This window comes from Nocardia sp. bgisy134 (assembly GCF_965341865.1).
GTDB lineage: Bacteria > Actinomycetota > Actinomycetes > Mycobacteriales > Mycobacteriaceae > Nocardia.
Genome location: NZ_CBDQZP010000002.1, coordinates 57,008 through 113,470 on the forward strand (window position 1 = coordinate 57,008; position 56,463 = coordinate 113,470).

Consider the following 56,463-nt stretch of genomic DNA (forward strand, 5'->3'; position numbering starts at 1 on the left):
TGGTCGTTCCGCGCCATGATCGGTCTCGCCGCGGGCTCGATGCTGCTGGTGCTCGCCGGACTGTGGCTCACCAGGCGCGGCAGAGTGCCCGATCAGCGCTGGTACTCGTGGCTGAGCCTGCTGGCCATTCCGACGCCGTTCCTCGCCAACAGCGCGGGCTGGGTGTTCACCGAAATGGGCCGCCAGCCCTGGGTCGTGGTGCCGAACCCGACCGGTGACCCCGCCCTGCGAATGACGGTGCAGCAGGGCGTCTCCGACCACGCGGCGGGCACCGTGATCGCCTCGCTGGTGGTGTTCACCCTGCTCTACGGCGTGCTCGCGGTGGTGTGGTTCTACCTGATGCGGCGGTACGTGATCGCCGGGCCGGAGCAGCCGCCGGTGCGCAAGCCGTCGGGCCCCGGCGAAACGGGCGGTCCCGGTGAGCACGCCGAAGAACCTGCCGTCGAACAGCTTTCGTTCGCGTACTGAGGAGCCCGACGATGAGTCTGCAAGAGTTCTGGTTCGTTCTGATCGGCGTCCTGTTCACCGGCTACTTCGTGCTGGAGGGTTTCGACTTCGGCGTCGGCATGCTGATGCCGGTCCTCGGCAAGGGCAGCGACACCAGGCGGCGCGTGGTGCTCAACACCATCGGCCCGGTGTGGGACGGCAACGAGGTGTGGCTGATCACCGCGGCGGGCGCGATGTTCGCGGCGTTCCCCGAGTGGTACGCCAGCCTGTTCTCCGGGTTCTACTTCGTGCTGCTGCTGATCCTCGTCGCGCTGATCCTGCGCATCTGCGCCATCGAATACCGCGCCAAGATCGACGATCCCGCCTGGCGGGCCCGCTGCGACATCGGCATCGGCATCGGGTCCTGGGTGCCCGCGCTCGCGTGGGGCTGGGTGTTCGCCAACATCGTGCGCGGGGTGCCGCTGGACGCGGACAAGCAGATCACCGGCTCGGCGGCGGATCTGTTCAGCCCGTACGCCCTGCTCGGCGCGCTGACCACCGGCCTGCTGTTCCTGCTGCACGGCGCGATCTTCGTCGGCCTCAAGACCGGTGGCGAGGTGCGGGCCGACGCGGTGCGCCTCGCGCGGCTGCTGCTCGCCCCGACCGCGCTCGTCGTCGCCGGGTTCGGCGTCTGGACGCAGCTGGCCTACGGCGCCGGGTGGACCTGGATTCCGTTGGGGGTCGCGGTGCTCGGATTGGCTGCCGCGGCCGTCGCCGTGTTCGCCGAACGCGACGGGTGGGCGTTCACCGGAACGACCTTCGCCATCGGTGCCGCGACGGTGCTGCTGTTCGGCTCGCTGTTCCCGAATGTGCTGCCCTCCACCATCGGTGACGCGTTCCACCTCACCATCGACAACGCCTCCTCGACGCCGTACACGCTGAAGGTGATGAGCTGGGCGGCGGTGATCGTCACGCCGGTGGTGCTCGGCTACCAGGGGTGGACCTACTGGGTGTTCCGCAAACGCCTGACGGTGGAGCAGATTCCGGCGCACACCGGACTGCCGCTGGGGCCAGTGAAGGACTGATCGGCCATGGCACGTCCACCCGTCGACCCGCGCCTGTGGCGGTATGCCCGCTCGGCCCGCAGGTATCTGGTGCTGAGCGTCGGGTTGTCCGTGGTGATCACGGTGTCGATCGTGGTCACCGCGGTGACGCTGGCCAGGGTGCTGGCAGGCGTCGTCACCGACCCCGGTGCGCGCGGATTCGGTTCGTGGACGGTGGAAATCGCGGTGCTGGCCGGCTCGATCGGCGCGCGGGTGCTGGCCACCTGGGTGCAGGCCAGGGTGGCGCACCGAGCCGGGGCGGACGTGGTCGCCGAGCTCGAGACCGAAGTGCTGGCAGCGGGCGCCCGGCTGACTCCGCGCGAAGTGGAGAGCCGGAGAACCGAACTCGCGGTGGTGGTCGGCACGGGTCTGTCCGGGTTGCGCGGGTATCTGAGCGGTTACCTGCCCGCGCTGCTGCTCGCGGTGCTGGTGCCGCCGATCGTGTTGCTGGTCATCGCGATGCACGACCCGGTGTCCGGTGGGATCGCGCTGGTCACGTTGCCGCTGATTCCGATCTTCATGGTGCTGATCGGGTTGCTCACGCAGGGGCGCGCGGCGGCGACGCTGGAGGCGACGACGCGGTTGTCGGATCAGCTGCTCGATCTGTTCGCCGGGATGCCGACGCTGCGCGCGCTGGGGCGGGAGGCGGGTACGGACACCGCTGCCGCACGGTTCGATTCCGCAGCCGAACGTGGGGTGGCGGCGCAGGCCCGCACCATGGAACACCGTGTGCGCGAACTCGGCGACGCCCTGCGTTCGCGCACGATGCGCGCTTTGCGGATCGCGTTCCTGTCCTCGATGGTGCTGGAGTTGCTCGCGACGCTGAGCGTGGCGTTGATCGCGGTATCCATCGGCCTGCGCCTGGTCTACGGCGGGATGAGCCTCTACGCCGGACTGGTCGCGCTCATTCTCGCGCCCGAGGTGTACCTGCCGTTGCGGATGGTGGGCGAGCGTTTCCACGCGGCCCAGGACGGGATGGCGGCGGCCGACAAGGCGTTCGCGATTCTGGAGCCGGGTAAAGCAATTGCCGACCGTCCGGCGGCGGCGAGCGGCGCGCGTGACCGACGGGGGGAATCGGTCCCCGGGTCGGCGGTCGAACGTCCGGCGGACGATGCTGCCGAGGGTTGGGCGGCTACCGGCGGCGCTGCGAGCCCGGACCCGCGGAGTGCGGGCGGGGAATGCGAGCCGGAATCGCGCACCGGCGCGGCAGGCGATCGTAAGCCGCTCGGTCGCATCGAGATTCGTGAACTGAGCGTCGCGGCTCGGGACGGCTTGGCTCCGGAGGGGCTGTCCGCGGTGTTGCGTCCTGGCGCGGTGACCGTGTTGACCGGGCCCAATGGCAGCGGGAAGTCGACGGCGCTGCTCGCGCTGCTCGGGCTCGTGGCACCGGAGCGCGGGCGCGTGCTCGTCGACGGAACCGATGTGCGTGAGCTGGACGCCGAGTCGTGGTGGGCGCGGGTGGCTTGGCTGCCGCAGCGGCCGGTGCTGGTGCCGGGCACGTTGCGGGAGAACCTGGAACTGCTCGGCGCGCGGGCCGCCGCCGACGCGGATCGCGGGGCGGGCCTCGAAGCCGCCTGCGCAGCCACCGGATTCGACGCCGTCCTGGACGAGCTGCCGCAGCGCTGGGACACCGTCGTCGGCGCGGGCGGCACCGGTCTGTCGCTGGGGCAACGCCAGCGCCTCGCACTGACCAGGGTGCTCGCCGCCGACCGTCCGGTGCTTCTGCTGGACGAGCCGACCGCGCATCTCGACGCGGCGAGCGAGTCCGCGGTACTCGCCGCACTCCAGGCCAAGGCCCGCGCCGGAGCCACGGTCGTCGTCGTCGGTCACCGCCCTGCTGTCCTGGCCGCAGGCGATTACGTTGTGCCCGTGCGCGCCTCGACCCTCGATGTGGCGGTGAGCGGGTCATGAGGACCGCGCGCGCCTTGGTCGTCGTCATCGGTCATCGCCCCACGGTCCTGGCCGCCGCCGATTGCGCTGTGCCCCTGTGTGCCACGACATGCGACGAGGCGGTGAGCCGGTCATGAGTACGCAGAGCGTGCGTGACGATTTCCGCAAGATGTGGGATCTGCTGGCGCTGTCGCCCTGGCGGGTGGCGGTGGCGGTCGGCTGGGGCGTGCTGGCGCTGGGGAGCGGACTCGGGTTGGCGGCCTTGGCCGCGTGGCTGATCGCACGGGCGTGGCAGATGCCGCCGGTGCTCGACCTCAGCGTCGCGGTGGTTTCGGTGCGGGCGCTCGGCATCTCGCGTGGCCTGTGCCGGTACCTGGAAAGGCTTGCGACGCACGATGTCGCGCTGCGGTCGATGACGACCGCGCGCACGAGCGTCTACCGCACGCTGGCGGGCTCGGATGTGTGGTTGCGCCGGGCGCGGACCGCATCGGGGGACACGGGGCCGGAGAGCGCGGCACGGTTGCGGCGCGGCGATCTGCTCGTCCGCATCGGCAGCGATATCGATGATCTCGGCGCGGTGGTCGTGCGCGCGCTGGTGCCGATCGCCGTCGCGATCGTCCTGGCTTTCGCCGCGATCGGGTTGCTGGCCACGATTTCCGTTGCGGCCGCCGTGATTCTGGCCGCGGCGCTCTGGGTTTCCGGCATCCTCGCGCCCTGGCTCTCGGCGCGGGCCGCGCGCGAGGCGGAGACCGCGGTGCGCGCCGACCGTGCCGAATTCACCGCGCAGGCGCTCACCGTGCTGGACCACGCGGCCGAGCTGCGCGTCGCCGGGCGGCTGGACGCGGCGCTGACGGCCGCGAAGGAGGCGGGCAAGCGCGCGGTCGCCGCCGAGGACAAGGCCGCGTCCCACACCGCGTCGGCGGCCGCGGCGACCCCGCTCGCCATCGGCGCGAGCGTGCTGGGCGCCCTGCTCATCGGCATCGTGGCCTACGGACCGAACGGCGGTGCGCCCGGCGCCATGACGCCGATGGCGCTCACCATCCTGGTGCTGCTGCCGCTCTCCGCCTTCGAAGCGGTCGGTCCGCTGCCCGCCGCCGCGCAGGCCATCACCACCGCGCGAGCCGCACTGCGCAGGCTCTCCGCCGCCGAGGCCGCCGACCCGTACCGGGAAGCCGGTCTGCCGCGCGAGTTGCCCGAGCTGCCCGCGGGACGCCGCATCGCCGTCGTCGGGCCGAGCGGGGCAGGCAAGACCACGCTGCTCATGTCCTGGGCCGGTCTCTTCGACACCCCGCGGCCCGACACCACGTTCTTCGCCGAGGACGCCCACCTCTTCGGCACCAGCGTGCTGGAGAACCTGCGCGTGGCGCGCGGCGACATCACCGAAGCGGAAGCGGAGCAGGCGCTGCGCGCGGTCGGTCTGGGCGACTGGCTGGATTCGCTCGCCGGCGGGTTGCACACCGAACTGGTCGGCGGCGCGGCCGCGGTCTCCGGGGGACAGCGCCGCCGCATCCTGCTCGCCCGGGCACTGCTCGCGCCTGCCAAGGTGCTGTTGCTCGACGAACCGACCGAACACCTCGAGGCAGAGGCCGGCGCGGATCTCCTGCGCGCGTTGCTCGACCCCGTTGGCGGACCGGTCGATCCGGATCGGACGGTGGTGGTCGTCACCCATCAGCTGCCCGCCGGGCATCGGGCCGACGCGATCGTGCACGTCGACGCATCGGCCCAGGTCACGATCGAATATCCGGCCCGCAACGGCGCCGTTTCCGCCCCGCGCGAAATTCCGTTGCCGACCTGCTGATCCTTCGATAGTTTCGTCAGTACACAGGAAGGAGGTGGTTCGAAGAATGAGTAATTCCAGGACACGTGAGGTGGCTGTCCGCTAGCGCCGCCGCTGCAGGTGGTATCCGCCCGCGCGACCGCTGAGCGAATACCAGGCAGCCACCCGACCCCCGAGCCCCCGGTCCTGTCCGACCGGGACCCGTGCAGGTTACCGAACCCGCACCGGTACGGCTCGGGGGTCGTTCCTTTTCCAGGGGCGGACTTTCCGACCGGATCGCCCCGGACGAATCGCTAGGCTGCGACGATGGCCGTCGAACCGCTCCCGGACTGGGCGATTCCGCCCGCAGGTGGTTTCACCATCGAGAAGTTTCTGAGTCTGCGGGGGCTCCCGAAGCACACCGAGCTGATCGACGGAAGTCTCGTTTTCGCGAGCCCGCAGCGGAAGTGGCACCGGCAGGCAATCGACTTCCTTCAGCGAGAACTCGACCTCCAAGCACCGCCGCAGCTACGAGCCGACCGTGAGATGGCAGTCAAGCTCGGAAAGCGACAGATGCCGGAGCCGGACGTCATCGTGGTGACACTCGCGAGGCGATGGACCGTGCGGACCCGGACACCTACTACTTCGCAGACGATCTGGCCTTGGCCGTAGAAGTGGTCTCTCCGGACTCCGAAGAGCGTGACCGCGAAACGAAGCCGTTCAAGTACGCCAAGGCGGGGATTCCGCACTACTGGAGGGTCGAGCAAGGAGACGGCACCGTCGTGGTGTATGTCTACGAGCTCGATCCAGCCACGAGTCGCTATGTCCCCACAGGGATCTTCCATGACCGGCTGAAGGTCAGCGTGCCGTTCCCTATCGATATCGATTTGACCGCGATCGGAGAGCGGGGCTGAAAGATGCGCTCGCTGCGATGACGGACGAGTGACCGCGTCTCCGGTCGAAGGCGGCGACCGGAGACGCGAGAGGTCGGTCTACCCGATGTAGCGCTGGAGGCGGGCGGAGAGGCGGGGTTCGAGGGGGCCGTCGGCTACCACGCGTTCTTCGACGTAGGCGAGGTCGCCGGCTTCGATGATGCCGTAGAGGCGCTTGGCGCCGCCGACGACGATGCCGGACTGACTGCGGATGACCACGTCGGTGGCCAACTCCCAGGAGGACTGGGTGAGCGCGGTGCCGTAGAAGAGTTCGACGATGCCGGAGCTGTGCGTCAGCAGCAGTTCGATGACCTCGTCGTTGCCGTCGATGCCGACCCGCCAGAAGCCGGTCTCGCGCAGATCGGGCCCGCCGTAGCTGCCGTCTGTCTCGATGATCCAGGAACGGGCGTCCCAGGAGAGGTAGTCGCCGCCGTCGTGCGAGACGACGATCTGCTGGCCGAAGCGGTAGTCCCCGCGCTCGGGGTCGTTGCCCTCGCCTTCGCCGCGCCAGACGCCGACCATGGGCAGCAGCGCGAGCATGGACGCGCTGAGGTCCGGCCCGAGTCGCAGGTTCGCGGTGTCCTCGGGCAGCGGCAGATCCGGCAGTACCGGAATGTTGCGGGCGCCGGTCGATTTCGCGCGCTCGGCGGCCTCGGCCACGGCCTGGTCGCCGCTGCGCCGGGCGCCCGCGTCGTCACCACGCTTCGGCCCGTTGGCGGGAGCGCTGCCGTTCATCTGTTCACTCGCTCGCTCGGCCGAATCGGAACCTTCGCTCGCGAGGTCGCTCATGACTCGGTGAACAGCCGGTAGAAGACGTACAGACCGAACCAGCCGATCAGCACGGACACCAGGACCAGCAGAATTTCGAAGAAGAGGACCACGTCTCGGAGTCTAACGAGCGCCGCTCCGGGCAACGCAACGGCCCCGGAGCTTCCGCGGGGGAAGCGCCGGGGCCGTTGGGGTTCGAGCGCCTTACTTGGCGACCGCGACGTCCACTGCGTGGATGCCCGCGCCCTCGGGGCTGACCTCGGCCGAGCCGTTGCCCGCGGAGGACAGCGCACGGACGGTCCACGAGCCCGGAGCCGCGAAGAACCGGAAGTCACCGGTGCCGGAGGCGACGACCTCGGCGGTGAAGTCACCGTTGCCGTCGAGCAGCCGCACGAACGCGCCGCCGACCGGCTGACCGTCGGTGCTCAGGACGCGGCCGGTGATGACCGTCTCCTTCTCCACGTCGACGCCTGCGGGGATGGCCTGACCCTGGGTAGGTGCTGCACACATGTTGATTACGCTCCCAACTCGATCGGTGCACCGACGAGGGAGCCGTACTCGGTCCAGCTCCCGTCGTAGTTCTTGACGTTCTGGTGGCCGAGCAGCTCCTGCAGCACGAACCAGGTGTGCGAGGAACGCTCGCCGATGCGGCAGTAGGCGATGGTGTCCTTCTCGCCGTCCAGACCGGCTTCCTTGTAGATCTCGGTGAGCTCGGCGTCGGACTTGAAGGTGCCGTCCTCGTTGGCCGCCTTGCTCCACGGCACGTTGATCGCGCCGGGGATGTGGCCGGGACGCTGGCTCTGCTCCTGCGGCAGGTGCGCGGGAGCGAGGATCTTGCCGGAGAACTCGTCAGGCGAACGCACGTCGACCAGGTTCTTGGCGCCGATGGCCGCGATGACCTCGTCGCGGAACGCGCGGATCGTCAGGTCGGGCGCCGCCGCCTTGTACTGGGTGGCGGGACGGTTCACGGCCTCGATGGACAGCGGACGGCCGTCCAGCTCCCACTTCTTGCGGCCGCCGTCGAGCAGCTTGACGTTGTTGTGGCCGTACAGCTTGAAGTACCAGTACGCGTACGCGGCGAACCAGTTGTTGTTGCCGCCGTAGAGGACGACCTCGTCGTCGTTCGCGATGCCCCGCGCCGAGAGCAGATCGGAGAACTGCTCCTGGTTCACGAAGTCACGACGAACCTGATCCTGCAGGTCCTTCTTCCAATCGAGCCGGACGGCGCCCTCGATGTGGCCGCCATCGTAGGCGGAGGTGTCCTCATCGACCTCGACGAAGACGACGCCGGGGGCGTTGAGGTTCTCTTCGGCCCAGTCCACGGAGACCAGGACATCGGAGCGAGCCATTGTTTTCCTTTCAGAGATGACTTGCAGGGTCAGTTCGATGCCGGGGCCCCGGCGGGAGCGTTGGGCCCGGAGGCGGAAGCGCGCGTAACCACGGAGGGCTCGCGGACGCCGCCATGGACTCTGTTCCGGCGGAGGCGGGCGACCAGCGGGTAGATCTGGCAACCCAGGCAGATCCCGAACGCCGCGTTCAGGAACGCCGCGAACAGGGCAAAGCCGGCGAACACCACGCCGACGACTGTGGAGCCGAGCGCGAAGCCCAGCAGGCTGACGGCCGCGAACACGAAGCCGAGCAGCTGCGCGAATCGCAGCGGCGGCGTCGGTTCGGTCTCGCTGGTGGGGGCGAGGCGCGGCGCGAGGAAGGTGGCGAAGATGCGGCCGTACGGGTGCTTGCGCGGACCGGCGGCCGCGCCGATCGCGAAGACGACCGCCTGCAGCGCGATCAGGACCGCGGCGACGGTGGGCGAAACGGTCGCGACGAGCAGGACCAGGACGAGGACAGCGGTGGTGACCCAGGCCGCGAAGCGCGGACCGCGCACGTCGACGCGGTCGATTGCGGCGGGAATGACTGATTCTTCGGAAGTGTTCCGGGTTTCGGTGGACATTGTGCGTACTCCTGCGCTGAAAGCGTTGATTGGCTGGAAATTCGCCAGCTCGCCGGGGGATTGACCAATCACTCGCGCGGCGGGCAGCGGTCGGCGTCAGGAAGATCCGGGGACAGCCGACCGATCAGCGGCACAGGCAGCAACAACCACCGAGCCGACACAGATCCACTGTGCGGCGTCGGGTGAGCATCAGCTCGTGGTCGGATTGCACGAAAGGCAGTTTACCCAATTGGGCCGGAGAATTGGACCCGGGGTGCGTCACAGTCGCGGTCCAGCGGCTTTACGACTGGTTTTGCCCCGTCAAGGGGGCCAACGCGGTACGCAGATCGCCGGGCTTGGGCACACCCGAGATGCGGAAGCGCTCGCGGCCCTCGATGTCGAAGACGAACGTGGTCGGCAGCGAAAGCACGTTCAGTTCCTTGGCCAGCGCGGGTTCGGCATCGATGTCGACTTCGATGTCCTGCGGCGGGCGCGGCGTCTCCGCCAGGTCCGTCGCGACTCCGGCAACCACCCGGCGAACCGCGACGCACGGCCCGCACCAGTCGGCGGAGAAGTGCAGCACCGCGGGACCGGACCCGGTCACACCTACCGCGGCGAGCAGGTCGGCGCGCGCGGAGCCGGTCTCGGCGGCGGGCGCGGCGGCGCGCAGCTTGCCTTGGCGGCCGCGCAGCACCAGTCCGACGGCGAGTGCGGTGAGCAGAACGAGAGCGAGAAGTGTGAGTTCGGTCATGGTCTCTGCAGCTGGTCCAGGTCGATCGTCACGTTCTCTCCTTTGCCCTCGACCAAGATCTGCCCGCCCAGCGCGAACACCTTCGTCGGGCGCACGCCGAAGGGCAGGTCCTTCGTATCGATAGTGCGCGTGAAGCGCGCGAGCACCGCGGGCCGGTCGGCCTCGGACACGACGGCGGTGGTGGTCAGGTCGGTATCGCTGCTCCGGTAGAAGCCGGTGGCGACGATCTTGACCTGGTCGCCGTCCAGCGTCAGCTCGGCCTGCACCGCGACCTTGTCACCGCTCTGCGCGCCCGACTTGCCCGGCTGCGCGGTGCTGCCCGGCAGCGTGCCGGTGAGCACGAGCGCGCCCTCGGTGGTCATGCCGGTGCCGCCGGAGCCGCCCGTTCCGTCGGATTTGTCCGCCGGCCGCGAATGCACTTGCAGGTCGGGGATATTGAACAGACGGCCGAGCTCGACCGGCTCGATGCGCATCGCCGCCTGGACCTTCTCCACCGGCACCTTGCGCACAGTGCCGTCGGCCAGGTCGCTCAGGCTCACCCGGACGCCGGTGAGCGTCGCGTCCACCGAGATCTCGCCGGGGATGTCGGGACGGACCGCGGCCGCGCGGATCACCATGCTCTGATAACGCCCGTCGAGCGCCTGGGCGAGAAACGGGAAACCGTGGATGGTCACCTCGGGATCGGCGCTGAGATCGGCCCCCTCACGCAGGGTGCGCGAGACGCGGTACTCCGAGTAGGCGGCGGCACCGAAATCGATGACGACCGCCAAACCCGCGAGACACAGCAGTCCGATGATCAGCTTGCGCATGCCATGAACAGTAATGCGACGGCGCGTTCCGAGTCGCGACGGTCTCGTCGGCGGCACTTCGCTCACCCGGATGGCGAGGTCATCGGGGTTGACGCGCTAATCTTGCACTCGATTACCTGTGTATTAGCGATGCGGCTTCGGCGATGCTGCCGTAGCTTCGGCGCTACGAGATGGGAGGAGGGCTTGTGGAGCTGCTCCTGCTGACCTCCGACCCCAACCCCGAGTCGGTGTTGCCCTCGCTCGCGCTACTCGCGCACAACGTGCGGCCTGCTCCGACCGAGGTGGCGTCGTTGTTGGAGGCGGGCACCGCCGACGTCGCGCTGGTCGATGCCCGCACCGATCTGGCCGCCGCCCGCGGACTGTGCCGCCTGCTCGGCAGCACCGGTTCGTCGGTGCCGGTCGTCGCCGTGCTCACCGAGGGCGGGCTGGTCGCGGTCAACGCGGACTGGGGGCTGGACGACATCCTGCTGCCCGGCACCGGTCCCGCCGAACTGGACGCGCGGCTGCGGTTGCTCGTCGGTCGCAACGGCGGCGTCGCGAGCCCCGAGAACACCGGCAAGATCACCCTGGGCGAGCTCGTCATCGACGAGGGCACCTACACCGCCCGGCTGCGCGGCCGTCCGCTCGACCTCACCTACAAGGAGTTCGAGCTCCTCAAATACCTCGCCCAGCACGCGGGCCGGGTCTTCACCCGCGCCCAGTTGCTGCAGGAGGTGTGGGGCTACGACTTCTTCGGCGGCACGCGCACCGTCGACGTGCACGTCCGTCGTCTGCGCGCCAAGCTCGGCAGTGAGTACGAATCGCTCATCGGCACGGTGCGCAACGTCGGCTACAAGGCGGTCCGCCCGTCGCGCACCGCCACGAAGGGCGAGCCCGTCACGTTCCCCGACGACGACACCGAGGGCGACGACTCCACCCTGACGCCGCTCAACGGCTCGGTGCAGTAGCAAGCACGCGCGGGCCGCCGGAATGCCGGAGCGGCTGTCGGCGCTGACACACTGCGGACGAGAGCGGCGCCGAGCGGGTGCCGCGGGCGATGGCGTACGGAGCGACGCCGGGATGAAAAGGGGCAGGGCATGGTCGACGTGCGATGGGCCGACGAGTTGGATGCCGACACCGCGCGGTCAGTGCGCGAGTTGCTCGGGCGAGCGACCTCCGCCGACGGCGTGGCCCCCGTCTCCGAACAGGCCGTCCTCTCGCTGAACGAGAAGGGCTCGGCGAGGCACCTGCTCGCCGAGCGGGCGGGCGCGATCGTCGGGTACGCCAATCTCGTTCCGGCACACGGGGATCACCCCGCGATGACGGAAGCCGCCGTCGATCCCGGCGCCCGTGGCAGCGGTGTCGGAACCGAACTCGTGCGCGCCGCACTGGCGGAAGGCGGGGCGGGTGCGCGGGTATGGGCGCACGGCGACCGACCCGCGACCAAGGCGGTCGCGGCCCGGCTCGGCCTCGTGACCGCGCGCGAGCTGTGGCAGATGCGACGCCCGTTGGCTACACCCGAGCTACCGGAGCTGACGGTCCAGGACGGGCTCGTCCTGCGCACCTACTCCGGCCCCGCCGACGACGCGGAGCTGCTTCGCGTGAACAACGCCGCGTTCCATTGGCATCCGGAGCAGGGCGGCTGGACCGAACGCGATATCGAGGTACGCCGCGCCGAGCCGTGGTTCGACCCGAAAGGCCTGTTCATCGCCACCGCCTCCGACGACCCCGCCCGCATCCTCGGCTTCCACTGGACCAAGGTGCACCACGAGGAGCGGCCCGCGGTCGGCGAGGTCTACATCGTCGGCATCGATCCCGCCGCCCAGGGCCGCGGCCTCGGCCGCCTGCTCACCCTCGCGGGTCTGCACTACCTGCGCGACTGCGGGCTTCCGGAGGTACTGCTCTATACGGAAGCCGACAACACCGCCGCCGTCCACACCTACACCCGCCTCGGCTTCACCACCGCACACGTCGACGTCGCCTACGCCGCGCAGGAGACCGATCGGAACTGACTCGAACGAAGCGGTTCGCCGCCCGTGGGGGAAGCGAGGCCCAGCGTCGAGGATCTGACGCAATTCGGCCGAAACCCCAACGGCGCATGGCGCGAAAGTGACGACCCGGGGCCGCTCAGTAAAGCTGCGGCAAATGTCACACAAAACAGACCCAATCGCGCCGGGGTGTTCACCTTGCGTTCACTCAGCTTGGTCCAACTGTCAACCGGGCGACTTTACGTTACTTAAGGGCAGTGCAGCCGCTGCCTGGTGCGCAAGTTCCCCGCGAACGGCACCACAACACCCGCCCGGGCCGGTGAGGGACCGGGCGTGTCGGACGCGATTCCCGGAGGAATAGTGAATCTCAAGCGCAGCAGCGCCCTGGTTGGTGTGCTGGCCGTTGTCGCCATGCCCCTTGCCGCCTGTGGCAGCGACGACAACACCACCGGCGACCCGAGCAACGCCGCCAACACCAGCGTCGCCTGCGGCGGCAAGAAGTCGCTGAAGGCCAGTGGCGCTTCCTCCCAGAAGAACGCCATGGAGCGCTTCATCGCCGCCTACGAGGCGAACTGCGACGGCTACACCCTGAACTACACCTCCAGCGGCTCCGGTGCGGGCGTGAACGAGTTCCTCGGCAGCCAGACCGATTTCGGTGGCTCCGACTCGCCGCTGAGCTCGAAGAAGGAAGAGCCCGCCAAGGCTCAGGAGCGCTGCGGCGCGCCGGCGTGGAACCTGCCGACCGTCTTCGGCCCGATCGCGATCACCTACAACATCGACGGCGTCACCGACCTGGTGCTCGACGGCCCGACCGCCGCCAAGGTGTTCAACGGCACCGTCGCCACCTGGGACGCGCCCGAGATCAAGGCGCTCAACCCGAACGCCAAGCTCCCCTCGGAGAAGATCGCCGTGATCTTCCGCTCCGACGAGTCGGGCACCACCGACAACTTCCAGCTCTACCTGGACGCCGCCTCCGACGGCGCGTGGGGCAAGGGCGCGGGCAAGACCTTCAACGGCGGCGTCGGTGAAGGCGCCAAGGGCAACGAGGGCACCTCGGCCGCGATCAAGAGCACCAAGAACTCGATCACCTACAACGAGTGGTCCTTCGCGAAGTCGCAGAACCTCTCCGTCTCGCAGATCGTCACCTCGGCGGGCAAGGACCCGGTGAAGCTGTCGGTCGAGACCGCGGGCAAGGCCATCGACGGCGTGAAGATCAAGGGCGAGGGCAACGACCTCATCCTCGACACCAGCTCGTTCTACAAGCCGACCGCCACGGGCTCCTACCCGATCATGATGGCGACCTACGAGATCGTGTGCTCGAAGTACAGCGACGCCGAGACCGGCAAGGCCGTCAAGGCGTTCCTGACCTCCGCCGTGACCAACGGCCAGAAGGGCCTCGACGAGGGCGGGTACATCCCGATCCCCGAGCAGTTCAAGACCCGCCTGACCACCGCGATCAACGCCATCTCCTGATCGCATAACCATGACCGTGCACCCTGAGGTGACCGCACCGGGCTCGTCGGACTCGACGGGCCCGTCGGCGGCTGGAGATACTGCGCAAATGCCGAGTGATACGAACACCGAGCCGGCCCGGGTGAAGAGCCGTCCGCCCCACAGCCAGCGCGCCGAGGCGATCTTCCACTCGCTCGCGACGGCAGCGGGCGCGATCATCGTCGCGTCCATCGCGTTGATCGCGCTGTTCCTCTTGATTCGCGCAGTGCCTTCGCTCAGGGCCGACCAGGTGAACTTCTTCACCAGCACGGAGTTCAGCACCACCAACGCGGACAACCTGCGGTTCGGCATCCGTGACCTGCTCATGGTCACGGTGCTGAGCTCGATCTTCGCGCTGGCGATCGCGGTGCCGATCGGCGTCGGCATCGCGCTGTTCTTGACCCACTACGCGCCGAAGGCTTTGGCGCGCCCGTTCGCGATGCTGGTCGACCTGCTCGCCGCGGTGCCGTCCATCGTCTTCGGTCTGTGGGGTTTCCTGGTGCTCGCCCCGGAGCTGGAACCGGTGCAGCGCTTCCTGAACGAGAACCTCGGCTGGTTCTTCCTGTTCTCCGACGGCAACGTCTCGATCGCAGGCGGCGGCACGATCTTCACCGCGGGCGTGGTGCTCGCGGTGATGATCCTGCCGATCATCACCTCGGTCTCGCGTGAGGTCTTCAACCTCACCCCGGTCTCGCACATCGAGGCCGCCCAGGCGCTCGGCGCGACCAAGTGGGAGGTCGTGCGGATGACCGTGCTGCCCTACGGGCGCAGCGGTGTGATCGCGGGCTCGATGCTCGGCCTCGGCCGCGCGCTCGGCGAGACCATCGCGGTACTGGTCGTGCTGCGCACCTCGGCACAGGCGGGTGGCTGGTCGCTGTTCGACGGCGGCTACACCTTCGCCTCCAAGATCGCTTCGGCGGCATCGGAATTCAGTTCGCCGCTGCCGACCGGCGCCTACATCGCCGCGGGCTTCGTGCTGTTCGCGCTGACATTCGTGGTCAACGCGCTGGCCCGGCTCGCGGCAGGCGGAAAGGTGAACGGCTGATGGCAACGCTGACGAAGTTCGACCAGCCGGTCAAGGCCCCGACCTTCCGGCACGTGAGCCCCGCCAGGCGGGTGAAGAACCACCTCGCCACCGGCCTGGTCACCGCCTGCTTCGCCATCGCGCTCGTGCCGCTCGGCTGGGTGCTGTGGATGGTGATCAGCAAGGGCATCAGCGCGATCGCCTCCCTCGACTGGTGGCAGAAGTCGCAGAAGGGCATCCTGCCCGATCAGTTCGGTGGCGGCGTCTACCACGCGATCTACGGCACCGTCGTCCAGTCGGCGGTCGCGGCGATCATCGCTGTACCGCTCGGCATCATGGCCGCGGTCTACCTGGTGGAGTACGGCCGTGGCAGGCTCGCCAAGGTCACCACGTTCATGGTCGACATCCTGGCCGGCGTGCCCTCGATCGTCGCGGCGCTCTTCATCTTCGCGCTGTGGATCGCCACGTTCGGCGCCCCGCAGAGCGCCTTCGCGGTGTCGCTGGCGCTGGTGCTGCTGATGCTGCCCGTGGTGGTGCGCAGCACCGAGGAAATGCTGAAGCTGGTGCCCGACGAGTTGCGCGAGGCCTCCTACGCGCTCGGTATTCCCAAGTGGAAGACCATCGTGCGGATCGTCATCCCGACCGCCGCGCCCGGCATGATCAGCGGCACCCTGCTCGCGCTCGCCCGCGTGATGGGTGAGACCGCCCCGGTGCTGGTGCTCGTCGGCTACGCGAAGTCGATCAACACCAACCTCTTCGACGGCAACATGGCCTCGCTGCCGCTGCTGATCTACCAAGAGCTGGCCAACCCCGAGGCCGCGGGCCGCGAACGAGTCTGGGGTGCGGCGCTCACGCTGATCCTGCTCATCGCGCTGCTGTACGCGGCGGCGGCGGTCGTCAACAAGCTGCTCACGCGGAACCGATAGAAGCGAACGGATATTCGGATGGCCAAGCGTATCGACGTCAAAGACCTGAACATCTACTACGGCAAGTTCCACGCGGTTGCCGATGTCTCGCTCACCGTGTTGCCGCGCAGCGTGACCGCCTTCATCGGCCCGTCCGGCTGCGGTAAGTCCACCGTGCTGCGCTCGCTCAACCGCATGCACGAGGTGACCCCGAGCGCGCGCGTCGAGGGCGCGGTGCTGCTGGACGGCGAGGACATCTACGGCGCCACCGTCGACCCGGTCGGCGTGCGCCGCACCATCGGCATGGTGTTCCAGCGGCCGAACCCGTTCCCCACCATGTCGATTCGCGACAACGTGGTGGCCGGGCTGAAGCTGCAGGGCGTGCGCAACAAGAAGGAACTCGACGAGGTCGCCGAGCGCTCGCTGCGCGGCGCCAACCTGTGGAACGAGGTCAAGGACCGCCTCGACAAGCCGGGTGGCGGTCTGTCCGGCGGTCAGCAGCAGCGTCTGTGCATCGCCCGCGCCATCGCGGTCTCGCCCGATGTGCTGCTGATGGACGAGCCGTGTTCGGCGCTCGACCCGATCTCCACGCTCGCGATCGAGGACCTGATCACCGAGCTGAAGAAGGAATTCACGATCGTCATCGTGACGCACAACATGCAGCAGGCCGCGCGTGTGAGCGACCAGACCGGCTTCTTCAACCTGGAGGCCCAGGGCAAGCCGGGCAAGCTGATCGAGATCGACGACACCGAGAAGATCTTCTCCAACCCGGGCCAGAAGGCGACGGAGGACTACATCTCCGGTCGCTTCGGCTAGAAGGCGCAAACGAGAACGGCCCGCGCGAAACTCGCGCGGGCCGTTCTGTCTGTCCTGGTTGGCATGCCCGGCGCCGACCGCTGGCGGCAGGCGTCCTCGCGCGGGGTTCACACGCTTCGCAGACGCCGCAACGTCTGCGAAGCGTGGGAAGAGTGTGCGAGGAACTGATCGAGCTGTATGCAGCTCGGCCCCGGCGTGTTCCGCCGGGGCCCGAGAAGTGCTTGCGATCCGCGGGTGCCCTCTGCTGTTGCCCGGCAGCAGTGCGCGTCGGGCGGCGCGTTTCAGGCTTCGGTGTCGGGGTCTGCGGGGAGCACGCCGGTGACGAGGAAGATTACGCGGCGGCCGATCTCCACCGCGTGGTCGGCGAAACGCTCGTAGTAGCGGCCGAGCAGGGTGACGTCCACCGCCGCGGCGACGCCGTACTTCCAGTCCCGGTCCATCAGCAGGGTGAACAGGTGGCGATGCAGATCGTCCATCGCCTCGTCGTCCTGGTTGAGCTGGGCGGCGCGCTCGGGGTCGCGGGTCTCGAGGACCTCCTTCGCGCCCGCGCCCATGTTCACCGCGATGCGGCCCATCTCGGCGAAGTAGCCGTTCACCGATTCGGGCAGCGCGTGATTCGGATGGCGCCTGCGGGTGACCTTGGCGACGTGCAGGGCAAGCGCACCCATCCGGTTCACGTCCTGCACGATCTGGATGGCGCTGACCACCTGGCGTAGATCGCCCGCGACCGGCGCCTGGAGCGCGAGCAGCGCGAACGCCTTCTCCTCGGCGTCGGTGATCATTTCGGCGATCCGGTCGGACTCGGTGATCACCTGCTCCGCAAGCGAAAGATCGGCCTGCAGCAGCGACTGGGTGGCCCGGTCCATGGCCGTACCCGCGAGACCGGCCATCTCGCCCAGCAGGTGGGCGAGGTCGGCCATTTGCTCGTTGTAGATGACACGCATAAAACCAGACACTAGTTCCCGGCCCTGTCCAAGTCACCAACGGAGGGTGAATGACGGGTGCTACCGGGTCCTCGCAGCTGAGCCCGGACTCGCTCGCGGACGTCGTCGGCGGCGTTCACGTGCGCCAGGTCCGAAGGAAGCGTGACACGTGTCATAGCGTGCGCGTGCACGGGAGTCCGGCGATGAATCGAGCTCGATTACCAGCTGGGGTGCATATTCGATTCGAACCTGGCTCTCAGGGGTGCCGTCGGGTATCGGCGGTGCGCCTACTTGCAGACCTCTTCGCCCGCGTTGACGTGTTCCAGGTCCGAGGGCAGTTCGACCGGCTTCGAGTCCGTCGAGGTGCTCGTCACGACGTTGGTGATCGCGTCACCGACCGGCGTCGGCGCCTTCACGACGACGCCGTTCGCCGAGTCGACTCCGACGACCACCTCGACGATCCCGCCGAGATCGTCGGCGGCCTCGATCGTCGCGCCCGGGATCGAGGTGGCCACGGTGGCCGCCTCGGCTTCCAGGCCTGCGCCGTAGCGGACCTTGGTGGTCGGGGAGGTGCCGTTGGCGTAGTTGGCGGTGTTGTAGATCGTGAAGCCCTGGTTGCCGAGCTTGGTGGCGGCCGTGCGCGCCAGGCCGTCGTATCCTGAGCCATTCGAGACCAGCAGCGAAACAGTGGAGGGATCCACCGCCGTGTACTTCGTCGGGGTCGGTGCGGCCGGAGCGGGGGCGGGTGCGTCATCGTGGGCGGTCGGCTTCTCGCCGGGCAGCGGCTGGTCGTCGCGGATCGCCTTGAAGATCGCCTTGATGTCGGATTCGCGGGGGATCTCGTTGCCGTAAGTGGTGGTGCCCGCGGTCGGGACGGTGAGGAAGGTGACCGTGCCTGCGTCGAGATTCTGCAGCGAGCGGCCCAGCATCAGCAGATCCTCGGGCCTGGTCTTTTCGTCGACCAAAGTGTGATTGGTGAACTCTTTGATGAAACCGTTCAGTTTGCCCAGATCGAAGAGCATCTTGCTCGCCAGTGCGCCGCGCAGCAGTGAGGCCAGGAAGCGTTGCTGTCGGTTGATGCGGTCGTAGTCGCTGCGTTCCTCGCCGTAGACGTGCCTGGCCCGCACGTAGTTCAACGCGGTCTCACCGTTGATGCGCTGTTTGCCCGGCTGCTCCAGGATGGTGCCGAGTACGCCGTCGACGAGCGGTTTGGTCGCGCAGACCTCGACGCCATCGATCTGGTCGACCATTGTCTCGAAGCCGGCGAAGTCGATGGCGATGAAGTGATTGATCGAGGCGCCGGTCAGGCGCTGGATCGTGGAGACGAGGCACATCGGGCCGCCGAGGTTGTAGACGGCATTGAGCTTGTCGCCGATGGCGGACGGGAACTTCTCCTTGGTGTAGGACTTGTTGCCGTCCCATCCGTTGCACTGCGGTCTGGTCACGTCCAAGTCGCGGGGGAAGGACATGATGACGACCCGACTCCGGTCTTTGGGGAGGTGCACGAGCATGGTGGTGTCCGCGCGGGAGCCTTCGGCGTCGTCCAGGGTGCCCGCGCCGAGTTGCCCATTGGCGCCTGCGCGGGTGTCGGTACCGACGAGCAGGTAGTTCTCGTCGCCGAGCTGGGCATTGGAATCGATGACATCTTCTGAGTTCTCATCGAGGGCGGAGACCTGGGTGAAATTGTTGGTGGTCGACCGCATGTAGCTCCAGCCACCGCCCGTGAGTACCAGCACCAGCACCGCGACCAGCGCGGCGGACACCCGGCCCGCGGTCTTCAGCCGCCGCTCGCGCCGCTGCTTCGAGGCGGCCAGCCGGGACAGCGGCGGGCCGCCGACGGACTTGGACGGGGCCGCGATCTTGGACGTGGCGGACTTGGCTGCCGGTTTGGGTGTCGCGGCGGACTCGGTCGTCGGCCACTTCTCGGTCGCGGAGCCCTCCGGCTCATCGAGCGGGGGCAGTACGTCGGTGACCTCTTCGGCGGGCTCCGCAGGTTCGGCGGCCCGGCGCGGCGGGGCGGCAGGCGACGAGCCGGTGATGTCGTCCACGACGACGGACGGAGCCCGGCGGCCCTGCCGGCCGGGCGCGGCCTGCGCTGCGGCTCGACGCTTCGCCGCGGCTTCCTCGGGTCGAGCGCCCGGGGCGGGTTTCGCGGGGGTGGATTCCGGGGCCCGGCGCGGGGGCGCTTGTGCCGCATTGCGCAGGGGAGCGTTCGGCGCGCCGCGCTGGCCTTCGGGCGAACGGCGCTGGGCGCTGTCCGGAGGGCGGCGCTGAGTGGTCTCAGGGCCGCCGCGCTGGGTGGCTTCGGGTGCGCCGCGTTGGGCGCCCTCGGGCGCACTGCGCCGGGCGGTATCGGGCGCGCCGCGCTGGGCGGTATCGGGCGCATCGCGCCGAGCGCCCTGAGGCCCGCGTTGGACGTTTTCCGGCGCACCGCGCTGTGGACTCTGCGGGGCCCCGCGCTGGGGGCCTTCGGGCGCGCGGCGTTGCTGCGGAGCCGGTCCCTCGGGCGCGCGACGCGACGCGGCGGGGTCGGCGGGGTGTGCGGGTGCGGTGGAGCCCGGTGCGGTCTCCGCGCGGCGATCGGGGCGGCCACCGGCGTCGGCGCGGCGCCTGCGGCCGATGCGCTCGCTGTCGACCTTCTCGACCAGATCCTGGACAGTCAGCGGCGCGGAGCCCGCGTCGGTCGCGCCATCGGTGTGCCGAGAGCGGCGGGACGTCCGCGCGCCGTCTCGTTCGGGGTTGTCCGCCGTGGGATAGCGCTCCCACGGGGCGCGACCTCCGGGCCCTGGCGCACGCCCGTGCCGATCGTCACCCACCAACGAACCTCGCTTTTCGTCTTTGCTGCCGCCGGCGCCGAGCTCGAACCAGCATGACCGATTTCGCCAATGATAACGATTCCGCCACGGCGGGCCAGTCCGGAGCGAGATCGAATACGCCGCAAAGCCGTTTGCAATTCGCTGTTGTTCGGTAACCGGATGGTAGCGAAATCAGTGCCGAAACAGCCGATACCAGGGCAGTTCCGGCGTGTGTCGGTTTGCCCGTGGCAGCGGCGTCGGATCGCCGTCGGTCAGCCTCCGCTGTGCATCACGTCGGCCGCGGTCGGTACCGCGGGATCGTCCGGATCGTCGAGCCAGCCGTGTGGCAGCGCCACCTTGCCGGGCGAACCCTGCCGCCCGCGCGGTCCCTCGGCGTCCTTCGGAAACGGCGCGGCCGGATCGAGCTTGCCGATCAGGTCGCCCAGTTCGGTGAGACTGGACACGGTGGCGAAGGCGCGGCGCAGATCGGCGCCGACCGGGAAGCCCATCAGATACCAGGCCATGTGCTTGCGCAGATCGCGCATGGCCTTCTCCTCGCCCAGATGGTCGGACAGCAGCGCGCCGTGCCGGTGCAGCACCTCGCCGACCCGTCCCAGGTTCGGCGCCTCGGGCAGTTCCTGGCCGCGCAGCGCCGCTTGCAGCTCGCCGAACAGCCACGGCCTGCCGAGGCAGCCGCGACCGACGACCACGCCGTCGCATCCGGTCTCCGCCATCATGCGGACCGCGTCGTCGGCGGAGAAGATGTCGCCGTTGCCGAGCACCGGGATGGTGGTCACCGCCTCCTTCAGCCGGGCGATGGCCGACCAGTCCGCCTGGCCGGAGTAGCGCTGGGCGGCGGTGCGCGCGTGCAGCGCGACGGCCTGCGCGCCCTCGGCCTCGGCGATGCGGCCCGCGTCCAGGTAGGTCAAGTGCTCGTCGTCGATGCCGATGCGGAACTTGACCGTCACCGGGACGCCCGCGGGCTCGGCAGCGCCGACCATGGCGCGCACGATCCGGCTGAACAGCGCTCGCTTGTAGGGCAGGGCCGCGCCGCCGCCGAGGCGGGTCACCTTCGGCACCGGGCAGCCGAGGTTGAGATCGATGTGATCGGCCCAGCCTTCGCCGACGATGATGCGCACCGCCTCGCCCAGCGTGGCCGGGTCGACGCCGTAGAGCTGCATCGAACGCGGGTGTTCGTCCTCGTCGAAGGACATCATGTGCAGCGTCTTCTCGTTGCGCTCCACCACCGCGCGGGCGGTGATCATCTCGCACACGTAGATGGAGGTGGAGCTGCCGAACTCGCGGCACAGCTTGCGGAAGGCCAGGTTGGTGATGCCCGCCATCGGCGCGAGCACCACCGGCGGATCGACCGGATACGGCCCGATCCGCAGCGTGGTCGGCGCCTCGGTAGTCATCGTCACGCGTTCCAGTGTCTCATCAGGGCCCGCTCGACCCAGCGGCGCCGTGGCGTGACGTGCGCTGATTCACTTGCGGCGGTGGGCGCACCTTCCCGCATGCGGAAGGTGCTCGACGGCTTAGTCTGGGACAGTCAGCTGTATCCACACGACATCGGAGTACCCATTGCCAGCCGAGGACATCGAATCGGGCACGCCCGACGACGACAAGGCCACCGCCGCGGAACAGCGTGAGAACCCGTCGGACGTGCGCCTCGACAAGAAGGACGATCCAGCCCCCGCCCCGAAGTCCGGCGCCACTGTCTCGATTCCGGTGTCGTCGGTGCTGTGGGGCGCGGCTGTCGGCGTGCTCGGCGTGCTGACCGTGCTGTTCGCCGTCCTGTGGTGGTCGGCCAAGAGCGATCTCGACGAACGAGATCAGCGCGCCGCCGACGACCGCCGCGCCGAACAGGTCGCCACCGATTACGCGGTCGGCGCCGCGACCGTCAATTATCAGGACATCAATGCGTGGGTCGGCAAACTGAAGGCCAACACCACCCCGCAGCTGGCGAACAAATTCGACGCGACGGCGCCCAAGCTGGAGCAGATTCTGGTTCCGCTGAAGTGGACGTCGACCGCCTCGCCCATTTCCGCCAAGGTCGTTTCCGAGGACAACGGCGTCTACAAGGTGAATGTCTTCGTGAACGTCAGTTCCACGAATGCGCAGAGCCCCGAAGGCGCGCAAACCACGGTCACTTACAACGTCACGTTGGACGAGAACTCCGGCTGGAAGATCACCGATGTCGGCGGAACCGACGGCGCATTGCCGTTGAACTGAATAGGGTCTCGATAAAAGGACGCCGCCGCCGGAATGATTCCGGCGGCGGCGCTTGCTTTTCGGTCTGCGATCAGATCGCGGCGGAGCCCGCGAGTTCGCGCTTCTTGGCTTCGCGGGCGAGCATACGGTCGCGCTGCTCTTCGAACTTGTCGACGTCCTTGCTCAGCTTCTCCAGGAAGTTGCCGAGCCGCTCGCGCACTTCCTCGCCGCGCGCGGTGAAATCGTCGCGCTCGAAGATGCTCCACTTCTTCAGCACCGGCTGCACGACCTCTTCGAGGTGCTGGCGCAGGTCGTAGATGCCGTGCTTGGCCATCAGCACGCCGTTGCGGCGGAAGTTGGGCATGCCTGCGCCGGGCATCTGGAAGTTCTCCAGGATCAGCGTGATGGCCTCGATGGCCTGGTCGGGGGCCAGGTCCAAGGCCGCACCGCACATGTTGCGGTAGAAGATCATGTGCAGGTTCTCGTCGGCGGCGACGCGCTGCAGCATGCGGTCGGCGATCGGGTCGTCGCAGACCTTGCCGGTGTTGCGGTGCGACACACGCGTGGCGAGTTCCTGGAACGTCACGTAGGCCACCGAGTGCAGGAAGCCCGCGTCGGCCTCGGTGGGGGAGGCGAAGCCGTTGGTCATGTGGACCATGCGCGCCTCTTCGAGGGCGACCGGATCCACGCCGCGGGTGACCACCAGGTAGTCACGCATCACGATGCCGTGCCGGTTCTCCTCGGCGGTCCAGCGGCCCACCCAGGTACCCCACGCGCCGTCCTGTGAGAAGTTCTCGGCGATCTCGCGGTGGTAGGAGGGGAGGTTGTCCTCGGTGAGCAGGTTCGTGATCATGGCCGCCTTGGCGACCTCGTTCAACCGGGACTGCTCCGGGTCCCAGTCGACACCGCCGAGTGCCGCGAAGTTGCGGCCCTCATCCCACGGGACGTAGTCGTGCGGATGCCATTCCTTTGCCAGGGAGAGGTGCCGGTTGACGTTTTGTTCGGCAACCGGCTCCAACTCCGTGAGCAGCTCGAGTTGAGTCAGATCCCTTGCCATGTAATAGCCCTTCATTGAGTGCGTGCACGCTTGCAGGTCGTCCCCGGGTGGACCGTGCTGATGCGGCCATACCTTACGGCACCGTAGGTGTGATGCGAAACGCATACAGCTGACAATCGATGCCTGGTGATGCACTTCATACGTCAACGTCGACGCTCGGCGCACCATCCGAGTGTAAGCCGCGTCGAGCTTGGCGTCCGGTGACGGGAGGCACGTCCGCTCGCAGCGACTTGTCTATCGCCGCGGGACCGCAGGCGTTAGCTCGCGGTGGCCGCGATCTTGGTACGCCGCTCTGCGGTTGCCCGTCGAGCGGGCCTGCCGAGCCGATCGGCGATGTGTCGCCTACGTTCCCGACCAGCGGGTCGTCCATGTTTCCGACCGGTGCGTCACCTGTGTCTCGGGCCACCTGATTGCCCGTGTGCAGGCTGGTCGCCCGTGTCCATTGGCCAGCTGGTCGCCCGCGTCTCCGGCCAGCGGGTCGCGAACATTCTCGACAAGCGCCTCTCCGATCACGCGGCTGCCGCCGGAACGGATCGCCCGGGGTGCCGTCGATCGCGCTGCCGCCCGACCACCAACCTCGCGCTTCCGACACGAGCGCGCCTGTGCCGCCACGCATCTGCTCAGCCGAGGACGTCGACACGGCTGGGCGAGACGCCCAGACGAACGGGGCGAGAATGGGCAGCCGCTGCTTTGGATCGGGTCCGCAATCGTGCCAACCGATCGTGCCGACCGGGGTTCTCGCTCGCTCCGGATCTGCCATTTCGCCGCAGAACGCCGCACAGGCCCGAACGGACCGCGATCGCCTCGTCGCCGCCGAACCTCGCGATGATCCGGGGGCAATCCGGAACATTGGCGCGCAATTAGGCGAAGGAAGCCGTCCGCTCCGCACGTACCCCGGAAACGCCGCAGGCGCCCGGAACACGTCCGGGCGCCTGCGGCGATGTGCCCCCAGTAGGGCTCGAACCTACGACCTGCGGATTAAAAGTCCGTAGCTCTACCAACTGAGCTATAGGGGCGCGAAGGGCAAGTGTAGTGCGCGGTGTCCGTTTCCCCCAAGCCGGGCGGCGCGGTGTCGGGAGTGGCGGGGTTCGGCGGGTGGCGGGCGCGCGCGCGGCATGGTTCGACGCGCGCCCCCGGGTGCGGTAACAAGGGAAGCGCGCGATGCGATGGTGCCGGTAAACATTTGGCACCCAGCTTTGTTCATTCCTCCCGGAACTGGATATCATCCAATCATGTTGGCTTCCAGGGACTTTGGATTTGCAGAGGGTGGGAGACCGAAGCTCGGGGGAGCACGCGGGCGGCGTGGGCGATGGTCGCGTGGCGGGCGGGCCGCCGTCGAGCCTGCCGGTCGGCTCGGGTGAACGGCGCTGGCACGCTGGCGAATTCGGAAATCCGGCAAGCGCCCGATTCTGATTGCGAGATGTTTGCTGTAACAGATATCCGAACTCGGCGGCTACCTGACTCTTCGGTTTGCCGCGTGTCGGAACGCGATTCCGGGTACGGTGACGCCTTGGTGAATTCCGGAAGAATCGCCGCCACACCCGGCGAACTGGAATTCGGCTTATCGTTGTTGTGCTCGAACGTGTCGCGACCGGTACGGCCGATCGTGGCGAACAAGGAGTCGATGCCGCAGGAGGCTGATCCAAGACGATGTTTGCCCGGGTGCGCACCCCCTGCGGCGCACCCAGGCAGGCAAACTATACCAGCTGGTGTGTTTCAGGTTTTTCGCAAGTTTTCGTACCGAAAGTTTGAAACTGGGCGAAAACCCGGTTTGAAGTATTGATAAAACTCATAACTTCGCGCCAAGGGTTCGTTCCTATGGGGGGCACCGATTGGCGGCGAGTAGGCTTCGGAGGCGTTTCGAGCATGGCACGGCAGCAAGAGCGGGCCCGCCGGACACGTGCGGCGATTATCAGGTCCGCCGCCGTTGAGTTCGGGAAGAGCGGCTATGCCGCTGCATCGCTCAACCGCATATTGGAAGGTTCGCGCGCGACCAAGGGGGCGATGTACTTCCATTTCGATTCAAAGGAAGATCTGGCCCGCGCGGTACTGGAAACGGCGGTGGAGCGGTATCGGTCCTCGGCCGAGCGCTGGCTCGCCCGAACGGATCTCGGTCCGCTGGACACCCTGCACGGGATGATCGACGAGATGGCGCTGCGGCTGGAGCACGACATCATCGTGCAGGCGGAGTACCGCTTGATCATCGAGCCGGACTTCTACCGCGACGTGAAATCCGGCGGCGGTCGCATCCTCGGCCGCGCGACAAGGGTGCTTGCCGTGCGCGCCATCGAGCACGGGCAGCTGCGCCCCGACGCCGACCCGGACCGGTTCACCAGGACACTGGCCGCCGGCCTGGCGGGGCAGCGCTACATGCTCGACCTCCTCGGCGGCGCGACCGATCTGCGCTCGCGCTTCCAGGAGGTGCTCGAGGTGGTGGTCGAGTCGATGTCCACCCCGGAGTGGGGCGCCGCGTTCCGTGTCGACGGCTGGCGTGCGTCGGCACGGCTGGAAGAGCTCGGTCTGGGCCTCTGACCAGCTGATTTGGGAATCGCGGCGATACTGTCATAAGCTATGCGAGCTCCCAACGGACACCCGTTGAAAGCCGGTCCGGAGGAATCCGGGACGAGCCCCCTTCGTCTAGCGGCCTAGGACGCCGCCCTTTCAAGGCGGTAGCGCGGGTTCGAATCCCGTAGGGGGTACGGTCTTCGGACCGTTGGAAGCAGAGCAAGGCCCTGTGGCGCAGTTGGTTAGCGCGCCGCCCTGTCACGGCGGAGGTCGCGGGTTCGAGTCCCGTCAGGGTCGCAAGTCAGCGCCGGAGCAATCCGGCGCTTCGCATCGGCATTCGGAACGGGTGCCTGCGGCCAGGTAGCTCAGTTGGTACGAGCGTCCGCCTGAAAAGCGGAAGGTCGCCGGTTCGATCCCGGCCCTGGCCACCACAATCCCCTCGCCGGTCCCGGTGGGGGGATTTTTCGTTTGGCGCATACGGGTACTGGCCGGAGTGTGACAGAGGTCTCCTCGCGGACCATCGCCGTCCGTAATGTCTGGTTCGTGTGGAGTATCGCCGTCTTGGCCGTTGTCAGCTGTGTCGTCATCGCCTACGGCTTCGCCGTTGGCCTACCGAAGGATTGAGCCCCGACCGGCGGGACGGTCGCGTCCCGCAATCTGTTCGGCCAGCGCGGTGAATGGACCGTTCCTGTACCTGCCCGGGGCGCGGTATGGCTCGGGAAGTCGGGTGGCCGACTACTCGTTCGCGCGGACTGCCGCCTGCCTACCTTGAGGATCACATCGAAGCCCCGCCGTCGACCGAACCGGTCGGCGGCGGGTCGGAACTGATCCCGGAGGTGTGGATATGGCCCACGACAGGGGAGCCGGACGCGTCGCGCGGAAGTCGGAACTAGCGGCATCGCGGCGTCGCCTCGGACTGGATGTGCCCGCGCCGATCGACCTGAATCGGGCGACCGTCCGTGAACTCGGTGATCAACCGGCGATCGGAAAGGCGTTGGCAGGCAGGATCGCTCGGTGGCGTGTGGAACGGACGGTGCAGACGCCTGCCGATCTGTTCCACGCGGGGCTGATCTCGGCGCAGCGTCTGCGGGAGCTCGAGCAGGTGGCATACGGGGTCACCCTGATCCGCCCGATGATCGTCGGCATCGAAGGCCCGGCGCACGGGTACGTCGACGAGGGATTCACCGTGGATGTCCGGTTCCGCGTCGGCGTCGTGGCGCCCGCGATCCTCTCGATCGACTTCTTGTTCCCCTCCGGGGCGATGCGACGCGCGCACTTCCGGCTCACGGCGGAGGACATCGAACGCGGAGCCATCACGGTCGGCGACATCGTCTCGGGGGAGTCGGGCGAGTTGCACGTCTACGCGAAGCTGAGGGATGCCGACGGCGGCGTGCACGAGTACGTGACGACCTTCGACGTGTTCACCAGGAACCCCGTCCAGATCTTCGTCACGCCAACCCACTTCACCCAATCCGGGGCCGCGGGCGCGCCGAAGTTCGACTTCGGTCAGCGCCGCTGGTACTGCTACGCCGACGTCCGCTGGGTGAACGGCGAGGACCGCGCGGTCGACCTCGGCCGAGCCGTCACCGTCCGGATGACCGACGCGGGGACCGAGATCGGCACGTTCACCTTCAACCTGTCCGGCAACATCGTGATACCGGCGCGCTCGACGGTGTACGGCAGCTGGCACACCTATCACGAGGAAGGCAGCGCCGCGTTCGGCGTCTTCCACGCGAAGGGCGATCTGACCTACACCTACAGCATGAGCGGATCCGGCTTCACGCCCACCCGCTCGCAGGTGTGGCGGACGATGCGCACCCTCGGCTACAACATCATCAGGGTCGGCGATTTCACGGCGAACGAGCGCAACGAATACCGGCGGGCGGCCGGCGAGGTAGCGTCGGGAATCTTCCGGTCCCGCGATATGACCGTGCACGGCGTCGAGCTCTACCGGATCGAGGGCACGCCGGAGATGGAAGCCGACAAGGCGCGTTTCCGCTTCATCGACAATCAAGACGAGATCAACCAGCTGCGCAGCAAGTACACCGTGGACAACTGGTACCTGGACGTGTTCTTCGTCGAGGGTCGCTGGGACGGCGCGTTCGGGAGTTCGCCCGTGGACGGTCCCGTCGACAAGGAAGGCGACGGCAGCGGGCTGGTCTTGCGCAGGGACGGCGACACCGTGAATCTCGGCCAGACTTTCGCCCACGAGTCCGGGCATTACCTGGGCCTCGAGCACGCCGACGAGGAAGACGGGTGTGCCGATACCGATCCCGCCTCGCCGGATATCGACGACAACTTCATCTTCTCGTCGTCGCATGCCGACAGTCACGTGATCACCGGCTGTCAGATCAACCGGATGCGCAAGCACGGCCTGGTGCGCTCGGTAACCCCGTAGGGAGACTCATCATGGACAAGCGTGATTTTCCATCGAATCGCCCGGTGCCCTCGGAACCGGACGACGGATCGGCGGAAGGCGTCTACGACGAGCCGATGCCGCCCCGAGCCGCGGACGTGGCCCCCGAGGGGAATTGGACAGCGGGCGAAACGGATTCGCCTGCCGACCTCCGGTTGCGCGTCGAGCACTTGCTGTTGCGGCGGGAACCACCGGACGCCGACGCCTGGGCGGTCCTCGGTCCCGAGACGGCCGGGCTGCTGGTCAGGATGATCGATGACCCGGCGATCGGACGGCGCCCCGCACTGCGCGACCGAGTGATCGCGACACTCGGACAGCTGGGCGTGATCAGCGCGATTCCCCGGCTCGGCGAGATCATGGTCGATCGCGCGGAGGTCGCGGCGACGCGCGCGCTCGCGGCGAACGCGACGGGCCGGATCGGAGCGCGGGAGGCGACCGCCACTCTCGCCCGGGCGGCGGGGGACAAGGACGAGATGGTGCGCAGGCAGGTCGCTCTGGCGTTGGGGCGCATCGGTGACGTCGAGGCCGTCACCCATCTGCTCGCGCTCAGCGCCGACTCGTCGGCAATCGTGGTCGAGGCGGCGCAAGACGGGTTGCGCCGTTCCGCCGTGGACGTCGATGTTCTCGATCGCGCGGAAGCGGTCGAACGGCCCGAGCCTCGGTCGCCCGCCCCCGAGAAGCGGCGCTGAATTCCGGCGCCTGCTCGCTACGGGCGGTGCCGGCCAGGTCCGCAGAATGACGCCGACCTCCGATCCCCCGTCCCGCTCGGCGAAATGCGGACCGGGTGGTCGGCGAAATGGGATGCTGGGGGCATGGCTGAACGGTGGTACTACTGCTTGAAGCACCAGCGTGCCGAGAAGGGGCGCCAGTGCTGGTTCCGGGACCGGATGGGCCCATACCCGGACCAGGCCACGGCCGAACGCGCGCTGGAAATCGTGCGCGCGCGCAACGAACGCGAGGACGCGCGCGACCGATCCTGGCGCGACGGCGACTGACACCCCTCCTGCGCGAGAACCGATTTCGTTCGCGAAGGCGGGCGGGTCCGCTCGCGTCCACGCCGTCGCCGCAGGTCCGTGACTTGATCTTGGTCCGGGCCGCGGCGCACGCTGCCCTGCTCTCCGCAAGCAGCCGCTCAGGTGTCCATCAGGTCTATCAAGTACGGTTTCTCAGAATCTTCAGATCTAACGAGTGCTCGGGTCCAGCGTGGGCTGCGGGCTGGACCAGGTGAGCAGGGAGGGCGACCCTTGAGGGTTACCGTTGTTGTGCCGACCTACAACGAGCGGGAGAATCTGCCGGTTGCGGTGGAGCGGCTGACGGCACTGCCGGTGCCCGACCTGCACGTCCTCGTCGTCGACGACAATTCGCCGGACGGCACCGGGGAGGTCGCCGACAAGCTGGCTGCCGAGCTGCCCAACGTGGTCGGCGTGCTGCACCGCACCGAGAAGGACGGCCTCGGTCGCGCCTACGTGGCGGGCATCACCCGGGCGCTGGACGAGGGCGCCGACGTGGTGATCCAGATGGACGCCGACCTCTCGCACCCGGCCGAGGTGATTCCGGCGATGCTGGAGAAGCTGCGCGACACCGACGCGGGCGTCGTGCTCGGCTCCCGGTACGTGCCGGGTGGTTCCACCGCCGAGGAGTGGAAGTGGTACCGCAAGGCCCTCTCGGCCTGGGCGAACTTCTACGTGAACCTGATCCTGCGCCTCGGCGTGAAGGACGCCACCGCGGGCTTCAAGGCGTGGCAGGCCGACACGCTGCGCGCCATCGATGTGGCCTCGATCCGCAGCAACGGCTACTCGTTCCAGGTCGAGATGAACTACCGCACGGTCAAGCAGGGCGTCGCGATCGCCGAGGTGCCGATCCGGTTCGAGGAGCGCACCCTGGGCGCCTCGAAGATGAGCCTGAAGGTGCAGCTGGAATCGGCGCTGATGCCGTGGAAGCTGCTGTTCGGCCGCTCGGTCTGACCGCACGGCCCCAGCATCGCGGACGACCCCAGCACCGCGGACGACCTCGGGCCACCGCAGACAACAGAGCCCCGCATCCGTGAGACGGAAGCGGGGCTCTGGTGCGTTCGGGGATCGGTTCGGGCGTGCTCACCGCTCGGTCAGGTGCTTGCGCAGACCCTCCATGCTCACCACGATGACCGGCACCAGCATCACGTGCATGATCGCCAGTGCCACGGTGGACGCGGTGTCGAAGGCGGCGGCTACGGTGCCCGCGATGGTGGCGAGCGTCAGCACCGAGCCGACCGCCGCAGCCACCCGCAGCACGCCGACCCAGCGGTAGGACAGCAGCGCGGCGGCAGTCAGTCCGATCAGCAGTGGCACGGCCGACATGACGACGACGCCGCCGGGCGCCACGTCCTGGGTCTTCGTGCCGTCGACCAGGATGAAGGAGCCGCCCGCTGCGGCGCCGATCAGCCAGACGACGAGATTGACCAGCACGGCCGCGGCCGCCGCGCCCAGGACGGCGACGGGGCGGTTCAGTGCGGGGATCTGGACGGCGGTGCGTGCGGGAGTGGCGTGCGCGACGGACATGACGGTCTCCTGAGGTGAAGCTGTGATTTCGCTGTGAGACCCATCTTGAAACCTCGAGAAACGTTGAGGTCAATCGGTGTGGCGCGCAGTGTGTTCCACCTCACTCACCGCGTCGTCCGGCCAGTTCAGCAGCGTCTCGAGATAGAGCTCGCGAACCCCCTCGACCTGCTCGCTCATCGCGGCGGGGTCCCAGTCGCGCACGTCGATGGGAGCGAGGATCGCGACGTCCACCGTGCCGCGGCGCGCGATCATCGAATTGCGCCAGGAGATTTCGCCCGCGTTGCGAATCACCACCGGGATCACCGGCACGCCCGCCTGGTGGGCGATGTGGAAGGCGCCCTTCTTGAAAGGGCCGACTTCCGGTGTGTACGAACGGGTTCCCTCCGGCGAGACCGCGATCGACAGCCCGCCGCGTAGCGTCTCGACGACGGGTGCCAAGGTCGCCTTGGCGCGGTGGGTGTCCGAGCGGTCGATGAAGGTCACGCCGACGAACCGCATCAGCGGGCCGAAGAGCGGGTTGCGGGTCAGCTCCTTCTTGCCGATGCCGGTGACCGCGCCGCCGAGCACGTTCGGCACGATGATCACGTCGAACTGACTCTGGTGGTTGAAGAGGAAGACGGCGGGGCGGGGCGAGCGTGCGTGCTCGGCGCCGGTGACCCGGATGCGCACGCCGAGCGCCCGCAGCGTCGCACCGGTGCCGTAGGCCATGAGTGCGTCGGCCATCTTCCTGCGCTGTCCGGTGTACGCCTTGGCGAGCACGCCGAACACCGCGCCGCCGACCAGTGCGGCGAAACCCGCAATCGTGCGCAGGTAGTCCCGCGGCCGCGGCGCCCGGCGCGGCCGGAATGCCACGGACGGCCAGGCGTTGCCGGTCGCCATCGCGGCGAGTTTGCGTTCCGGGTTCACCGCGACGGGATGGCCGACCAGCGCGAGCAACGGCACGTCGGCGACCCCGTCGGAGTAGGCGTAACTGCGGCTCAGATCGATGCCGTTGGCCGCGGCGAACGAGCGCACCGCGTCGGCTTTGCCGTGCCGCCACAGGGTCTTGCCCTCGGCGTAGCCGCTGAGCACGCCGTCGCTGGTGGCCATCGCCGTGCACAGGACGTGCGCGACCCCGAGCGCCGCGGCGGCGGGCGCCACCTGGAACCGCGTCAGCGAACTGGTCAGCACCACGGTGTGCCCGGCCGCCTCGTGCGTCCGGATCAGTTGCCACGCCTCGGGAAACAGGTGGCCGTAGATGGCGCGGCGGAACAGCCGCTCGCCGAGTTCGTCGAGTTCGTCCTCGGTCCGTCCGGCCAGCGCGTACGAGGCCTGCTGGAGGAAGCGGCTGTACTCGCCGTCGGTGAGCCCGTTGCGGATGCCGCCGAGCAGCGTCGCGGAAAGACTTCCGGAGCCGCGGCCACGCAGTGCTCTGCGATACAGCGGCGGGCGGGCGAAACCGTCGACGACGGCGCCGCCGAAGTCGAAGACCGCGGCGATCTCCGGACCCTGCGGCCCGGATCGGATGGCAGACAGCAGCGTCCGTAGGTCGGCGGGTGAATCCGTCTGGGCGCTTTCGGCGGTCGGGCGCGGTGTGGCGGCCTGGCTCATCGCGCCGCCCCCGGAATATTGGACGGGTCGAGCGCCGCCGCCTGAGCGATCCGCGCCCCGATATCGCGCAGGCGCTCGGCGAATTCGGTGCGACGCGCGGTCGCTTCCGCGCGGTCCTTGGCCGAGGTGCCTGCCACCGGCGCGAGCAGCCCGTGGTTGTCGGCCAGTTTCAACGCGCTGCCGAACAACTCGGTGGACACCGATTCCGGGCTGTGCAGCCGCTGCTGGAGCAGCATCTGCTTACCCACCGACACGCATTCGTCGAGGAATTCCTTGCGGTCGATGGCGAGACCGGGGTCCCGTGCGGCAAGCCGCTCGGCGACCACCAGTTGCGCGTCGAAGAACGAGCGAAGCACGCGGTGGGCCATCATGAATCCGGACGCGGTGAGCTTGCCCAGAATGTCGGTGCCGAGGGTGTCCTTGCGGCTGCGCGCGTGCCAATCCGGGTCGACGAGTAGCACTTCGGCGGTGATCTGGGTGGTGAACTCCGCGCGGTCCGGGAAGAAGAACTCGAATTTCAGCAGATCGCGCAGCCGGAAGGCTTCGTCCCAGCCGGTGCTGAGCTGATCGGGCGCATCCGAATCCACCGCGGCCAGGATCGACAGTTCCAGGATCGCCCGGTTCACGAACCAGTGCACGGCGCTGTTGCGGTAAAAAGCCGCCTCCAGGTGCGCGCCGCTCTCGATCGAATACACCGGCTCCAAGCCGCCGCGATAGACGGTGACCACCTTGGCGAGCGAAAGCTGTTCCAGCACAACGGCCAGACTCTGCTCGTCGCGCAACGCGTCGAGTTCGCCGCTGGGCAGCCCGCGCTTCTCGATATAGCCGAGCACCGGCGCGAGCAGGGTGCGCACCTCGCCGAGGGTGAGCGCGCGCTCGTCGACGCCGAGCAGGGCCAGCGTGGCCAACGCGTTGACGGTGATCGGGGTGACCGTGTTGATCCCGACGGCGATCTCGAAGGCTAGGCGCTGCACCGCCTTTCGCTCGCGCTCGGTGGTCTCCGGATCGGCGTCGGTGATCGGCTCGGCGGCGGAATCGGTGTGGTGCAGGGGAATCGAGATGCGCGGCGGGGTGAGCGGGTCGCCGTGCGCGGCCAGCCGGTCGCGCGCCGAGAGCGGCGCGCCGAAGCGCACGTAGACGCGGCCCGCCGAGTGCTGCTGGCTGCGGATGTAGCGCGCCATCCAGGTCAGCCCCTCGGGCTTCTTCGTCCCGCCCGACTGTTCGGTGGCGATGGCGCCGAGCTCGTTGAGCCGCTCGTAGGTGATCGAGACCGGCACCAGCATCACGTCGTCGACGCGGTCGGCGCGCACCGCCGCGGCGAGGTAGTTGAGCAGACCGTAGCGCGGCGGACGCAGCTTGCCGGTGCGGGTGCGACCGCCCTCGAAGTACCACTCCAGGTTGAAGCGCTTGGCCACCAGGTAGGCGAAGTACTCCTCGACGACCGCCTTGTAGACCTCGTCGTCGCCGAAGCTGCGCCGGATGAACACGGTGCCGGTGCGCCGCGCGATCGGACCGAGCGGCCAGAACCGCAGATTGGCGCCGCCGATCACGTGATTGGGCGGAAAGTCGTTGCGGGCCAGCACGTCGCCGAGCACGAACGCGTCCACATAGGAGCGGTGCGAGGGCAGGAACACCAGCGGGTACCGGCGATTGAGCGCGCGCAGCGCGGTCAGCCCGGACTCCTCGGTGTCGACCTTCCACGTCGAGGCGTGCACCGGGCGCATGGCCTGGGTGAACAGATCCGAGACCAGCCTGCTCTGCGCGGCGACCAGTTCGTTGAGCGCCTTCTCCGCGCGGCGGTACACCTCCTGGGGGTCGGCGCCGATCTGGTCGGCGATCAGCTCGAGCCTGCGCAGGAAATCCGGTGAATCCAGGATCTCTTCGGCCACCAGCCTCGGCACCTTGTAGCGGTCGCCGATGATCGAGCGCTCCGCGCGCTCCAGCGCGACGACCGCGGCGCGCAGAATGGCGCGCGCGAACGGTTCGGCCGTTCCCGCCGCGTGCAGTGCCGAGGCCTCGGGGTTGTTGGCGCGCAGCTCGCTCAGCAGGGCGGGCTGCCCGGTCAGGATGACGTAGCGGTCGGGCGACTGGTGCACCAGTTTGCGCTGGGCGAGGCGGTGCGGTTTGCGGGGATTGGTCAGCATCGCCACATCGGCGAAGGTCATCCGGCGCACGCCGTCGCGCTCCGGCGGCAGCCACAGCACCCGGATCGGGACGACCAGCGGATCGTCGCGGCGCCCGATCAGCCTGCCCGCGATCGCGCCCGCGTCCAGGTCGAGCTGGGTGATCGGCGCGTCGGTGCCGATCTCCTTGGCGATGCCGCCGTCGCCGAGCCAGGCGCCGACCAGTTTGCGCTCCACCCCGGAGGTGGCGTCCACCAGTGCCACCACCGACCGGGGCGCGGTAGCTGACTTCGTCGGCGAGCCGCCGCGGTGCTCGATCATCGATGTTCTTCCCTCCGCAGGTGACGCTTCCTTCATTCAAGCCTTTCGCATCGCTGTGCGCAGGAACTCCGCGCGGCGAGTTCGATTCGGTATGCGCGAGGGCTGGAACTTCGGCGGCGCGGAGGGAGCTCTGCGCGCGGTGCAGGCGGGACAACCGGTGTCGCTCTTGGCGTTTGCCGGGGCGCGTGCTGTGTGGCCGCGGGCACACCTGCGCGGCGGCCAGGTAATGCTAACCTTACCTCTCGAAGTTAGGTCAGGGTAACCTTTGGAGGATCGTTGTCGACCACGGACGAGCGCTTGCGCGTTGAGTATGTGACCGATCCGGCGGCAGCGATGTCCCGGCTGGCGGCGGCGGATCAGTTCGGCGAGTACGTGATGTACGAGCGTCCGGGAGAGTGGGTGTTCGCGGCCGACCCGATCGGCAGCATCGAACTCGACGCACGGGAATTGCGCGTCACTTGGGCGGGGAAGACCACCATCAGCGGCTGGGAAGGCTCGCCTGCGCGGGCGCTGGACGAGGCGCTCGGACTGCTGCCGCTGGACGGCAGGCGCGCCTACGGCTGGATCGGCTTCGAGTTCTGCGCGTGGGCGCTGGACGCGACGGCGCACTTGGACGAGCGGGCCTCCCTGGCGCACCTGATGATTCCGCGCATCGAGGTCCGCGTCGACGAGTCCGGTGTGCGCGTCTCGGGCGCGACGCCCACCGAGACCGGTGACATCCACGATCTCATCGCCGACGCTCAGGGCAGCGAACTCCCGCAGCCGCACCCCACCGACATCCGGGTGGACCCGACCGGCTACCGCGACCGGGTCGCCGAGGCGGTCGACGAAATCCGTTCCGGCCGTTACCAGAAGGTCATCCTGTCCAGGAAGGTCGACCTGCCGTTCGCGGTCGACGTGCCCGCCACCTACCGGCTCGGCCGCGCGAACAACACCCCGGCGCGCTCCTTCCTGCTGCGGCTCGGCGGTCTCGAGGCCGCGGGCTTCAGCCCGGAGCTGGTCGCCTCCGTCGACGACGATCGCGTGGTCACCACTGAGCCGCTCGCGGGCACCCGCGCCTTCGGCCTCGGCGCGGAGGTCGACATGGCGGCCCGCGCCGACCTGATCAGCGATCCGAAAGAGATCGTGGAGCACGCGATCTCGGTGCAGACCTCGTTCGCCGAGATCAGCGCGGTCGCCGATCCGGGAACCCCGGCGGTCTCCGATTTCATGGCGGTGCGCGAGCGCGGCAGCGTGCAGCACCTGGCCTCCACCGTGCGCGGCAGGCTGGCCGCCGACCGCTCCAGCTGGGACGCGCTCGAGGTGCTCTTCCCGTCCGTTACCGCGTCCGGCATTCCCAAGCGCGAAGGCGTCGACTCGGTCTTCCGTCTCGACGGCGCACCGCGCGGTCTGTATTCCGGTGCGGTGGTGACCATCTCGCCGACCGGTGCGATGGAGGCCACCCTGGTGTTGCGCGCGGTCTACCAGACCACCGAGGGCGCCTGGCTGCGCGCGGGCGCGGGCATCGTCGGACAGTCGCGCCCCGAGCGGGAATTCGAGGAGACCTGCGAAAAGCTCGGCAGCGTCGCGCCGTACGTCGTCAAGGCCTAGGCCCGAGCCGAACGGCACACGGGCCGCCCACCGATCGGTAGGCGGCCCTTCGGCGTATCTGTCGGTGCCGGAACGCGTTACGAGCGACATGTCGAATACCCCGCGACGCGTTGGAATGCGCCGCAGCGGTTCGTTTCTATTGGACGCGCAGAGCCTTCTTGTCGATCTTGCCGACCGCGGTGATCGGCAGCGCGTCGGCCTGCCGCAGCACGTCGGGCAGCTTGTAGGTGGCAAGGCCGCGGCCGGTGAGGAAGGTCTTGATCTCGGTGAGCGTCGGCATCGCGCCGTCCACGACAAGTACCGCGCCGACCTTTTCGCCGAGCGCCGCGTCCGGCAGTCCGACGGCGGCGGCGTGCCGGACGGCGGGATGGGCGAGCAGGTGCTCCTCGAGCTCGTCGCACGAGATGTTCTCGCCGCCGCGGTTGATCACGTCCTTGATCCGGCCGGAGACCACCAGGTGACCGGAGGGCAGGCGGCGGACCAGGTCGCCGCTGCGGTAGTAGCCGTCCGGGGTGAAGGCGCGGGCATTGTGCTCGGGCGCGCGGTAGTAGCCGCGAATCGTGTACGGGCCCTTGGTGAGCAGCTCGCCCTCCTCGCCCGGCGCGACGTCGTCGCCCTCGCCGTCCACCACGCGCACCTCGTCGGCGGGGGAGAGCGGCCTGCCCTGCGTGGTGTGCAGCAGCTCGGCAGGATCGTCGAGCCGGGTGTAGTTGAGCAGACCCTCGGCCATGCCGAAGACCTGCTGGAGGGTGGCGCCGAGCGCGGGGGTGACCTCGACGGCGTTCACCTCGGCCAGGCGCGCGCCGCCCACCTGAAGCAGGCGCAGCGAGCCGAGATCGGCGTCCTCCCATTCGGTTGCCGCGCACCACAGCTGGGCCAGCGGCGGCACCACGGCGGTGACCGTGACCCGGTGCTTCTCGATGGCGGCGAAGGCGTTCTCGGGGCTGGGATCGGTGACGAACGCGACCGCGCCGCCGACGCCGACGGTGCCCAGGATGCCCGGGCAGGCCAGCGGGAAGTTGTGCGCGGCTGGCAGAGTCGCGAGATAGACGTCGTCGGGAGTGAGCTCGCAGACCGCGGCGCTGGCGGTCGCGTTGTAGACGTAATCGTCGTGCGTGCGCGCGATGAGCTTCGGCAGACCGGTGGTGCCGCCCGACACCAGCATGAGCGCGATGTCGCTCGGGTCGATCTCCGGCAGTGTGCCGCCCTCGCGCGGAACAGTATTCAGGTCGGTGAACACGCCCGGCTCGCCGAGCACCAAGACGTGGCGCAGGCTGGGCACGGACTCGCGCACGGTGGCGGCGAGTTCTCGGTAGTCGAAATCGCCCTGCCGGTCGATGACGACGTAGGCCACCGCCTCGGAAAGCGCCGTGAGGTGCTCGATTTCGGCCCTGCGGTGCGCGGGCAGCGTCAGCACCGGGATGATGCCCGCTCGCAGCAGGCCGAACAGCACCGTCAGGAACTCGGGCATGTTGGGCAGCTGCACGACGACCCGATCGCCCGGCGCGATGCCGAGCGCGAGCAGACCGTGTGCCATCCGGTCGGCGTCGGCGTCCACCTGCGCGTAGCTGCGAGCGCCGTCGCCGGTGAGCAGCGCGGCCCGCTCCGGCGCGCGGCGCGCGGTCTCGCGCAGCAGGTCGCCGAGCGCGCGGCCGGTCCAGTAACCGGCGGCCCGGTAGTTCTCGGCCGCGTCGGCGGGGAAGGGGACGTAGCCCTCGCGGTGGGTGCTGGATGTGGTGGTCACGGTCTGCCTCACAAGGTCCGGACGGGTGGGGTTGTCGGATCGAGTAATTAGGGTCTCTTTATGTAGGTTAGGCAACCCTATCTCAGTGCGATACGCTAGCGCCGAGCAGTCTCGATCCGCCGGATTCGGCGGCGACCAAGGAGTGACAGCGGCACATGGAGCCAGCACAGCGACAGGGGGACGGGGCGGGAAGCACCGCGAACGCGGTGATCGGCCGGGACGAGATCCGCGCCGCGATCGCCGGGCAACTCGGCATCGAGATCGACGCGATCGCCGACGAGGACGATCTGATCCAGTTGGGCCTGGATTCGATTCGGACCATGAAGCTGGCGGGCGGTTGGCGCAAGCGCGGCGCCGACGTCAACTTCGCCCAGTTGGCCGCCACGCCGACCGTCGCGGAATGGTCCAGGCTGCTCGGCGCCGAGGCCGCGCCCACGGAGGCCGCGCCCACGGAGGCCGCGCCCGCCGACATCGCGCCCGCCGCGGCCGACGAGTCCGAGCCCTTCCCGCTGGCGACCATGCAGCACGCGTACTGGATCGGCCGTTCCGACGAGCAGGATCTGGGCGGCGTCGCCGCGCACCTGTACGTCGAATTCGAGGGAGCCGCAGTCGATCCCGAGCGGCTGGAGCGCGCCGTCGCCGCGCTGGTGGCCGCGCACCCGATGCTGCGCACCCGAGTGCTGCCCGACGGCACGCAGCAGACCATGCCCGCGCCGGACCGGCCGGTGTTCTCCGTCGTCGACCTGCGCGCGGAATCCGCCGACGCCGCCGACGCCGAACTGGAACGCCTGCGCGACGCCAAGACCCACCAGCGGCTCGCCATCGAGGACGGGCAGGTCCTCGACATCACCCTCAGCCTGCTCGCCGACGGCCGCAGCCGCCTGCACCTCGACGTCGACATGCTCGCGGGTGACGCCATGAGCTACCGCGTGCTCGTGTCCGACCTCGCCGAGCTCTACCACGGCGGCACGCTGCCCGCCGAGACCTACAGCTACCGCCGCTATCGCACCGAACGTCGGATCGACGAAGCGGCTCGGGAGCGCGACAAGCAGTGGTGGCAGGAACGACTCCCGGAACTCCCGGGTTCGCCCGAGCTGCCGACCATTCCGGTCAGCGAGCGGGTCGACCCGCACCGGACGGTCCGCTACAACCACTGGTTGGAGCCCGCGGCCAAGCAGCGGCTGCTGGACGCCGCGCACGCGCGGGGCATCACCCCGGCCATGGCGCTGGCGGCGGTGTTCGCCGAGACCATCGGCGGCTGGTCCGCGCAGAGCCGCTTCCTGCTGAACGTGCCGCTGTTCCACCGTGAGCCGGTGCACCCCGACATCGACCGCGTGGTCGGCGATTTCACCTCCTCGATCATGCTCGAGGTGGACGTCAGCGCGGACATGACCGTCGCCGACCGGGCCAGGGCGCTCCAGCGGTCGATGCACGAAAGCGGCGCGCACACCGCCTATTCCGGCCTCGAGGTGCTACGCGATCTCGGTCGTCACCGTGGCGAGCCTGTCCTCGCGCCGATCGTCTACACCAGCGCGCTCAACCTCGGCGAACTGTTCGCCGACGCGGTGACCGAGACCTTCGGCGAACCGATCTGGATCATCTCGCAGGGCCCGCAGGTGCTGCTGGACGCGCAAGTAACCGAGGTGCGCGGCGGCCTGCTGCTGAACTGGGACGTGCGCGAATCCGCCTTCCCGGCGGGCGTGATCGATGCGATGTTCGCCGGCTACACCGACGCCATCGCGCGGCTCGGCGCGGGCGAGGCCGGGTGGAGCGCCGAAGCGGCAGTCCGGCTTCCGCTCGCGCAGGCCACGGTGCGGGCCCAGGTGAACGCGACCGACGGCCCGGTCTCCGGCCGCGCCCTGCACGAGGGCTTCTTCCAGCACGCCGCGGCGACGCCCGACGCGCCCGCGGTGCTGTGGCGCACCGACGGCGTCGACGGCGGGTGGAGCTACGGCGAACTGGCCGCGCAGGCGCTGGCCGTCGCCGGTGCGCTGCGGGATCAGGGTGTGCGGCAAGGCGATACGGTCGCCGTCCAGCTGCCCAAGGGCCCGGATCAGATCCTCGCGGTGCTCGGCGTGCTCGCGGCGGGCGCGACGTACGTACCGATCGGCTTCGATCAGCCCGTCGGCAGGCGAGCCGAGATCCTGCGCACCGGCGAGGTGGTGGCCGCGCTGACCGTCGACGGGGCGGACATGGGCCGTCCCGAAATCGTCTGCGTGCCCGTCTCCGAGGCCAAGCTGCACCCGAATCCGCTTGCCGCGCCCGTGATTCCGGATACCTCCGCGATCGCCTACGTGCTGTTCACCTCGGGATCGACCGGCCTGCCCAAAGGCGTCGACCTGCCGCACAGCGGCCCGATGAACACCATCGACGCCGTGAACGAATGGTTCCAGGTCGGACCCGGCGACCGAGTGCTCGGCCTGTCGGCGCTCGAGTTCGACGCCTCGGTCTACGACATCTTCGGCATGTTCTCGGTGGGCGGCTCGGTTGTCGCGCTGAACCCGCGCCAGCGCGAGGAGGCGACCACCTGGGTGGAGCTGCTGCGGCACTTCGGGGTGACCATCCTCAACTGCGTGCCGAGCATGCTCGACATGATCCTCGAGATCGGCGGCGACGGGCTGGGCGACTCGCTGCGCGCGGTGACCCTCGGCGGCGACTGGGTGGGCGCCGATCTCGCCCGCAGGCTCGCCGCGCAGGTGCCCGGCTGCCGCTTCTCCGGCCTGGGCGGCGCCACCGAGACGTCCATCCACAACACCATCTGCGAGGTGAGCGACCCGCCCGCGCACTGGACCACGGTGCCGTTCGGCGTGCCGCTGCGTAATGTGCGCTGCCGCGTGGTGAATTCGGCCGGTCGCGACTGCCCGGACTGGGTGCCCGGCGAATTCTGGGTCGGCGGAGCGAACGTCGCCGCGGGCTATCGCAACGACCCCGAGCGCACCGCCGAGCGGTTCGTGACGCACGACGACATCCGCTGGTACCGCACCGGCGACATGGCTCGCTACTGGCCCGACGGCACCATCGAATTCCTCGGCCGCGCCGACCATCAGGTGCAGATCCGCGGTTATCGCGTGGAACTCGGCGAGGTGGAGAGCGCGCTGCGCACCGCGCCCGGCGTCCGGCACGCGGTCGCGGCCGTGGTCGGAACGGGCGCGCCGAAACTGGTCGCCGCGGTGGCCGGGTATCCGGGCAGCACCGTGGATCTGGTCGGCGCGATCTCGGATCTGTTGCCCAGCTATATGATTCCGACCCGCATCGAGCTGCTCGACGACATGCCGCTCACCGACAACGGCAAGCTCGACCGCCGCGCGGTGATTGCGCTGCTGGAGCCCTCGGCGCAGGACATCGCGGATCTCGCGCCGCGCACGCCGCTGGAGGAGGCGCTCGCGGCGATCGTCGCGGAGGTGCTCGGCGTGTCGCGGCTCGGCGTGCACGACGACTTCTTCGGGCTCGGCGGCGACTCGGTGCTCGCGACCACCGCGATCGCCCGGGTCCGCGAATGGCTCGACGTGGATCACGCGCTGGTCGCCGACATCCTCGTCGGCCGTTCGGTGGCGGGTCTGGCCGAACGGCTGCTCGCCAAGGAGACCGAGGCGGGCACGCCGGATCGGCTCGACGAGGTCGCCCGGCTGTACCTGGAGGTCGCGGCCATGACCGACGAGGAGATCCTCGCGCAGGCCTGAGCCCGGTTCCGTCGCCCCGATTCCGATCGGGGCGACGGGAACAGGCGCCGGGACTAGACTCGGCCGCATGACCCGTTGGGACACCTCGAGCATTCCCGACCAGAGCGGCCGGACGTTCATCGTCACCGGCGCGAACAGCGGACTCGGCGCGGTCGCCGCGCGTGCGCTGGCAGGAGCGGGCGCCGATGTGGTGCTGGCCTGTCGCAATGTGAGCAAGGGCGAGCGGGTGGCCGCGGAGATCGGCGACCGCGCCACGGTGCGCGAGCTCGATCTGGCCGACCTCTCCTCGGTGCGCGCGTTCGCCGAATCGGTGGACCGCGTCGACGTGCTGATCAACAACGCGGGCGTGATGGCGGTGCCGCAGGGCCGCACCGCCGACGGCTTCGAAATGCAGGTCGGCACCAATCATCTCGGCCACTTCGCGCTGACCGGCCTACTGCTGGACAAGATCTCGGACCGCGTGGTCACTGTGTCCAGCGGCGCGCACGCCATCGGCAAGATCGACCTCGACGATCTAAACTGGGAGCGCAGGAAATACCAGCGCTGGGCCGCCTACGGGCAGGCCAAGCTGGCCAACCTGATGTTCGCCTACGAACTGCAGCGCAGGCTCACCGCCGCCGGTTCCGCCAAGGTCTCGGTCGCCGCGCACCCTGGCTACGCCGCGACCGAATTGCAGTCGCACACCGAGTCGTTGCTCGACCCGCTCATGTCGATCGGCAACCGGGTGTTCGCACAGAGCGCCGAAATGGGCGCGCTGCCAGAGCTTTACGCCGCCACCGTCACCCCGATCGAGCCGGGCGCGTTCTACGGGCCCACCGGGCTGGGGGGCATGCGCGGCTACCCGGGCACCTCGCGTTCCACCAAGCAGTCCCGCGACGAGGCCGTCGCGAGCGGTCTGTGGGAGCTGTCGGAGAAGCTCACCGGCGTCACCTACTCGTTCTCCTGACGCGTCCCTCGGACGTCGAGCGCCCGCGGCCCTGCCCGGTGCGTCCGGCGCTGTGACCGGGCTCACAACGGGCGATGTCACACCTCGCGGAGGTGGGTCGTCATATCGGTGTAAGACGCTCCGGCCCCGCCGGAGCGACTATCCGACAACCCGAGGAGCACATCATGGAAGCGCGTTTCGACTACTACGGCACCGAGATCGGCGCGAAGTTCACCAAGCGCATCGGCAACTCCGGGCTGGTCGTCGATCAGTCCACCCTCCCGCGCGCGACCCAGGAGCTGGTCAAGCTGCGGGCCAGTCAGATCAACGGCTGCGGCTTCTGCACCGACATGCACAGCAAGGACGCGCTGCACGCGGGCGAGGACCAGGTGCGACTGAACCTGGTGGCCGCGTGGCGCGACGCCACCGTGTTCACCGACGCGGAGCGGGCCGCGCTGGCGCTCACCGAGGAAGGCACCCGGCTGGCCGACGCGCACACCGGCGTCAGCGACGAGACCTGGGCCCAGGTCCAGAAGCACTACGACACGGACCAGATCGCCGCGCTCATCTCGCTCGTCGCGCTGATCAACACCTACAACCGGATGAACGTCATCGCGGGCACGCCCGCGGGCAGTTACCAGCCGGGGCAGTGGGGCTGATCGTTTCCCGGCGCCACGGGCGGTAGCCGACGGGCATCGATGTGACGGCCGACGCCGCCACGATCTTGGAAGTTGGCCCTTGCGTCACCCGGCTGCCAGCGCCTGGTACAGTGACCGACGTGCAGCGCGTGTATTTCTGGTTTAGCAAGCCGGCCCTGGGTGGGTCGGTCTGCGGCAACCACGTGCGCTGACTTTCTTCCACCCCGAGCCGGATGATGGACCGGCTCGACGGTATTCACGTCCGTGGGTCGGCCTCGAGAAAAGGAACCCACAGAGATGACAACCGCAGCCGACGTCGACGCGCGGCACGCCCACCCGTCACCCGACCGCCGCCCCTCGTCGAATCGCTCCGCGATGCTGTTCGATCTCGATGACCAGCGCACCCTGTCCGTGAGCCCGCTGCGCTCACCGGCCGAGGTGCGCATGGTGCACCCGATCACCGATCCGCTGGCCGACACCGTCCGCGCGGGCCGCGAGGCCACGGTGAACGTGCTCGACGGCGCCGACGACCGCCTCATGGTGATCGTCGGCCCGTGCTCCGTGCACGATCCCGCGGCGGCGCTGGACTACGCGCGGCGGCTCGCCGAGAAGGCCGCCGAGCTCGACGACCGGCTGCACGTGGTGATGCGGGTCTACTTCGAGAAGCCGCGCACCAGCCTCGGCTGGAAGGGCCTCATCAACGATCCGCACCTGGACGGCTCGTTCGACGTCAACACCGGTCTCGGCATCGGACGCAAGGTACTCGTCGACATCACCGCCCTCGGTCTTCCGGTGGCCTGCGAGTTCCTCGACCCGATCACCCCGCAGTACATCGCGGATCTGGTCTCCTACGGCGCGATCGGCGCGCGCACCGCGGCGAGCCAGGTGCACCGCCAGCTGAGCAGCGCGCTGTCCATGCCGGTCGGCATCAAGAACGGCACCGACGGCGACGTGCAGGTGGCCGTGGACGGCGTGCGGGCCGCGGCGGCCAGCCACGTCTTCCCCGGCACCGACCTGGACGGGCGCTCCGCGCTCATCCGCACCACCGGCAACCCCGACTGCCACGTGATCCTGCGCGGCGGCAGCAACGGCCCGAACTACGACGTGGCCTCGGTCTCCGAAGCGTGCCTGCGCCTGGAGAAGGCCGGGCTGCCGCAGCGCATCGTGGTGGACGCCAGCCACGGCAACAGCAACAAGGACCACAACAAGCAGGTCGACGTGGTCACCGACATCGCGGAACGCGTCGCCGCGGGCGAGCGCAGCGTGGTCGGCGTCATGCTGGAGAGCTTCCTGGTCGCGGGCCGTCAGGACCTCACCCTCGGCCGCGCCGCCGATCTGACCTACGGCCAGTCCATCACCGACGCCTGCATCGACTGGTCCACCACCGCGGCCCAGCTGGACCGCCTGGCCGACGCCGTCGCCGAGCGCCGCGCCCGATGACACATACTCTTTCGACGCCTCACGGGCCCATTCGGTCTGTGAGGCGTGGGAAGGGTGTGTGGGAGAACTAGTCGCGGGCGGCGTGCACGCACAGCAGGTCGCCGGAGGCGCGCGTGCGAACAGTGAAGCCTGCCTCTGTCAGGTACTCGTCCAGGCGCCCCGGCGGCGGCTTCGGTGAGGTCGACGCCCCATCCGGACCGCCGTAGCCGTAGCACAGGTACAGCCCGCCGCCGGAGACCAGCAGTTTCTCGATGACGGCGAGCTCCGCGGTCGGCCGTTTCGTCCAGAACACGTTGACGTTGACCGCCAGGATCTTGTCGAAGCCATCGACCCCGAACGTGTCGAGCAACTGTTCCGGGCGCAGCCGGGCCAGGTCGGCGTGGAAGAGACCGATGCGGTCCGAATTCACTTGCGCCGCAGGCGCACATGGCTCGTCCACGCTCGGCGCGGCGTGGTCCGTCGGCGCACGGCCTCCGGCTTCGGCAGGGTTGTCCGCGCTCGGCTCGGCGTGATCTGTCGACGCGCCGCGTCCGGCTCCCAGCCGTTGCGCCGCGCGGGCGATCGCCGTCGCGGAGCGGTCGACGCCGACGACGCGCCCATGGGTCACCCGCTCGGCCAGCAGTGCCAGCGACGGGCTCGAACCGGGGCCGATCTCCAGTACCCGGTCCGTGCCGCGCAGCTCCATGACGTCGGCGAACCAGCGAAACCGGGCGTCACCCACGGCGGGCCGTGCTCCCGCTCGCGAGGAACTCGGCGGGCCAGGCGTCGTCGGCCGGTCCCGGCGGGTCGCTGTGCAGGCGGGCCGCCCGCCATTCGTCGCGCCGGACGCCGCGGTGCAGCACACCGAGCCTGGCCAGTCCCTCGTAGCGGAAGCCGTTGCGGCGTACCGCGGCGGCCGAGGCGTAGTTGCCGACGAACGCGCGCCAGCTGATGCGGGCCAGCGCCATGCCGTCGGCGGCGAAGCCGAACTCGCAGACCAGCGCCACCGCGCGCGCCATGTGGCCGTGGCCGCGGTGCTCGGGGGCCAGCCAGAAACCGATCTCGCAGGCCGACGCGTCCTGTTCGGCCAGGCCGATCATGCCGATGACGGGCCCGTCGGGCGCGGGGCGCAGCGCCCAGGTCGGGCTGCGTCCCGCCCAGCCGGGACCGACCAGGTCGGCGAGGAAGTGCTCCGCGTCGGACCGGCCGTAGGGCACCGGGATCGTCGTCCACTGGCCGATGGACGGGTGCTGGCAGTGCGCGACGATGACATCCGTATCGGCCGCGGTGGGCGGTGACAGCCAGACCGCGCCGTCGGACAGCGTGCGGATCTCCATCGGGTCATCGTGACACGGACCGGTCGGGGCGAGCATCCGGTTATCGGATGACCGGATGGATACCGCGGTGATCGCCCGGCCGGGCGGACCGTAGAATCGGCCCGATGGTTTCCGCTCTTATCGCCGACCTGTTCGAATCACATCGGGCGCATTTGCTTTCCGTCGCCTACCGGCTGACGGGCAGCGTCGGCGACGCCGAGGACGCGGTGCAGGAGAGCTGGCTGCGTCTGGCGGGGACACACCAGTCCGAGATCGACGATCTGCGCGTCTGGCTGACGACCACGGTGAGCCGAATCTGCTTGGACCACTTGCGCACCGCCGCGACGCGCCGGGAAACCTATGTGGGGCAATGGCTGCCGGAGCCCATCGTCACCGGCGTCGCCCCGTCGAGCAGGCCGGATTCGCTGGAATCGGTGGTGCGCGGCGAGGAATATCGCATGGCGGTGATGGTCGCGCTCGAGACCCTGACTCCGCCGCAGCGGGTGGCGCTCGTGCTGCACGACGGGGCGGCCGTGCCGTTCGAGGAGATCGCCGATGTCCTCGGCGTCTCCGCGGATGACGCGAGCCAGCTGGCGGTCCAGGCGCGCGAGGCCGTCGCGGGCGTGCCGACAGCGGTGTCCGACGTCGAGCACGAGGCCGCGGTGCGGCGTCTGCTCGTGGCGCTGGCCACGGACGAGGTCGACGCGGTCGCGACGGCGTTGCACCCGGACGCGGTGCTGATCGGCGACGCCAACGGCACCACCTCCACGGTGGTGAAGATCGTCGGCGGCGCGGAGCGGATCGCCCGCTTCATGCTGGAGCTGGTGCGCAAGCACGGCATCGGCTATTCCGAGCAGGCCGCCACGCGCTACGAATTCGCCACGGTGAACGGGCAATTGGGCCTGGTGATGAATCTGGATTCGGAGACCGAGGAACAGGATTGGCATCCGGCGCGGGTCGTCGGGTTCACGGTGCGCGACGGATTGATCTGGGGCACTTACGATCACGCGAATCCGGCCAAGCTGACCGGCGTGCGGTTGTCCTGAGCCGCCGGGCCGGACCCTCATCGTCCGACCCGGCGGGGGCCGGACGGGTCAGGGAGTCGTCGAACCGGTGAACCAGTCGCCCGTCGACGATCCGGTGCCGCCGTTGCCGGTGGTGGACCCGGTGAACCAGTCGCCGGTCGACGATCCGGTGAACCAGTCGCCGGTGCCCGCGATCAGATTGTGCGCTACTTCGCGAATCAGACCGAGTACGGATCCGGCGACCTCCGACGCGGCCGGCTGCAGTACGAGGTCGAGATACGAGGCCATGAGCGCCCCTTTCGAGATGCCGCCGGTAGTGCGGCGGCTTGTGAGATAAAACACGGCGAGGCTAGCTCTCTGTGGGAGAACGCACAACCATGCAGGTAGATGCACCAAAAAGAATGTGAAACATAGCTGTTCGCTATCTAATGGCAACAATGGCGATCGCTCCGCTACTCTCCGGTGTATGCCTGCACGCCCCGCGACCGTCGCTCGCCTCCGTCCCTTTGCCGCCACGATTTTCGCCGAGATGACCGAACTCGCCGTCCGGCACGAGGCGGTGAATCTCGGCCAGGGCTTCCCCGACACCGACGGACCCGCGGGCATGCTCGAGGTGGCCAGGCAGGCCATCGCCGACGGCGTCAACCAGTACCCGCCCGGTCGCGGCATGACGGTGCTGCGCCGCGCCATCGCCGACGACCGCGCCCGCCGCTACGGCACCGAATACGACCCGGAGCGGGAGGTGCTGGTGACCGTCGGGGCGACCGAGGCGATCAGCGCGGCCATGCTCGGACTCGTCGAGCCCGGCGACGAGGTGGTGCTGATCGAGCCCTACTACGACTCCTACGCGGCGGCGGTCGCGCTGGCGGGCGCGCACCGGCGCACGGCGCGGCTGGTGGCCGACGGGGATCGTTTCGTGCTCGATCTGGACAGCCTGCGCGCCGCGATCACCCCGCGCACCAGGATGCTGGTGGTCAATTCGCCGCACAATCCCACCGGGACCGTGCTCGGCATGGCCGATCTCGCCGCGATCGCCGAGATCGCCTGTGCGCACGACCTGTTGGTGCTCACCGACGAGGTCTACGAACATCTCGTCTACGACGGCAACGAACACATCAGCCTGGCGACGCTGCCGGGCATGGCCGAGCGGACCGTCGTGGTGTCCAGCGCCGCAAAGACTTTCAGCGTCACCGGCTGGAAGATCGGCTGGGCGTGCGGCCCCGCCTACCTGATCGACGGCGTGCTCGCCGCCAAGCAGTTCCTGTCCTTCGTCGGCGGCGGCCCGTTCCAGCCCGCCATCGCGCACGCGCTGACCAACGAGCTCGACTGGGTCGCCCGGCTGCGAGATTCGCTCTCGGACAAGCGCCTTCGGCTATCGGCGGCGCTGGCCGACGCGGGCTTCGGCGTGAAGGCCAGTGGCGGAGGGTATTTCGTGTGCGCCGATCTCACGCCTACCGGCCACGCCGACGGTCTCGAGTTCTGCCGCGAGATCCCCGGGCGGATCGGCGTGGCCGCGGTGCCCGTGAGCGTCTTCGCCGACGACAAGCCGGCGTGGAACCACCTGGTGCGGTTCACCTTCTGCAAGCGCGACGAGACGCTGGACGAGGGCGTGCGGCGGCTGCGCGCGGGCGTCGCGGCGAGCGGTAAACGCTGACCGAAGGTGCGCCGCTGCTGCCTCGCCGATCGGATGTGGTTGGTCGACGTCGAACGGATGGGGCAGTTCGCGCAACTCACCTACCGGCTGAGCTGATCCGGCCGCGGCGGGATCAGCTCGCGCCGTGGTACAGGAACCCGCCGAGGCCGATGGTGAAGGCGAGGCAGCCGTACAGTGCGTGCTCGACCGAGACCACGAGCAGCGAACCCGTCCGCCGGTACCGGTAGCCGAAGAGGACGCCGCCGACCAGGGTCAGCGCCACGGCGATCCAGTTGCCGAAGATGATGTGCGCGAATCCGAACGCGGCGGCGTTCGCGGCGATCAGCGCCCACCCGTCGCCGAAAGCCGGTGCGTACCGCTGGAACAGGAACTTGCGGAAGATCAGCTCCTGCGGGTACACCGAGAACAGCGGATAGAACACCATCACCACCGCCCACAGCAGCGGTTCGGTGCGCGGCAGCGACAGCAGCCGTTCGGGGCTGAACACCGCGAGCGTCAGCCCGATGGCGATCGCCGCGGCGATCCAGAGGGCCAGCATCGACGGCAAGACGGCGCGCAGCGTGCGGAGTTGCTCCCGAAGGCTGTCCGGCTGTACCCGGCGTCGCAGCCAGAGGTGTGCGGCGACGGCCAGCACGACCAGCAGCGGGATCGGGCTGCCCGGACTGCCGATCGCGGCGTACCCACCGACCAGTCCGAAGTACAGCGCCACGAATTCGATGGCGAGCCAGGTCGACCGGCGGCCGCGTTCGGATCGAAGGTCCCGTCGCAGCTCGGTCGCCGTCACGTTCTCGAGATTACGGGCGGGCGGCGAGCGATGCCATGTCTCCTTCGGCCCCTGGACATCCGCGGTCCAGGTCGGCGCGGGCGCGGTTGTCCGTCAGTCCGCCGTGCGATCGAGACGGCCGGTGTTGCGGCGGGCCTGCGGCGCCCGCCAGTCGTAGCGGCGGGCGAGCATACGGAAGCCGATGGCGAGGCAGGCCGCGAGCAGACCGGTCCACGTCCAGTAGGCGTCGAAGTGCAGCAGCGTCGCGGTGGCGGCGGCGCCGAACAGCGCTGGCACGGCGTACAGCTCCTGGTCCGGGCGCAGCACCCGCGGCACCTCGCCGCCGAGCACGTCGCGGATGACGCCGCCGCCGATCGCGGTGACCATGCCGAGCAGCGCGGCCGTCGGCGCGCCCACCCCGCTGGCATACGCGACCGCCGTGCCGGTCACGCAGAACAATCCGAGCCCGATGGCGTCGAAGACCTCGAGCGGGCCGCGGGTGAGCCGGTGCGAAGGGTGCTTGAAGAAGATCACCAGCGCGGTGAGCAGCGATGCGCACAGGTAGGTGAGGTCGGTGAAGGCCGCGGGCGGGGTGCGGCCGATGAGCAGGTCGCGGATGACGCCGCCGCCGAGCGCGGTGCTACAGGCCAGCACCGCCATGCCGAAGACGTCGAGATTCCGGCGCATCGCCAGCAGCGCGCCCGACGCCGCGAACGAGATCACCCCGAGCAGCTCACCGATGCGCTGGGCGGCGTTCACGGCGGAATCGAGCTGCGTGGCCATGACGTCCAACCCGGCGATCATGAAACCGCTCCTTTCCTCTTTCTCCGCCCAGCAGGTTTGCACGCCGATTGCGGGCACGCGACGGGCGGGTCCTCCGCCGACGCCGCGTTCGCCCCGGTGACCAGCTGTCACTGGGGCGAACGCGGGGGAGATCGCCAGGGTGTTGCGGCGGCGACGCCGTCAGGCCGGGGCCGGGCGGGCGCGGTCGGTGGCGAGCAGCACCGCGATCGACCCGAGCATGGTGCCCATCACGTACCGCTGGGCGCGCAGCCACAGTGGCCGCCCGGTGAGGAAGCCGGAGATCATGCCCGCGGCGAGCACGATGAGGCCGTTCACGGTCAGCGCGACGGCGATCTGCACCGCGCCGAGGCACAGGCTCTGCAGCCAGATCAGCCCGCGCTCGGGCACGACGAACTGCGGGATCAGCGCGAGGTACATGATCGCGATCTTCGGGTTGAGCAGGTTGGTGACCAGGCCCATGGCGAACAGCCTGCGCGCTCGGTCGGTGGGCAGCTCCGAGGGCGTGAACACCGAGACGCCGCCCGGCCGCAGCGCGTGCCACGCCAGCCACAGCAGATAGGCCGCGCCCGCCAGCTTCACCGCGACGTACAGTCCCGGCACCACCGCGAACACCGCGGTGATGCCCGCGGCGGCGGCGGTGAGATAGACGCCGAAACCGGCCGCCACCCCGGTCAACGAGATCAGCCCGGCCCGTCGCCCCTGCGATACCGTGCGGGAGACCAGGTACATCATGTTGGGTCCCGGGGTGAGCACCATGCCGAGCGCGGCCGCCGCCACGCCGAGTATCGCCGCTGTTTCGATCATGTCCACGATCGTCGCCGACCGGACCGCGCCGCGTCTCGGTCCACTTCGGGGCCGGTGGACCCCGACCGTGACCAGCGCAACGGAACAAAACGCACGCGGCCTACGCTGGTATCTCCGGAGCCGGACCCCGCTGCGCACACCCACCGCAGCCTGCGGGTTGTCGGTGGGCCAGGGGAGAATGAGCGCCGAAACCGGCGCGCACGGGCGAACGACGTCCGCACCGCCCGATACGAGGAGAGACTGTGACCGACGGTCCGCTGATCGTTCAGAGTGACAAGACGCTGCTGCTGGAGGTCGACCACGAGTTGGCCGACGCGGCGCGCCAGTCCATCGCGCCCTTCGCCGAACTGGAACGGGCGCCCGAGCACGTGCACACCTACCGGGTGACGCCGCTGGCGCTCTGGAACGCGCGCGCGGCCGGGCACGACGCCGAGCAGGTGGTCGACGCTCTGGTCAGCTTCTCCCGGTACGCGGTCCCGCAGCCGTTGCTGGTCGATGTCGTCGACACGATGGCCCGGTACGGCAGGCTGCAACTGGTGAAGCATCCGGCGCACGGCCTGACGCTGGTCAGCCTGGATCGCGCGGTGCTCGAAGAGGTACTGCGGCACAAGAAGATCGCCCCCATGCTCGGCGCGCGCATCGATGACGACACCGTGGTGGTGCACCCGTCCGAACGTGGCCGGATCAAGCAGATGCTGCTCAAGATCGGCTGGCCCGCCGAGGACCTGGCCGGGTACGTCGACGGCGAGGCGCATGCCATCGAGCTCGATTACACCGGCGGCCACTGGCATCTGCGCGACTACCAGCAGATGGCCGCGGACTCGTTCTGGGCGGGCGGCTCCGGCGTGGTCGTGCTGCCGTGCGGTGCGGGCAAGACGATGGTCGGCGCGGCGGCGATGGCCAAGGCCAAGGCCACCACGCTGATCCTGGTGACCAACACCGTCGCGGGCAGGCAGTGGCGGCGCGAGCTGCTGGCCCGCACCTCGCTGACCGAGGACGAGATCGGCGAATACTCCGGCGAGCGCAAGGAGATCCGGCCGGTCACCATCGCGACCTACCAGGTGATCACCCGCCGCACCAAGGGCGAGTACAAGCACCTCGAACTGTTCGACAGCCGCGACTGGGGCCTGGTCATCTACGACGAGGTGCACCTGCTGCCCGCGCCGGTCTTCCGGATGACCGCGGACCTCCAGTCGCGCCGCAGGCTCGGCCTCACCGCCACGCTGGTGCGCGAGGACGGTCGCGAGGGCGACGTGTTCTCGCTGATCGGCCCGAAGCGCTACGACGCGCCGTGGAAGGACATCGAGGCGCAGGGCTGGATCGCCCCGGCCGACTGCATCGAGGTGCGGGTGACGCTCACCGACGCCGAGCGCATGGCCTACGCGACCGCGGAGCCGGAGGAGCGCTACAAGCTGTGTTCGACCGCGCGCACCAAAATCGCTGTGGTGGAATCGATTCTGGCCAAGCACAAGGATGCGCCGAGTCTGGTGATCGGCGCCTACCTCGACCAGCTCGACGAATTGGGCGCCGATCTGAACGCGCCGGTAATCCAGGGCTCCACGAAAACCAAAGAGCGCGAAGAACTTTTCGACGCGTTCCGGCGCGGCGAGATTCCGGTGCTCGTGGTGAGCAAGGTCGCCAACTTCTCCATCGATCTGCCGGAAGCCTCCGTGGCGGTGCAGGTTTCGGGTACCTTCGGTTCGCGTCAGGAGGAGGCGCAGCGGCTGGGCAGGTTGTTGCGGCCGAAGCAGGACGGCGGGCAGGCGCACTTCTATTCGGTGGTCGCTCGCGACACCCTCGACGCCGAATACGCGGCGCACCGCCAGCGTTTTCTCGCCGAACAGGGCTACGCCTACCGCATCACGGACGCCGACGACCTGCTCGGGCCTGCCATCGGATAAGCGGAGGCAAATCCTCCGCAACGTGTGCTAGGAAAGTAACGTGCGACGCTTCGAATTCGCGGTGGACCGCAGGCATGCCCATGCGGTGAACGAAGTGTTCGCCGATCTGCGCCGGTTGCGCGTCGTCGCGATCGCCGCGGCCGTCGTATCCGCCGCCGTGACGGCCTATCTGATCTGGCTGGGCCATCCGTGGTCCTACCTGCTCGCGGTCGCCTCCACGCTCGGCACGGTGACGTCGCTGTGGGTGGCGCTGTGGGCGCCGCACCGGTCCAGCATCGATCGCCTCTACGCCGACGGTGAACTCGTGCCCGCCGTGGTCTCGGAGACCTATCCGACCGGGGTCGTGCTGCTCGCGCTCGTCGACGTGTCGACACCGGAAGCGACCGATCCGCGCTACGCACTGGTGACCCGCAAGGTGCGGGATCTGCCCGGCCACCAGAAGCGGGCGGGCGAGCGGGTGCCCTCGGTCGCGATCCGCACCGACCGCGCACCGCGCCAGGTGGGGGAGCGCTGGCAGTCGGTGAGCGCCATGCCGATCGCCTGGGGGACCAGGGACGGCCGGGTCATCGAGCGGGCGCGCGCCGCCATCAGCGAGGTCGAATGGCGGCTGCTCACCGACAATCTCGCGCTCGCCGCGCAGGTGCGCCGCACCTCGGCCAAGCGCCTGCTGCTCGATCCGCAGCAGCTGCCGGACGATCTCGGCAACTGACCCGGCGGGTCTCGCGCGACACGCCGCGTCGGCGGCGCCGCGAATTAGACTGCCCCGATGGTTCCCATGACCAACCTGGTGGCGTTCATGGCCGCAGCCACTCTCATCGTCGTCATACCCGGTCCCGGCGTGTTGTTCACCGTCGGACGGGCGCTGGCCCTCGGCAGGCGGGCCGCGCTGATCTCGGCCGTCGGCCACTGCGTCGGCGTGCTGGTCTGCCTGATCTTCGTCGCGATCGGGCTCGGCACGCTGCTCGCGGCGTCATCGTTGGCTCTCACCGTGGTGAAGTTCGCGGGCGCGCTGTACCTCGTCTATCTGGGCGTGCAGGCGATTCGGGAACGCAAGGCGCTGCGCGACGCGCTCGGCGCTAGCGCGGACACCGTCGCCGACGGACGCGTCTTCCGGCAGAGCGTGATCGTCGGGGTGACCAACCCGAAGGGCATCGTGTTCTTCTCCGCCGTGCTGCCGCATTTCGTCGATCCGGCCTCCGGTTCGCTGCCGTGGCAGTTCGTCGTCCTCGGGTCGGTGTTCCTCGCCATCGCGCTGGTCTCCGACAGCGCGTGGGCGTTGCTGGCGGCCTCGGCCCGCAGCTGGTTCGCCAAGTCGCCGCGTAGGCTCGAAGCCGTCGGCGGCGCGGGCGGCGCGATGATCGTCGGACTCGGCGCGTCGGTGGCGCTCAGCGGCACGGCGGACTGAACCGGCTACCATCCACGTGCGCGGTACGTCGGTACCGGAGTTCGGGGTGTGGTGGAAAGGGGCGGTGGTCGAATGAGGTTGTCCGGCTTGGTGTGTGGCACGGTCGCCGTCCTGCTGCTCACGGCAGCCGGGCCCGCGAACGCCGATCCGTTCGTCGGCGCCCCCGGCTTGGACGATCCCTACTACCCCATGGACGGCAACGGCGGCTACGACGCGCGCCACTACGACGTCACCATCGATTACGACCCGCCGACCTATCAGCTCACCGGCACCGCCCGCATCGACGCCGTCGCGACGCAGGCTTTGCGCGCGTTCAACCTCGACTTCGCCGGGCCGGAGGTGCGGATGGTCTCGGTCAACCATCAGCCCGCCTCCTTCGACCGCAACGGCGAGCACGAACTCACCGTCACCCCGCTGCTGCCGATCCTGCCCGGACTGCCCTTCACGGTGACCGTCGACTACGCGGGCGAGATGACGAGCACCGTGGGCGAAGGCTGGACCTTCGCGCCGAGCGGCGGCGCGTTCGTCGCCGGTGAGCCGCACTCCGCGACCACCTGGTACCCGCTCAACGACACCCCTTTGGACAAGGCCACCTTCGCGCTGCACGCCACGGTGCCCGCCGAGTGGGAGGTCATGTCCAACGGGCTGCGCACGCAGAACACGGTGCTCGCCGACAAGCGCACCGTCAGTTGGGAATCGCGCAGGCCGGTCCTCGGTTACCTGACCACCGTCGCCATCGATCACTTCAGCTTCCTCGAGCAGTGGCGCGCCAACGGCACCCCGCTGCTGAGTGCCTTCGCTCCCGATGCGGAGCACAGCAGGGAGAACGAGGAGCGCTTGCCCGAGATTCTCGATTTCGCCGAGCAGCTCTACGGGCCGTACCCGTTCGACGCGGGAGGTGGCATCTACGTCGACGCCGACATCCAATTCTCCCTGGAGACCCAGACCCGTCCGATCTACTCGCCGCGCAGCGATCTGCACACCGTGGTGCACGAGATCGCGCACCAGTGGTGGGGCGACGCGGTGTCGGTGCGGCAGTGGTCCGACATCTGCCTGAACGAATGCTTCGCCAGTTACACCGCCGAGTACCTGTGGCCGGAGCGGATGGAAGGCGAGGACATCGACGCGCAGTATCGCGAGACCATCGCGAAATGGTATGACAAGCAGCGCTTCTGGGACATCCCGCTGGAAAATCCCGGCGCCGGTTTCGAATTCACCTCGGTCTACTATCGCGGCCCGCTGTTCCTGCACGCGCTGCGCAAGCAGCTCGGCGACGACGTGTTCTTCGGCGCGATCAGGGAATTCCTCGGCAGGCACGCCTACGGGAACGCCTCGATGCCCGAGTTCCGCACCTTCGTGCAGTCGAAGACCCGGACGGATCTGACGGGATTCTTCGACGCGTGGCTGAACCAGACCTCCCCGCCCGCCGACGAATATCTGTACCCCGGCGACCTGCGGCTCTGACCTCGGGTCAGTCCCGCACCCGATCCTGCGCCCGCCGCACCCACCGCTGGGCCCGGTCGAGCTGACGCTGCGCCGCGCGCAGCTGCTCCTGCGCGCCGCGTTCGGCGGTGCGGGCGAACTGCTTCTCGTGCTCGGCGTGCTCGAGTTCGGCGCGTAGTTCGCTGATCCTGTCCTCGATCCCGGTGCGCCGCGCCGTCGTCTCATCGGCCTGCTGCTGCGCCGAATCCAGTGCGGCCCGGGCGGATTCGAGGGTGGCGCGCGCGTCCTCGAGTTCCCGCTCGGCCT

At 69.0% G+C, this 56,463-nt stretch carries 49 protein-coding genes, 4 tRNA genes and 1 pseudogene (2 of these 54 only partly in view); 32 read left to right on the forward strand and 22 right to left on the reverse strand.

The window, feature by feature from the left end:
* From ACRWNM_RS04265 to ACRWNM_RS04290, 6 genes are all read left to right on the forward strand, one after another.
* A protein-coding gene (locus ACRWNM_RS04265) for a cytochrome ubiquinol oxidase subunit I (protein WP_431963701.1) crosses the window boundary here: on the forward strand, positions 1–468 show its 3' end. It extends 1,023 nt beyond the left edge of the window; the window shows 468 of its 1,491 coding nt (coding positions 1,024–1,491); its start codon lies beyond the left edge, outside the window; the stop codon is at positions 466–468.
* Between the two features lie 11 nt (positions 469–479).
* Positions 480–1,511 carry a cytochrome d ubiquinol oxidase subunit II gene (cydB, locus tag ACRWNM_RS04270; protein WP_431963703.1) on the forward strand — a complete coding sequence of 344 codons (1,032 nt, stop codon included), beginning with the start codon at positions 480–482 and terminating at the stop codon, positions 1,509–1,511.
* A 6-nt stretch (positions 1,512–1,517) separates the two neighbouring features.
* The gene (locus ACRWNM_RS04275) at positions 1,518–3,440 is read left to right on the forward strand and encodes an ABC transporter ATP-binding protein/permease (protein ID WP_431963705.1); all 1,923 of its coding nucleotides are present in this window, start codon (positions 1,518–1,520) and stop codon (positions 3,438–3,440) included.
* A gap of 112 nt (positions 3,441–3,552) precedes the next feature.
* Positions 3,553–5,217, forward strand: coding sequence for an ATP-binding cassette domain-containing protein (locus ACRWNM_RS04280; protein WP_431963707.1), 1,665 nt, complete (start codon positions 3,553–3,555; stop codon positions 5,215–5,217).
* 285 nt (positions 5,218–5,502) lie between these two features.
* Entirely contained in the window at positions 5,503–5,847 is a 345-nt protein-coding gene (locus tag ACRWNM_RS04285; RefSeq protein WP_431963709.1) for a Uma2 family endonuclease, read from the forward strand.
* Positions 5,790–6,089, forward strand: coding sequence for a Uma2 family endonuclease (locus tag ACRWNM_RS04290; RefSeq protein ID WP_431963711.1), 300 nt, complete (start codon positions 5,790–5,792; stop codon positions 6,087–6,089). Before ACRWNM_RS04285 ends, ACRWNM_RS04290 begins: the two co-directional genes overlap by 58 nt.
* A 78-nt stretch (positions 6,090–6,167) precedes the next feature.
* Here ACRWNM_RS04290 and ACRWNM_RS04295 read toward each other — a convergent pair whose 3' ends face one another.
* The 6 genes and pseudogenes from ACRWNM_RS04295 to ACRWNM_RS04320 all read right to left on the reverse strand — a co-directional run bounded on the left by ACRWNM_RS04295 (position 6,168) and on the right by ACRWNM_RS04320 (position 10,365).
* Positions 6,168–6,896 (reverse strand): FABP family protein, encoded by a 729-nt coding sequence (locus ACRWNM_RS04295; RefSeq protein WP_431963713.1) that lies wholly within the window; start codon positions 6,894–6,896, stop codon positions 6,168–6,170.
* Between the two features lie 183 nt (positions 6,897–7,079).
* Positions 7,080–7,385: a DUF1416 domain-containing protein gene (locus tag ACRWNM_RS04300; protein WP_431963715.1), complete on the reverse strand. Its 306-nt coding sequence runs from the start codon at positions 7,383–7,385 to the stop codon at positions 7,080–7,082.
* Positions 7,386–7,390: 5 nt separating this feature from the next.
* Complete coding sequence (locus ACRWNM_RS04305; protein WP_431963717.1) at positions 7,391–8,224, reverse strand: sulfurtransferase; 834 nt, start codon at positions 8,222–8,224, stop codon at positions 7,391–7,393.
* A 128-nt stretch (positions 8,225–8,352) separates the two neighbouring features.
* Positions 8,353–8,826: pseudogene (locus ACRWNM_RS04310) on the reverse strand (DUF4395 domain-containing protein); the annotation flags it as partial.
* A gap of 280 nt (positions 8,827–9,106) precedes the next feature.
* Positions 9,107–9,556: a thioredoxin family protein gene (locus ACRWNM_RS04315; protein WP_431963719.1), complete on the reverse strand. Its 450-nt coding sequence runs from the start codon at positions 9,554–9,556 to the stop codon at positions 9,107–9,109.
* Positions 9,553–10,365 (reverse strand): LmeA family phospholipid-binding protein, encoded by an 813-nt coding sequence (locus ACRWNM_RS04320; protein ID WP_431963721.1) that lies wholly within the window; start codon positions 10,363–10,365, stop codon positions 9,553–9,555. Before ACRWNM_RS04320 ends, ACRWNM_RS04315 begins: the two co-directional genes overlap by 4 nt.
* Before the next feature lie 185 nt (positions 10,366–10,550).
* Here ACRWNM_RS04320 and ACRWNM_RS04325 point away from each other — a divergent pair, with 185 nt between their 5' ends.
* The 6 genes from ACRWNM_RS04325 (at position 10,551) to pstB (ending at position 16,568) form a co-directional block, all read left to right on the forward strand.
* Positions 10,551–11,312 (forward strand): winged helix-turn-helix transcriptional regulator, encoded by a 762-nt coding sequence (locus ACRWNM_RS04325; RefSeq protein ID WP_431963723.1) that lies wholly within the window; start codon positions 10,551–10,553, stop codon positions 11,310–11,312.
* A gap of 129 nt (positions 11,313–11,441) precedes the next feature.
* On the forward strand, positions 11,442–12,356 hold the full coding sequence (mshD, locus tag ACRWNM_RS04330) for a mycothiol synthase (RefSeq protein ID WP_431963725.1): 915 nt from the start codon (positions 11,442–11,444) through the stop codon (positions 12,354–12,356).
* A 336-nt stretch (positions 12,357–12,692) separates the two neighbouring features.
* Positions 12,693–13,805, forward strand: coding sequence for a phosphate ABC transporter substrate-binding protein PstS (pstS, locus tag ACRWNM_RS04335; RefSeq protein WP_431963727.1), 1,113 nt, complete (start codon positions 12,693–12,695; stop codon positions 13,803–13,805).
* An 88-nt stretch (positions 13,806–13,893) separates the two neighbouring features.
* Entirely contained in the window at positions 13,894–14,868 is a 975-nt protein-coding gene (gene pstC, locus ACRWNM_RS04340; protein ID WP_431963729.1) for a phosphate ABC transporter permease subunit PstC, read from the forward strand.
* A complete protein-coding gene (gene pstA, locus ACRWNM_RS04345; RefSeq protein WP_431963731.1) occupies positions 14,868–15,773 on the forward strand; it encodes a phosphate ABC transporter permease PstA in 906 nt (301 codons plus the stop codon). Before pstC ends, pstA begins: the two co-directional genes overlap by 1 nt.
* An 18-nt stretch (positions 15,774–15,791) precedes the next feature.
* Positions 15,792–16,568, forward strand: a complete 777-nt coding sequence (pstB, locus tag ACRWNM_RS04350) for a phosphate ABC transporter ATP-binding protein PstB (protein ID WP_067790438.1) — start codon at positions 15,792–15,794, stop codon at positions 16,566–16,568.
* Between the two features lie 281 nt (positions 16,569–16,849).
* On the opposite strand, the gene phoU is transcribed toward pstB, so the two are convergent.
* From phoU to dusB, 3 genes are all read right to left on the reverse strand, one after another.
* Positions 16,850–17,512, reverse strand: coding sequence for a phosphate signaling complex protein PhoU (gene phoU / locus ACRWNM_RS04355; RefSeq protein ID WP_431963734.1), 663 nt, complete (start codon positions 17,510–17,512; stop codon positions 16,850–16,852).
* 266 nt (positions 17,513–17,778) lie between these two features.
* Complete coding sequence (locus ACRWNM_RS04360; protein ID WP_431963736.1) at positions 17,779–20,307, reverse strand: LCP family protein; 2,529 nt, start codon at positions 20,305–20,307, stop codon at positions 17,779–17,781.
* Between the two features lie 251 nt (positions 20,308–20,558).
* Positions 20,559–21,701 (reverse strand): tRNA dihydrouridine synthase DusB, encoded by a 1,143-nt coding sequence (dusB, locus tag ACRWNM_RS04365; protein ID WP_431964513.1) that lies wholly within the window; start codon positions 21,699–21,701, stop codon positions 20,559–20,561.
* Between the two features lie 166 nt (positions 21,702–21,867).
* On the opposite strand from dusB, the gene ACRWNM_RS04370 reads away from it, so the two are divergent.
* The gene (locus ACRWNM_RS04370; protein WP_431963738.1) at positions 21,868–22,518 is read left to right on the forward strand and encodes a hypothetical protein; all 651 of its coding nucleotides are present in this window, start codon (positions 21,868–21,870) and stop codon (positions 22,516–22,518) included.
* 70 nt (positions 22,519–22,588) lie between these two features.
* Here ACRWNM_RS04370 and ACRWNM_RS04375 read toward each other — a convergent pair whose 3' ends face one another.
* Both ACRWNM_RS04375 and ACRWNM_RS04380 read right to left on the reverse strand, forming a co-directional pair.
* On the reverse strand, positions 22,589–23,554 hold the full coding sequence (locus ACRWNM_RS04375) for an acyl-ACP desaturase (RefSeq protein ID WP_431963740.1): 966 nt from the start codon (positions 23,552–23,554) through the stop codon (positions 22,589–22,591).
* Between the two features lie 943 nt (positions 23,555–24,497).
* Positions 24,498–24,570: transfer RNA gene (locus ACRWNM_RS04380), tRNA-Lys, on the reverse strand.
* Between the two features lie 850 nt (positions 24,571–25,420).
* Here ACRWNM_RS04380 and ACRWNM_RS04385 point away from each other — a divergent pair.
* The 8 genes from ACRWNM_RS04385 (at position 25,421) to ACRWNM_RS04420 (ending at position 30,439) form a co-directional block, all read left to right on the forward strand.
* Complete coding sequence (locus tag ACRWNM_RS04385; RefSeq protein WP_431963742.1) at positions 25,421–26,086, forward strand: TetR family transcriptional regulator; 666 nt, start codon at positions 25,421–25,423, stop codon at positions 26,084–26,086.
* 94 nt (positions 26,087–26,180) lie between these two features.
* Positions 26,181–26,253 (forward strand) — tRNA-Glu (locus ACRWNM_RS04390).
* A gap of 29 nt (positions 26,254–26,282) precedes the next feature.
* Positions 26,283–26,356, forward strand: a tRNA-Asp gene (locus ACRWNM_RS04395).
* Between the two features lie 57 nt (positions 26,357–26,413).
* A tRNA-Phe gene (locus ACRWNM_RS04400) sits at positions 26,414–26,490 on the forward strand.
* A gap of 413 nt (positions 26,491–26,903) precedes the next feature.
* Positions 26,904–28,457 carry a reprolysin-like metallopeptidase gene (locus ACRWNM_RS04405; RefSeq protein ID WP_431963744.1) on the forward strand — a complete coding sequence of 518 codons (1,554 nt, stop codon included), beginning with the start codon at positions 26,904–26,906 and terminating at the stop codon, positions 28,455–28,457.
* Between the two features lie 11 nt (positions 28,458–28,468).
* Positions 28,469–29,164 carry a HEAT repeat domain-containing protein gene (locus ACRWNM_RS04410; protein ID WP_431963746.1) on the forward strand — a complete coding sequence of 232 codons (696 nt, stop codon included), beginning with the start codon at positions 28,469–28,471 and terminating at the stop codon, positions 29,162–29,164.
* Positions 29,165–29,287: 123 nt separating this feature from the next.
* Positions 29,288–29,470, forward strand: coding sequence for a hypothetical protein (locus ACRWNM_RS04415; protein ID WP_067790454.1), 183 nt, complete (start codon positions 29,288–29,290; stop codon positions 29,468–29,470).
* Positions 29,471–29,719: 249 nt separating this feature from the next.
* Positions 29,720–30,439 carry a polyprenol monophosphomannose synthase gene (locus ACRWNM_RS04420; RefSeq protein ID WP_431963749.1) on the forward strand — a complete coding sequence of 240 codons (720 nt, stop codon included), beginning with the start codon at positions 29,720–29,722 and terminating at the stop codon, positions 30,437–30,439.
* Positions 30,440–30,568: 129 nt separating this feature from the next.
* Here ACRWNM_RS04420 and ACRWNM_RS04425 read toward each other — a convergent pair whose 3' ends face one another.
* The 3 genes from ACRWNM_RS04425 to ACRWNM_RS04435 form a co-directional block, all read right to left on the reverse strand.
* Positions 30,569–31,012, reverse strand: a complete 444-nt coding sequence (locus ACRWNM_RS04425) for a DUF6069 family protein (protein ID WP_431963751.1) — start codon at positions 31,010–31,012, stop codon at positions 30,569–30,571.
* A gap of 69 nt (positions 31,013–31,081) precedes the next feature.
* Positions 31,082–32,602: an HAD-IB family hydrolase gene (locus ACRWNM_RS04430; protein ID WP_431963753.1), complete on the reverse strand. Its 1,521-nt coding sequence runs from the start codon at positions 32,600–32,602 to the stop codon at positions 31,082–31,084.
* On the reverse strand, positions 32,599–35,046 hold the full coding sequence (locus ACRWNM_RS04435; RefSeq protein ID WP_431963755.1) for a glycerol-3-phosphate 1-O-acyltransferase: 2,448 nt from the start codon (positions 35,044–35,046) through the stop codon (positions 32,599–32,601). The genes ACRWNM_RS04430 and ACRWNM_RS04435 overlap by 4 nt, the downstream gene beginning before the upstream one ends.
* A gap of 276 nt (positions 35,047–35,322) precedes the next feature.
* Between ACRWNM_RS04435 and nbtS the strand changes: the two genes are divergently transcribed.
* Entirely contained in the window at positions 35,323–36,636 is a 1,314-nt protein-coding gene (gene nbtS / locus ACRWNM_RS04440) for a nocobactin biosynthesis salicylate synthase NbtS (RefSeq protein WP_431963757.1), read from the forward strand.
* 136 nt (positions 36,637–36,772) lie between these two features.
* On the opposite strand, the gene ACRWNM_RS04445 is transcribed toward nbtS, so the two are convergent.
* The gene (locus tag ACRWNM_RS04445; RefSeq protein ID WP_431963759.1) at positions 36,773–38,380 is read right to left on the reverse strand and encodes a (2,3-dihydroxybenzoyl)adenylate synthase; all 1,608 of its coding nucleotides are present in this window, start codon (positions 38,378–38,380) and stop codon (positions 36,773–36,775) included.
* A 155-nt stretch (positions 38,381–38,535) separates the two neighbouring features.
* On the opposite strand from ACRWNM_RS04445, the gene ACRWNM_RS04450 reads away from it, so the two are divergent.
* The 4 genes from ACRWNM_RS04450 to ACRWNM_RS04465 all read left to right on the forward strand — a co-directional run bounded on the left by ACRWNM_RS04450 (position 38,536) and on the right by ACRWNM_RS04465 (position 45,063).
* Entirely contained in the window at positions 38,536–42,060 is a 3,525-nt protein-coding gene (locus tag ACRWNM_RS04450; RefSeq protein WP_431963761.1) for an amino acid adenylation domain-containing protein, read from the forward strand.
* A gap of 67 nt (positions 42,061–42,127) precedes the next feature.
* Entirely contained in the window at positions 42,128–43,006 is an 879-nt protein-coding gene (locus tag ACRWNM_RS04455; RefSeq protein WP_431963763.1) for an oxidoreductase, read from the forward strand.
* A gap of 164 nt (positions 43,007–43,170) precedes the next feature.
* The gene (locus ACRWNM_RS04460) at positions 43,171–43,644 is read left to right on the forward strand and encodes a carboxymuconolactone decarboxylase family protein (RefSeq protein ID WP_431963765.1); all 474 of its coding nucleotides are present in this window, start codon (positions 43,171–43,173) and stop codon (positions 43,642–43,644) included.
* A 276-nt stretch (positions 43,645–43,920) separates the two neighbouring features.
* On the forward strand, positions 43,921–45,063 hold the full coding sequence (locus ACRWNM_RS04465; protein WP_431963767.1) for a 3-deoxy-7-phosphoheptulonate synthase: 1,143 nt from the start codon (positions 43,921–43,923) through the stop codon (positions 45,061–45,063).
* A gap of 67 nt (positions 45,064–45,130) precedes the next feature.
* Here ACRWNM_RS04465 and ACRWNM_RS04470 read toward each other — a convergent pair whose 3' ends face one another.
* Together ACRWNM_RS04470 and ACRWNM_RS04475 are read right to left on the reverse strand one after the other, a co-directional pair.
* Positions 45,131–45,784 carry a class I SAM-dependent methyltransferase gene (locus tag ACRWNM_RS04470; protein ID WP_431963769.1) on the reverse strand — a complete coding sequence of 218 codons (654 nt, stop codon included), beginning with the start codon at positions 45,782–45,784 and terminating at the stop codon, positions 45,131–45,133.
* Positions 45,777–46,379, reverse strand: coding sequence for a GNAT family N-acetyltransferase (locus ACRWNM_RS04475; protein WP_431963771.1), 603 nt, complete (start codon positions 46,377–46,379; stop codon positions 45,777–45,779). Before ACRWNM_RS04475 ends, ACRWNM_RS04470 begins: the two co-directional genes overlap by 8 nt.
* 104 nt (positions 46,380–46,483) lie before the next feature.
* Between ACRWNM_RS04475 and sigJ the strand changes: the two genes are divergently transcribed.
* Entirely contained in the window at positions 46,484–47,404 is a 921-nt protein-coding gene (gene sigJ / locus ACRWNM_RS04480; protein WP_431963773.1) for an RNA polymerase sigma factor SigJ, read from the forward strand.
* 48 nt (positions 47,405–47,452) lie between these two features.
* Here sigJ and ACRWNM_RS04485 read toward each other — a convergent pair whose 3' ends face one another.
* A complete protein-coding gene (locus tag ACRWNM_RS04485) occupies positions 47,453–47,671 on the reverse strand; it encodes a hypothetical protein (RefSeq protein ID WP_431963775.1) in 219 nt (72 codons plus the stop codon).
* 178 nt (positions 47,672–47,849) lie between these two features.
* Between ACRWNM_RS04485 and ACRWNM_RS04490 the strand changes: the two genes are divergently transcribed.
* On the forward strand, positions 47,850–49,037 hold the full coding sequence (locus tag ACRWNM_RS04490) for a pyridoxal phosphate-dependent aminotransferase (protein ID WP_431963777.1): 1,188 nt from the start codon (positions 47,850–47,852) through the stop codon (positions 49,035–49,037).
* A gap of 112 nt (positions 49,038–49,149) precedes the next feature.
* Here ACRWNM_RS04490 and ACRWNM_RS04495 read toward each other — a convergent pair whose 3' ends face one another.
* From ACRWNM_RS04495 to ACRWNM_RS04505, 3 genes are all read right to left on the reverse strand, one after another.
* Positions 49,150–49,821, reverse strand: a complete 672-nt coding sequence (locus tag ACRWNM_RS04495; protein ID WP_431963779.1) for a CPBP family glutamic-type intramembrane protease — start codon at positions 49,819–49,821, stop codon at positions 49,150–49,152.
* Between the two features lie 93 nt (positions 49,822–49,914).
* Positions 49,915–50,604, reverse strand: coding sequence for a trimeric intracellular cation channel family protein (locus ACRWNM_RS04500; RefSeq protein ID WP_431963781.1), 690 nt, complete (start codon positions 50,602–50,604; stop codon positions 49,915–49,917).
* A 159-nt stretch (positions 50,605–50,763) separates the two neighbouring features.
* A complete protein-coding gene (locus tag ACRWNM_RS04505) occupies positions 50,764–51,408 on the reverse strand; it encodes a LysE family translocator (protein ID WP_431963783.1) in 645 nt (214 codons plus the stop codon).
* 242 nt (positions 51,409–51,650) lie between these two features.
* Here ACRWNM_RS04505 and ACRWNM_RS04510 point away from each other — a divergent pair, with 242 nt between their 5' ends.
* The 4 genes from ACRWNM_RS04510 (at position 51,651) to ACRWNM_RS04525 (ending at position 56,178) form a co-directional block, all read left to right on the forward strand.
* Positions 51,651–53,309, forward strand: coding sequence for a DNA repair helicase XPB (locus tag ACRWNM_RS04510; RefSeq protein WP_431963785.1), 1,659 nt, complete (start codon positions 51,651–51,653; stop codon positions 53,307–53,309).
* A gap of 40 nt (positions 53,310–53,349) precedes the next feature.
* The gene (locus ACRWNM_RS04515; protein ID WP_431963787.1) at positions 53,350–54,018 is read left to right on the forward strand and encodes a DUF3239 domain-containing protein; all 669 of its coding nucleotides are present in this window, start codon (positions 53,350–53,352) and stop codon (positions 54,016–54,018) included.
* 57 nt (positions 54,019–54,075) lie between these two features.
* Positions 54,076–54,714, forward strand: a complete 639-nt coding sequence (locus ACRWNM_RS04520; protein WP_431963789.1) for a LysE family translocator — start codon at positions 54,076–54,078, stop codon at positions 54,712–54,714.
* Positions 54,715–54,786: 72 nt separating this feature from the next.
* The gene (locus tag ACRWNM_RS04525; RefSeq protein ID WP_431963791.1) at positions 54,787–56,178 is read left to right on the forward strand and encodes a M1 family metallopeptidase; all 1,392 of its coding nucleotides are present in this window, start codon (positions 54,787–54,789) and stop codon (positions 56,176–56,178) included.
* A 7-nt stretch (positions 56,179–56,185) separates the two neighbouring features.
* Here ACRWNM_RS04525 and ACRWNM_RS04530 read toward each other — a convergent pair whose 3' ends face one another.
* On the reverse strand, positions 56,186–56,463 hold the 3' portion of the coding sequence (locus ACRWNM_RS04530; protein WP_431963794.1) for a hypothetical protein. It continues 562 nt past the right edge of the window; only the last 278 of its 840 coding nucleotides appear in the window; its start codon lies off the right edge, out of view — the gene reads right to left on this strand; it ends in the stop codon at positions 56,186–56,188.

What these genes read in the sequence shown, in the direction of transcription:
- ACRWNM_RS04285 (WP_431963709.1), top strand. Translation starts at nt 5,503, where the DNA reads ATGGCCGTCGAACCGCTCCCGGACTGGGCGATTCCGCCCGCAGGTGGT.
- ACRWNM_RS04305 (WP_431963717.1), bottom strand. Translation starts at nt 8,224, where the DNA reads ATGGCTCGCTCCGATGTCCTGGTCTCCGTGGACTGGGCCGAAGAGAAC.
- pstB (WP_067790438.1), top strand. Translation starts at nt 15,792, where the DNA reads ATGGCCAAGCGTATCGACGTCAAAGACCTGAACATCTACTACGGCAAG.
- ACRWNM_RS04435 (WP_431963755.1), bottom strand. Translation starts at nt 35,046, where the DNA reads ATGATCGAGCACCGCGGCGGCTCGCCGACGAAGTCAGCTACCGCGCCC.
- ACRWNM_RS04490 (WP_431963777.1), top strand. Translation starts at nt 47,850, where the DNA reads ATGCCTGCACGCCCCGCGACCGTCGCTCGCCTCCGTCCCTTTGCCGCC.
- ACRWNM_RS04315 (WP_431963719.1), bottom strand. Translation starts at nt 9,556, where the DNA reads ATGACCGAACTCACACTTCTCGCTCTCGTTCTGCTCACCGCACTCGCC.
- ACRWNM_RS04450 (WP_431963761.1), top strand. Translation starts at nt 38,536, where the DNA reads ATGGAGCCAGCACAGCGACAGGGGGACGGGGCGGGAAGCACCGCGAAC.
- ACRWNM_RS04425 (WP_431963751.1), bottom strand. Translation starts at nt 31,012, where the DNA reads ATGTCCGTCGCGCACGCCACTCCCGCACGCACCGCCGTCCAGATCCCC.
- mshD (WP_431963725.1), top strand. Translation starts at nt 11,442, where the DNA reads ATGGTCGACGTGCGATGGGCCGACGAGTTGGATGCCGACACCGCGCGG.
- ACRWNM_RS04405 (WP_431963744.1), top strand. Translation starts at nt 26,904, where the DNA reads ATGGCCCACGACAGGGGAGCCGGACGCGTCGCGCGGAAGTCGGAACTA.
- ACRWNM_RS04430 (WP_431963753.1), bottom strand. Translation starts at nt 32,602, where the DNA reads ATGAGCCAGGCCGCCACACCGCGCCCGACCGCCGAAAGCGCCCAGACG.
- ACRWNM_RS04385 (WP_431963742.1), top strand. Translation starts at nt 25,421, where the DNA reads ATGGCACGGCAGCAAGAGCGGGCCCGCCGGACACGTGCGGCGATTATC.
- ACRWNM_RS04415 (WP_067790454.1), top strand. Translation starts at nt 29,288, where the DNA reads ATGGCTGAACGGTGGTACTACTGCTTGAAGCACCAGCGTGCCGAGAAG.
- ACRWNM_RS04280 (WP_431963707.1), top strand. Translation starts at nt 3,553, where the DNA reads ATGAGTACGCAGAGCGTGCGTGACGATTTCCGCAAGATGTGGGATCTG.
- ACRWNM_RS04505 (WP_431963783.1), bottom strand. Translation starts at nt 51,408, where the DNA reads ATGATCGAAACAGCGGCGATACTCGGCGTGGCGGCGGCCGCGCTCGGC.
- ACRWNM_RS04520 (WP_431963789.1), top strand. Translation starts at nt 54,076, where the DNA reads ATGGTTCCCATGACCAACCTGGTGGCGTTCATGGCCGCAGCCACTCTC.
- ACRWNM_RS04465 (WP_431963767.1), top strand. Translation starts at nt 43,921, where the DNA reads ATGACAACCGCAGCCGACGTCGACGCGCGGCACGCCCACCCGTCACCC.
- dusB (WP_431964513.1), bottom strand. Translation starts at nt 21,701, where the DNA reads ATGACTACCGAGGCGCCGACCACGCTGCGGATCGGGCCGTATCCGGTC.
- ACRWNM_RS04290 (WP_431963711.1), top strand. Translation starts at nt 5,790, where the DNA reads ATGGACCGTGCGGACCCGGACACCTACTACTTCGCAGACGATCTGGCC.
- phoU (WP_431963734.1), bottom strand. Translation starts at nt 17,512, where the DNA reads ATGCGTGTCATCTACAACGAGCAAATGGCCGACCTCGCCCACCTGCTG.
- ACRWNM_RS04485 (WP_431963775.1), bottom strand. Translation starts at nt 47,671, where the DNA reads ATGGCCTCGTATCTCGACCTCGTACTGCAGCCGGCCGCGTCGGAGGTC.
- pstC (WP_431963729.1), top strand. Translation starts at nt 13,894, where the DNA reads ATGCCGAGTGATACGAACACCGAGCCGGCCCGGGTGAAGAGCCGTCCG.
- ACRWNM_RS04500 (WP_431963781.1), bottom strand. Translation starts at nt 50,604, where the DNA reads ATGATCGCCGGGTTGGACGTCATGGCCACGCAGCTCGATTCCGCCGTG.
- ACRWNM_RS04475 (WP_431963771.1), bottom strand. Translation starts at nt 46,379, where the DNA reads ATGGAGATCCGCACGCTGTCCGACGGCGCGGTCTGGCTGTCACCGCCC.
- sigJ (WP_431963773.1), top strand. Translation starts at nt 46,484, where the DNA reads ATGGTTTCCGCTCTTATCGCCGACCTGTTCGAATCACATCGGGCGCAT.
- ACRWNM_RS04410 (WP_431963746.1), top strand. Translation starts at nt 28,469, where the DNA reads ATGGACAAGCGTGATTTTCCATCGAATCGCCCGGTGCCCTCGGAACCG.
- cydB (WP_431963703.1), top strand. Translation starts at nt 480, where the DNA reads ATGAGTCTGCAAGAGTTCTGGTTCGTTCTGATCGGCGTCCTGTTCACC.
- ACRWNM_RS04460 (WP_431963765.1), top strand. Translation starts at nt 43,171, where the DNA reads ATGGAAGCGCGTTTCGACTACTACGGCACCGAGATCGGCGCGAAGTTC.
- ACRWNM_RS04295 (WP_431963713.1), bottom strand. Translation starts at nt 6,896, where the DNA reads ATGAGCGACCTCGCGAGCGAAGGTTCCGATTCGGCCGAGCGAGCGAGT.
- ACRWNM_RS04275 (WP_431963705.1), top strand. Translation starts at nt 1,518, where the DNA reads ATGGCACGTCCACCCGTCGACCCGCGCCTGTGGCGGTATGCCCGCTCG.
- ACRWNM_RS04375 (WP_431963740.1), bottom strand. Translation starts at nt 23,554, where the DNA reads ATGGCAAGGGATCTGACTCAACTCGAGCTGCTCACGGAGTTGGAGCCG.
- ACRWNM_RS04320 (WP_431963721.1), bottom strand. Translation starts at nt 10,365, where the DNA reads ATGCGCAAGCTGATCATCGGACTGCTGTGTCTCGCGGGTTTGGCGGTC.
- ACRWNM_RS04525 (WP_431963791.1), top strand. Translation starts at nt 54,787, where the DNA reads ATGAGGTTGTCCGGCTTGGTGTGTGGCACGGTCGCCGTCCTGCTGCTC.
- pstA (WP_431963731.1), top strand. Translation starts at nt 14,868, where the DNA reads ATGGCAACGCTGACGAAGTTCGACCAGCCGGTCAAGGCCCCGACCTTC.
- ACRWNM_RS04455 (WP_431963763.1), top strand. Translation starts at nt 42,128, where the DNA reads ATGACCCGTTGGGACACCTCGAGCATTCCCGACCAGAGCGGCCGGACG.
- ACRWNM_RS04300 (WP_431963715.1), bottom strand. Translation starts at nt 7,385, where the DNA reads ATGTGTGCAGCACCTACCCAGGGTCAGGCCATCCCCGCAGGCGTCGAC.